The 53,553-nt window shown below is 42.0% G+C and carries 47 protein-coding genes and 1 tRNA gene (1 of these 48 cut by a window edge); 20 read left to right on the forward strand and 28 right to left on the reverse strand.

The window, feature by feature from the left end; all coding sequences use genetic code 11:
• Together LLW17_RS07330 and radC are read right to left on the reverse strand one after the other, a co-directional pair.
• Positions 1-221, reverse strand: the 5' end (the start) of a protein-coding gene (locus LLW17_RS07330; RefSeq protein ID WP_228229601.1) for a polysaccharide deacetylase family protein. It extends 1,084 nt beyond the left edge of the window; only the first 221 of its 1,305 coding nucleotides appear in the window; the start codon lies at positions 219-221; its stop codon lies off the left edge, out of view.
• 51 nt (positions 222-272) lie between these two features.
• Positions 273-971, reverse strand: a complete 699-nt coding sequence (radC, locus tag LLW17_RS07335; protein WP_228229602.1) for a RadC family protein — start codon at positions 969-971, stop codon at positions 273-275.
• Between the two features lie 106 nt (positions 972-1,077).
• Between radC and LLW17_RS07340 the strand changes: the two genes are divergently transcribed.
• Positions 1,078-1,521: a DUF1569 domain-containing protein gene (locus tag LLW17_RS07340; RefSeq protein ID WP_228229603.1), complete on the forward strand. Its 444-nt coding sequence runs from the start codon at positions 1,078-1,080 to the stop codon at positions 1,519-1,521.
• A gap of 2 nt (positions 1,522-1,523) precedes the next feature.
• On the opposite strand, the gene LLW17_RS07345 is transcribed toward LLW17_RS07340, so the two are convergent.
• A complete protein-coding gene (locus LLW17_RS07345) occupies positions 1,524-2,876 on the reverse strand; it encodes a UDP-N-acetylmuramate--L-alanine ligase (protein WP_228229604.1) in 1,353 nt (450 codons plus the stop codon).
• Between the two features lie 167 nt (positions 2,877-3,043).
• Positions 3,044-3,997: a tetratricopeptide repeat protein gene (locus LLW17_RS07350; protein ID WP_228229605.1), complete on the reverse strand. Its 954-nt coding sequence runs from the start codon at positions 3,995-3,997 to the stop codon at positions 3,044-3,046.
• An 89-nt stretch (positions 3,998-4,086) separates the two neighbouring features.
• Here LLW17_RS07350 and LLW17_RS07355 point away from each other — a divergent pair, with 89 nt between their 5' ends.
• Positions 4,087-10,695, forward strand: a complete 6,609-nt coding sequence (locus LLW17_RS07355; protein ID WP_228229606.1) for an alpha-2-macroglobulin family protein — start codon at positions 4,087-4,089, stop codon at positions 10,693-10,695.
• Positions 10,696-10,763: 68 nt separating this feature from the next.
• Here the strand turns inward: LLW17_RS07355 and LLW17_RS07360 are convergent, their stop codons facing one another.
• The 4 genes from LLW17_RS07360 to LLW17_RS07375 form a co-directional block, all read right to left on the reverse strand.
• Positions 10,764-11,285 carry a DUF4136 domain-containing protein gene (locus LLW17_RS07360; RefSeq protein WP_228229607.1) on the reverse strand — a complete coding sequence of 174 codons (522 nt, stop codon included), beginning with the start codon at positions 11,283-11,285 and terminating at the stop codon, positions 10,764-10,766.
• A 68-nt stretch (positions 11,286-11,353) separates the two neighbouring features.
• Positions 11,354-12,367 carry a GTPase ObgE gene (gene obgE, locus LLW17_RS07365; protein ID WP_228229608.1) on the reverse strand — a complete coding sequence of 338 codons (1,014 nt, stop codon included), beginning with the start codon at positions 12,365-12,367 and terminating at the stop codon, positions 11,354-11,356.
• A 30-nt stretch (positions 12,368-12,397) separates the two neighbouring features.
• A complete protein-coding gene (locus LLW17_RS07370; protein ID WP_228229609.1) occupies positions 12,398-12,790 on the reverse strand; it encodes a four helix bundle protein in 393 nt (130 codons plus the stop codon).
• Positions 12,791-12,876: 86 nt separating this feature from the next.
• Positions 12,877-13,983 (reverse strand): adenylate kinase, encoded by a 1,107-nt coding sequence (locus LLW17_RS07375; protein ID WP_228229610.1) that lies wholly within the window; start codon positions 13,981-13,983, stop codon positions 12,877-12,879.
• Between the two features lie 204 nt (positions 13,984-14,187).
• Between LLW17_RS07375 and LLW17_RS07380 the strand changes: the two genes are divergently transcribed.
• The 3 genes from LLW17_RS07380 to LLW17_RS07390 all read left to right on the forward strand — a co-directional run bounded on the left by LLW17_RS07380 (position 14,188) and on the right by LLW17_RS07390 (position 18,078).
• Entirely contained in the window at positions 14,188-15,345 is a 1,158-nt protein-coding gene (locus LLW17_RS07380; protein ID WP_228229611.1) for a 5-(carboxyamino)imidazole ribonucleotide synthase, read from the forward strand.
• A gap of 5 nt (positions 15,346-15,350) precedes the next feature.
• Entirely contained in the window at positions 15,351-15,830 is a 480-nt protein-coding gene (gene purE / locus LLW17_RS07385; protein WP_228229612.1) for a 5-(carboxyamino)imidazole ribonucleotide mutase, read from the forward strand.
• Between the two features lie 217 nt (positions 15,831-16,047).
• Entirely contained in the window at positions 16,048-18,078 is a 2,031-nt protein-coding gene (locus LLW17_RS07390) for a M3 family metallopeptidase (protein WP_228229613.1), read from the forward strand.
• A gap of 60 nt (positions 18,079-18,138) precedes the next feature.
• Here LLW17_RS07390 and LLW17_RS07395 read toward each other — a convergent pair whose 3' ends face one another.
• On the reverse strand, positions 18,139-19,365 hold the full coding sequence (locus LLW17_RS07395; RefSeq protein WP_228229614.1) for a glycosyltransferase family 4 protein: 1,227 nt from the start codon (positions 19,363-19,365) through the stop codon (positions 18,139-18,141).
• Positions 19,366-19,445: 80 nt separating this feature from the next.
• Between LLW17_RS07395 and LLW17_RS07400 the strand changes: the two genes are divergently transcribed.
• The 5 genes from LLW17_RS07400 to LLW17_RS07420 are packed head-to-tail and all read left to right on the forward strand — an operon-like array spanning position 19,446 to position 22,257.
• A complete protein-coding gene (locus LLW17_RS07400; RefSeq protein WP_228229615.1) occupies positions 19,446-19,949 on the forward strand; it encodes a GbsR/MarR family transcriptional regulator in 504 nt (167 codons plus the stop codon).
• A 48-nt stretch (positions 19,950-19,997) separates the two neighbouring features.
• On the forward strand, positions 19,998-20,393 hold the full coding sequence (locus LLW17_RS07405) for a DoxX-like family protein (protein ID WP_228229616.1): 396 nt from the start codon (positions 19,998-20,000) through the stop codon (positions 20,391-20,393).
• On the forward strand, positions 20,377-21,108 hold the full coding sequence (locus LLW17_RS07410; protein ID WP_228229617.1) for a DUF2071 domain-containing protein: 732 nt from the start codon (positions 20,377-20,379) through the stop codon (positions 21,106-21,108). Before LLW17_RS07405 ends, LLW17_RS07410 begins: the two co-directional genes overlap by 17 nt.
• The gene (locus LLW17_RS07415; RefSeq protein WP_228229618.1) at positions 21,099-21,851 is read left to right on the forward strand and encodes a methyltransferase domain-containing protein; all 753 of its coding nucleotides are present in this window, start codon (positions 21,099-21,101) and stop codon (positions 21,849-21,851) included. Before LLW17_RS07410 ends, LLW17_RS07415 begins: the two co-directional genes overlap by 10 nt.
• A 10-nt stretch (positions 21,852-21,861) precedes the next feature.
• Positions 21,862-22,257, forward strand: coding sequence for a hypothetical protein (locus LLW17_RS07420; protein ID WP_228229619.1), 396 nt, complete (start codon positions 21,862-21,864; stop codon positions 22,255-22,257).
• Positions 22,258-22,304: 47 nt separating this feature from the next.
• Here the strand turns inward: LLW17_RS07420 and gcvP are convergent, their stop codons facing one another.
• On the reverse strand, positions 22,305-25,148 hold the full coding sequence (gene gcvP / locus LLW17_RS07425; RefSeq protein ID WP_228229620.1) for an aminomethyl-transferring glycine dehydrogenase: 2,844 nt from the start codon (positions 25,146-25,148) through the stop codon (positions 22,305-22,307).
• 122 nt (positions 25,149-25,270) lie between these two features.
• Between gcvP and LLW17_RS07430 the strand changes: the two genes are divergently transcribed.
• On the forward strand, positions 25,271-26,095 hold the full coding sequence (locus LLW17_RS07430) for a UbiA prenyltransferase family protein (protein ID WP_228229621.1): 825 nt from the start codon (positions 25,271-25,273) through the stop codon (positions 26,093-26,095).
• Here the strand turns inward: LLW17_RS07430 and LLW17_RS07435 are convergent.
• Positions 26,060-26,314 (reverse strand): hypothetical protein, encoded by a 255-nt coding sequence (locus LLW17_RS07435; RefSeq protein WP_228229622.1) that lies wholly within the window; start codon positions 26,312-26,314, stop codon positions 26,060-26,062. The genes LLW17_RS07430 and LLW17_RS07435 overlap by 36 nt on opposite strands.
• A gap of 3 nt (positions 26,315-26,317) precedes the next feature.
• A complete protein-coding gene (locus tag LLW17_RS07440) occupies positions 26,318-26,869 on the reverse strand; it encodes a sigma-70 family RNA polymerase sigma factor (protein ID WP_228229645.1) in 552 nt (183 codons plus the stop codon).
• 153 nt (positions 26,870-27,022) lie between these two features.
• Between LLW17_RS07440 and LLW17_RS07445 the strand changes: the two genes are divergently transcribed.
• Entirely contained in the window at positions 27,023-27,544 is a 522-nt protein-coding gene (locus LLW17_RS07445) for a class I SAM-dependent methyltransferase (protein ID WP_228229646.1), read from the forward strand.
• Positions 27,541-28,389: a glycosyltransferase family 2 protein gene (locus tag LLW17_RS07450; RefSeq protein ID WP_228229623.1), complete on the forward strand. Its 849-nt coding sequence runs from the start codon at positions 27,541-27,543 to the stop codon at positions 28,387-28,389. Before LLW17_RS07445 ends, LLW17_RS07450 begins: the two co-directional genes overlap by 4 nt.
• On the opposite strand, the gene pafA is transcribed toward LLW17_RS07450, so the two are convergent.
• Complete coding sequence (gene pafA, locus LLW17_RS07455) at positions 28,381-30,000, reverse strand: alkaline phosphatase PafA (protein WP_228229647.1); 1,620 nt, start codon at positions 29,998-30,000, stop codon at positions 28,381-28,383. The two genes, LLW17_RS07450 and pafA, sit on opposite strands and share 9 nt — an antisense overlap.
• Before the next feature lie 133 nt (positions 30,001-30,133).
• On the opposite strand from pafA, the gene LLW17_RS07460 reads away from it, so the two are divergent.
• Together LLW17_RS07460 and LLW17_RS07465 are read left to right on the forward strand one after the other, a co-directional pair.
• Positions 30,134-30,871, forward strand: a complete 738-nt coding sequence (locus LLW17_RS07460) for an MlaE family ABC transporter permease (protein WP_228229624.1) — start codon at positions 30,134-30,136, stop codon at positions 30,869-30,871.
• Positions 30,871-31,641 (forward strand): ABC transporter ATP-binding protein, encoded by a 771-nt coding sequence (locus LLW17_RS07465; RefSeq protein ID WP_228229625.1) that lies wholly within the window; start codon positions 30,871-30,873, stop codon positions 31,639-31,641. The genes LLW17_RS07460 and LLW17_RS07465 overlap by 1 nt, the downstream gene beginning before the upstream one ends.
• Here the strand turns inward: LLW17_RS07465 and LLW17_RS07470 are convergent.
• The 10 genes from LLW17_RS07470 to porU form a co-directional block, all read right to left on the reverse strand.
• Positions 31,635-33,080, reverse strand: a complete 1,446-nt coding sequence (locus tag LLW17_RS07470; protein ID WP_228229626.1) for a DUF389 domain-containing protein — start codon at positions 33,078-33,080, stop codon at positions 31,635-31,637. The two genes, LLW17_RS07465 and LLW17_RS07470, sit on opposite strands and share 7 nt — an antisense overlap.
• A gap of 8 nt (positions 33,081-33,088) precedes the next feature.
• The gene (locus LLW17_RS07475; protein ID WP_228229627.1) at positions 33,089-34,183 is read right to left on the reverse strand and encodes a mannose-1-phosphate guanylyltransferase; all 1,095 of its coding nucleotides are present in this window, start codon (positions 34,181-34,183) and stop codon (positions 33,089-33,091) included.
• Between the two features lie 4 nt (positions 34,184-34,187).
• Positions 34,188-34,784 carry a SprT-like domain-containing protein gene (locus tag LLW17_RS07480; protein WP_228229628.1) on the reverse strand — a complete coding sequence of 199 codons (597 nt, stop codon included), beginning with the start codon at positions 34,782-34,784 and terminating at the stop codon, positions 34,188-34,190.
• On the reverse strand, positions 34,784-35,467 hold the full coding sequence (locus tag LLW17_RS07485) for an SDR family NAD(P)-dependent oxidoreductase (protein ID WP_228229629.1): 684 nt from the start codon (positions 35,465-35,467) through the stop codon (positions 34,784-34,786). Before LLW17_RS07485 ends, LLW17_RS07480 begins: the two co-directional genes overlap by 1 nt.
• The gene (locus LLW17_RS07490; RefSeq protein ID WP_228229630.1) at positions 35,460-36,518 is read right to left on the reverse strand and encodes a M28 family metallopeptidase; all 1,059 of its coding nucleotides are present in this window, start codon (positions 36,516-36,518) and stop codon (positions 35,460-35,462) included. Before LLW17_RS07490 ends, LLW17_RS07485 begins: the two co-directional genes overlap by 8 nt.
• A gap of 66 nt (positions 36,519-36,584) precedes the next feature.
• Positions 36,585-38,285, reverse strand: a complete 1,701-nt coding sequence (locus LLW17_RS07495; protein WP_228229631.1) for a pyruvate dehydrogenase complex dihydrolipoamide acetyltransferase — start codon at positions 38,283-38,285, stop codon at positions 36,585-36,587.
• Positions 38,286-38,288: 3 nt separating this feature from the next.
• Complete coding sequence (gene pdhA, locus LLW17_RS07500) at positions 38,289-39,290, reverse strand: pyruvate dehydrogenase (acetyl-transferring) E1 component subunit alpha (RefSeq protein ID WP_228229632.1); 1,002 nt, start codon at positions 39,288-39,290, stop codon at positions 38,289-38,291.
• Between the two features lie 161 nt (positions 39,291-39,451).
• Positions 39,452-39,937: a cytidine deaminase gene (locus LLW17_RS07505; RefSeq protein WP_228229633.1), complete on the reverse strand. Its 486-nt coding sequence runs from the start codon at positions 39,935-39,937 to the stop codon at positions 39,452-39,454.
• A 2-nt stretch (positions 39,938-39,939) separates the two neighbouring features.
• Positions 39,940-41,112, reverse strand: a complete 1,173-nt coding sequence (gene porV, locus LLW17_RS07510) for a type IX secretion system outer membrane channel protein PorV (RefSeq protein WP_228229634.1) — start codon at positions 41,110-41,112, stop codon at positions 39,940-39,942.
• A gap of 38 nt (positions 41,113-41,150) precedes the next feature.
• Positions 41,151-45,008 (reverse strand): type IX secretion system sortase PorU, encoded by a 3,858-nt coding sequence (gene porU / locus LLW17_RS07515; RefSeq protein ID WP_228229635.1) that lies wholly within the window; start codon positions 45,006-45,008, stop codon positions 41,151-41,153.
• Between the two features lie 202 nt (positions 45,009-45,210).
• Between porU and gldJ the strand changes: the two genes are divergently transcribed.
• Together gldJ and LLW17_RS07525 are read left to right on the forward strand one after the other, a co-directional pair.
• A complete protein-coding gene (gene gldJ / locus LLW17_RS07520) occupies positions 45,211-46,905 on the forward strand; it encodes a gliding motility lipoprotein GldJ (RefSeq protein WP_228229636.1) in 1,695 nt (564 codons plus the stop codon).
• A gap of 65 nt (positions 46,906-46,970) precedes the next feature.
• Entirely contained in the window at positions 46,971-48,263 is a 1,293-nt protein-coding gene (locus tag LLW17_RS07525; RefSeq protein ID WP_228229637.1) for a UDP-N-acetylmuramoyl-tripeptide--D-alanyl-D-alanine ligase, read from the forward strand.
• Between the two features lie 229 nt (positions 48,264-48,492).
• Here the strand turns inward: LLW17_RS07525 and LLW17_RS07530 are convergent.
• Positions 48,493-48,567 (reverse strand) — tRNA-Val (locus LLW17_RS07530).
• Positions 48,568-48,715: 148 nt separating this feature from the next.
• Here LLW17_RS07530 and LLW17_RS07535 point away from each other — a divergent pair.
• On the forward strand, positions 48,716-49,651 hold the full coding sequence (locus LLW17_RS07535) for a sugar phosphate isomerase/epimerase family protein (RefSeq protein WP_228229638.1): 936 nt from the start codon (positions 48,716-48,718) through the stop codon (positions 49,649-49,651).
• Positions 49,652-49,710: 59 nt separating this feature from the next.
• Positions 49,711-50,493, forward strand: a complete 783-nt coding sequence (locus tag LLW17_RS07540) for an Fpg/Nei family DNA glycosylase (protein ID WP_228229639.1) — start codon at positions 49,711-49,713, stop codon at positions 50,491-50,493.
• 257 nt (positions 50,494-50,750) lie between these two features.
• On the opposite strand, the gene LLW17_RS18865 is transcribed toward LLW17_RS07540, so the two are convergent.
• The 4 genes from LLW17_RS18865 to LLW17_RS07555 all read right to left on the reverse strand — a co-directional run bounded on the left by LLW17_RS18865 (position 50,751) and on the right by LLW17_RS07555 (position 53,198).
• Positions 50,751-51,227, reverse strand: a complete 477-nt coding sequence (locus LLW17_RS18865; RefSeq protein ID WP_350355201.1) for a DNA adenine methylase — start codon at positions 51,225-51,227, stop codon at positions 50,751-50,753.
• Positions 51,228-51,247: 20 nt separating this feature from the next.
• Positions 51,248-51,649, reverse strand: coding sequence for a DNA adenine methylase (locus LLW17_RS18870; protein ID WP_262908947.1), 402 nt, complete (start codon positions 51,647-51,649; stop codon positions 51,248-51,250).
• A 1-nt stretch (position 51,650) separates the two neighbouring features.
• The gene (locus LLW17_RS07550; RefSeq protein WP_228229640.1) at positions 51,651-52,079 is read right to left on the reverse strand and encodes a hypothetical protein; all 429 of its coding nucleotides are present in this window, start codon (positions 52,077-52,079) and stop codon (positions 51,651-51,653) included.
• A 645-nt stretch (positions 52,080-52,724) separates the two neighbouring features.
• Positions 52,725-53,198, reverse strand: a complete 474-nt coding sequence (locus tag LLW17_RS07555; RefSeq protein ID WP_228229641.1) for a hypothetical protein — start codon at positions 53,196-53,198, stop codon at positions 52,725-52,727.
• A gap of 81 nt (positions 53,199-53,279) precedes the next feature.
• Between LLW17_RS07555 and LLW17_RS07560 the strand changes: the two genes are divergently transcribed.
• Positions 53,280-53,553 (forward strand): ISAon1 family transposase N-terminal region protein (locus LLW17_RS07560; RefSeq protein ID WP_228229642.1); only part of this gene is annotated, 274 nt, incomplete at its 3' end.

Here is a 53,553-nt window from a genome sequence, read left to right on the forward strand (position 1 = left end):
TCTATATCGGCAATACCCTGTTCAAATAAAACTTCCTGACTCTTTATAAAAAGCTCTTTGCCTAAGGGCTTGTTGGTATACGACAGCTTGAGACTGTCGTGTACAATAAACTCATCAACGGCACTGGTAAATTTTACAGGTATACCCAGAATATAGGTACAGATATGCTTAAACGTATAGCGTAATCTGGGTGTAATCTTATGGGTATAAACTAGGAGCATCTATAAATTCTTAATGGCAAGTTCTGCATTTTTCTATTAAGGGCGAAAGAATTACAGCAAACCTTCATCGGCAAAGCTAAAGTAGGCTTTTTCAGTAATGATTAAATGATCGAGAACTTTAATATCGAGGGCAGACGCCGCAGATTTTAGTTTTGAAGTGATGTCCTTGTCTGCCTGACTGGGCTTTAAGGTTCCGCTGGGGTGATTGTGTGCCAAAATGATGGATACTGCGCCGGTCTCCAGCGCTTTCTTTAAAACCAGCCGCACATCTACCAGCGTACCGGTCATTCCTCCTTTGCTGAGTTGATGCTTATTTAAAATGACATTAGAATTATTAAGGTATAAGATCCAGAACTCTTCGTGACCCAGTTCTCCTAAAATAGGTTGAAGTACTTCATAAACCGTATGGCTGCCGGTGATTTTTGAAGGTTCTTCAGCACCTGCGGCTCTTCTTCTGCGTCCCAGCTCCATTGCCGCGGCAATAGTTACCGCCTTGGCCTCGCCTACTCCCTTAAATTCCATCAACTGAGCGATGCTTAGCTTTCCCAGTTTATTAAGATCATGGTCGGCTGCTGCCAAAATACGCTGACTCAAGCTTACGGCAGTTTCATTGCGGCTTCCCGAGCCTATCAGGATCGCAATGAGTTCTGCATCGGTAAGCACATCTTTACCCTTTTGTAATAATTTTTCACGCGGACGGTCGTCAAGAGACCAGTTCTTAATTGTAAAATTTGATTTAGCCTCGCTCATACCACAACGCCCTAAGAGTTATAAACTGAATCGCTTCCGCTTTGCGGAATAACTAAGCTAAATTTAATTCATGTAACTTTAGTTCAATGATTTAAAACCGAATTTTATGCAATCGCTACTTGATCAAAAAGCTTATGACGAAATTCAGCAACGTATCGCTGATCTCAAACCGGAAACCACACCGCTGTGGGGCAAAATGAATGCGGGACAAATGCTGAAACATTGCCAGAGGCCTCTGGATATTGCTGTTTACGAAAAAGATTTTGGTTTAAAATCAAATGTTCTCATACGCCTGCTCTTCAAAAAAAGCATGTATAATGACCGGCCCTTTATGAAGAATATGCCTACCCCAAAGGCTTTCAAAATAACCGAAACGGCAGACTTTAATCTCGAACGTGAAAACCTGCTCAAACGGGTTGACGCATTCTATAATTTACGTGACAAAAAAGACTGGAAACCACATCCTGTTTTTGGGAAATTAACTCCGGAACAATGGGGTAAAATGCAATACAAACACCTCAATCACCATCTCAACCAATTCAAGGTTTAGGCTCAAAGCATATTTTGAACCTCATCAAAATTAAGTCCGCCATAATTACCGCTACTCATCAGTAGCAACACGCTATTTTCAAATTTTTGATCCACCAGATACGATTTGAAGGCTTCAGCGTTGGTGTAAATAGTCAAATCATCGCGCTCAAAAGCTTCGGCAATTTGCTCCTTACTTATCGCTTCGAGCTTTTTGATGGCCACCGCATCAGGTGAAAAGAAAACCACCGCCTCATCGGCAGCATCTAAAGCTCCCTTATAGCCTTTTATAAATTCGGCATTGAGACTGCTGTAGGTATGCAGTTCTAAACAGGCAATGAGTTTACGCCCGGGAAACTGCTTTTTAACGGCTTCAGTGGTTGCTTTTACTTTAGAAGGCGAATGTGCAAAGTCTTTAAAGCCGATATTTGATGCGGTCTCTCCTATTTTCTCAAGCCGTTTTGCCGCACCCTTAAAACTTGCGATGGCTTCGTAAAAATCATCTTCATCTACACCCATATGCTGGCAAATCCATTTGGCTCCTGCCAAATTACTTAAATTATGTTTTCCAAAAACAGCAATAGGCATAGGTCCTTCCGGAGTTTCAAGTAATGTCTCCCCATCCTCAATGGAATATTCGGGAGTGGTATAGGCGTGCTTGCGTGTAGGTGCAGTAGCTGCCTCTGCAATACGTTTTACCTCAGCATCTTCTTCATTATAGACTAAAATGCCACCGTGGGCAATGCTATCTGCAAAAATGGAAAACTGCTCCACGTAATTTTCGTAGGTAGGAAAGACATTCACGTGATCCCATGCGATCCCACTTATCAAAGCGATATTAGGCTGGTAAAGGTGAAATTTTGGTCTGCGGTCTATGGGCGAAGACAGGTATTCATCTCCTTCCAGCAAGATAAAATCGTTCTCCTGGGTAAGGTGAACCATCGTTTTAAAACCGGGCAATTGCGCACCTACCATAAAATCAACCTCGCGATCGTGATATTGCAGCACGTGCAAAATCATGGAGGTTATAGTGGTTTTACCATGTGAACCTCCAATGACCACGCGGGTCTTTTCTTTAGACTGCTCGTATAAAAACTCAGGGTAACTGTAAATTTTCAGGCCGAGTTCCTGAGCTTTGAGCAACTCGGGATTGTCGGGTTTGGCGTGCATTCCCAAAATAACGGCATCCAGATTCTCATCTAGTTTTTCAGGAAACCAGCCCAATTCTTCAGGTAATAAGCCAAACTCCTGCAAACGGGAACGTGAAGGTTCAAAAATAGCATCATCGCTACCGCTGATTTGATATCCTTTATGATGAAGAGCCAGAGCTAAGTTGTGCATGGCACTACCGCCAATCGCTATAAAATGTACGCGCATTCTTTGAGGAATTTCCAAATGATTAAGTGTAGCGCAAGTTACTAAAAGCGACTCCTAAGTAAAACCGAAGAAACAGAAATAATTAAACCTAAAAAGACCCCGCAGGACAAGTATCTCCTATCGCCAATAGATCTAAACCCCTTGCTCAATAAAACAAAAACTGAAAGCTACATCGCGTCTATGCGCTCTTTTTCTTCCAGAGCCTGATCAAAATCGGGCAAATCTGCCAAAGACAAATTGATGTGGTAATTCGCGCTGCTTTTATTTCCCAGATTGCGGTAAATCTGCGCTATACGGAAATGCGCCCAACTTACCGGCACCCCATCTTTGATAGAATGATTTGCGATATATTGTTTAAGGCTGGCTAATCCCAACTCGGGCTTGATGTTGAACTCAGCACAAATTTTACCAATCTGATAATTGATTTGATTGCGGTTATGGATTTTAAAGCTTTTTTGAGCTGCACTTAGCGCCTTTCCGGGGGCATTGTCTTTCTCGTAAAGATCTATCAGCTTCTGGTATGTGGTAGGTGAACCGCCCACCTCAATAGCTTTGAGGTATAATTTTTCAGCCGCTTTCATATCATTCTGCTTTTCGGCGACGTAGCCTCGCGAAAGATAACCGTCTACAGGAGAAATTTTTTGCAATTCCATCGCATAACTTTCCGCTTTGCTATAGCTGCCTCCCAAAATTCCGGGAAGTTGAATGTACAATTCTACCAGAGCCCAACGGGTTTCTATGTGCTTCGGATCTAATTCTGCAGCTTTTGTAAAATGCTCCTTGATATCGTCAATATAGGTTACCGCTCTTAATTTACTTATGCTTAAAGCTTTCATCCCCAAAGCACCGCCGTATTTAAAGTGATAGTTTGCGTTTTTGGGCTTTTCTTCAACGAGCGGAGTATAATAACTTAAAGCTTCATCCCACTTTTTATTGTGGGATGCAATATCTCCCAGATACTCCCGGGTACGGGCATCGCTGGGATTGGTTTTTAAATAAGACTCAAAAAAAGGCTTTGATTTTGCATATTGCCTGGCTTCAAAAAGTTTTAGGGCTTTATCAAAATCTGAGTTTTGAGCGAATGCCGAAAAGCTTAAGAGAAAAAGGAGTATAAAGCGCATAATTAAGTATTTGAGCCAAAACTAAACAAAAAACAGACCACGTTTTTTTATTTTCTGTATATTATCAATACTAATCAAAAAACGTTTCGATGTATAAAATAATTACACTCCTTGTCCTTTTCTATTCGTTAAATTTTTGCTGGGGGCAGGATTCGGGTTATGACAACTCCTGGAAAACCATACATCTTAATGAAATTGATGGTAAAATTGCGTCAGCCCTTGAGGAAACGCAAACTGTTCTCAAAAAGTCAAAGCGCAACAAAGATTATGACACCTACCTCAAGGCGAAAATTTACCGCTGGAAATTTTTACAAATCAATACAGAAAACTCAAACAACCTTATTCTTGCAGAGGTCAATAAGACCATAAGCGAAATTCCTTTCCCGTACAGTGCCATTTTGGAAACCTATAAAGCTAAATGGCTTAACGATTATTACAAAGAAAACAGGTGGACGATTAGCCGACGTGGACAAATTAACAATCCCGACCTCAACGATATAGAAACCTGGGATCTCATGACGCTTTTAAAACAGATTCGTAAAACCTATAAATTTGCACTTAATAATAGCCAAAAACTCATTGAACAACCTTCCGGAAACTATGAGATTTTACTTACTACTGCAAAACTTAACCGCAAATACCGCCCCAGCCTTTATGATATTCTGGCTCATGAAAGCCTTGATTTTTATAGAACCGATTTTTACAACCTTACCAGACCCGAACAAACCTATGAGCTTAAAAGCGACAAACTTTTCGATTTAGGCAATGCGTTTACCGAAATACAATTTAAAACTCCGGATAGCCTATTCTCCAGAGTAGATATACTTAAACAGTATCAAAAACTCGAACGCCTGCACGAAGAGAATAAAAATGAGGAGGCCTTAGTCTTTACAATTTTAGAAAGACTGGAATATGTCTTTCAGTATCATTTGTCTGAAGAAAAATGGCTCTTATACGAAAACACCTTACTCCAATTAGAAAAAGCGCATGAAGGAAGAGAAATTCAAGGTCTGGTTCGCCTAAAACTTGCTGAAAAATACAAAGACCTCGCTAGTACCAAACTGGAAGAATACTCAGAAAATTCAGGCTATAGCCAGGAAGAATTTGAGCATCTTAAGAAACTAAACAACGGTAATTGGCTGCTAAAATATCCCGATTACAATTCTAAGGCGATTGATCTTTCACAAAAAATAATTGAGAATTTTCCCGAGTCTGCTTACTCTATAAAAGCGGCTCAGCTATTAGAAGATTTACAAAGACCCGAGCTCAATTTGAGAACTCAGGAAACCTGGACTCCAGAACAAAAAGGCCGGCTCCTCATTAATTACAAAAACATTGATACGCTAAAGATTCGCATCTATAAGGCTACAGCTGCCTTATTGGATGCCCGTGGAAAAACTTTTTTTGAAGATTCAATTCTAAAAAAATTTCTGGAAACCAGCCCATTAGTTGAAGATCGAATTTTATTACCAGGGTCTGAAGACGCTAACCAGCACAGTACCGAAACGATCTTGCCTGCTTTTAAAAAAGGACCCTATTTAATATACGCTTCCGCATCAAATATTAAAGATAAATTGGGTACCTATAGCTTCTTTAATGTGAGTAGTCTTACAGCAACTCAAACCGAATTTGACAGGTATGAAAGGCTCCAGGTATTCAATAAAACAACTGGCTTGCCTGTCAAAAATGCAGAGGTAACTACCTACACAATTCTAAATAACGGCAATTACTCCACTCGAGTAATAGACCAGCTTAACTACACAGATGTACAGGGCGTAACAGATCTTAGAAAACACCCCGGTGAAAGAAGAATAAACAACATAAGCATTAAGACCCCAACCGACTCTACAACGGTTTCTTATTATCCCGGCTATTATCAAAGTCTAGAGGATGTTGAAGAAAACACAGACTCCATTGCCCGCACCGTTGTTTATACAGACCGTGCCATTTACAGACCTGGACAAAAAGTGTATTTTAAAGGAGTTTTACTTTTAAGGCTTAATGGTAAAACCCAGACAATACCTAATGAATATGTAAGCGTTTATGTGGATAATGCAAATGATGAAGAAATTGAAGATATTATTCTAAAAACCAACGAATTTGGGTCGTTCTCAGGAGAATTTATACTTCCTAAAAGTGGACTTACCGGAAATTTTTCGATCTATGCGGAGGAAAATTTTGATGAAGACACCTTCTTCTACGATAGTATTGACGAGTTTGACTGGCAAACCACAACTTTTAAAGTTGAAGAATACAAGCGCCCCACATTTGAGGTAACATTTAATCCTCTGGAAGAAGCATTTAAACCAGGGGATAGCATTCAGGTAACAGGAATAGCCGAGTCTTTTATGGGGGCTAAACTTTCTGAAATTCCGGTTAAATATACCATTACAATAACCAAACAGTTCAGTTACTGGCGTTATGGAGGAAATGCGGAATCCACACAAATTGCTAATGACACCATTTTCACAGATCAGGACGGTAACTTTAAAATCAATTTTCTCTCAGAGAATTTTGATGATGACGAAGCTATCTACAACTACAAATTTTTCGCAGAAGTAACCGATCTCAGTGGAGAAACCCGAACCGCTACAACCACAGTTAGAATTGGTAATAAAAATTTAATCGCAAACCTACGCTTACCCCGACAGGTATTAATAAATGACAGTCTTGCGCTTCATATCGAATCAAAAAACCTAAATGATCAGGAAGTTGCTGCTTCGGGTACAGTACAAATCTTTAAGCTACAGGCACCTGACCGTATTTTAGGAGATCGGCTTTGGGAAGCCCCTGAAATTCAGACAATCGCTGCCGAAGATTTTAAGAAGGCCTTCCCTACCGAACCTTATTTTGAGGAGCAAAAAATAGAAAACTGGCCAAAAGGCAAGCTCCTGTTTGAGACTTCGTTTAAAACCAACGGCGTCCTTGAACAAAAATTGCTAACCGATGAAAAATGGCCTGCCGGAAAATATGTAACTATTTTAAACCTCAAAAGTGAAAACGGAGCCACAGCAGAAACCCGGGAAACCTTTGACCTTACAGACCCCGCTGCCACAAAGCTCGCAGACTACAAGGCTTTTGAAGTAAACATTCTGGATAAGGATTTGAACGATTCTAAAAGTATTAAACTTCGTTTAGCAACCGGTTTTGATAGTCTTCCGGTTTTTGTAAAAGCATTTGACGGGCAGGAAAATTTTTACAGTAAAAAAGTTGAAATTTCCGAGCCTGTACAGCTTACAGTCCCTTGTAAAAATACGCAGCAAAAGGGAACCTATATTCAAATTTTTGGTATTAAGAACGGCTTACCGGTTTCCTGGCAAACCACAATCACCAGCCCTGTTCAGGAAAAATCACAGTTGCTTTTTAGTACCAAAACCTTCAGAACTAAAATACAACCGGGTATTGAAGAAACCTGGAGTTTTACGTTAAAAGAAAGCACCGGCAAAACTCCTAATGCCGAGATTCTGGCTTCCATGTACGATGCTTCCCTTGATGAATTCACGACTTCATCCTGGTCCACCGATGTTGATTTTGATGATTACTATTATGGTGGTTATACGCGCTTCCCTTCTTTCAATCAGCCTAACATTAATGATCTGAGCTATTTTAGAAATCCATACCGGGGCTACACCAATTACCAGAATTCGGTATTATCAACTTTTGATGAGTTAAAAACATTTGGTTTCACCTTTGGAAGCCCTAATTCGTATCAATACAGGCGCTATGTAGAGTCAATAGTTGCATCAACGGTCTCAGAACAGTCCACGCTGCAGGGAAATACTCAAGGTATCGTAACCGATAGCGACGGGCAACCGCTTCCGGGCGTAACTGTTCTTGTAAAAGGAACCCAAAACGGCACAACGACCAATTTTGACGGGCAATTTGCATTGGATGCAAAACCCGGCGCAACCCTGGAGTTTAGCTACGTTGGCTTCATAAGTAAGCAGGCAGTCGTAGCCAAAGACAAAAACCTTTTTATTATGCTTGATGAGGACTCGGCTAGCCTGGAGGAAGTGGTGGTAGTAGGTTATGGTACTCAAACAAAAGCTAGTGCGGTAGGTTCTGTGATGAATGCAGAAGAAGATATAAGTTTTGTGCTCGCAGGAAAAGTCGCTGGAGTCGAAGTGACTAATGCTTCCGGTACATCTCAGGAAATACGCATACGTGGTGTGGCTACTGTTTCAGGTGGGAAAAAACCCTTATACATTGTAGACGGTGTGCCGGTAGAAGACTTTGATATGTCTGCCAGTGAGATTACGAGTATAGACGTACTTAAAGATGCTGCAGCCACGGCAGTTTACGGTTCTAGAGGAGCAAACGGAGTGATTTTAATCACTACCAAACAAGCTCTAAAAGACCTTACACAGGTTGAAGCCCGAAAAAATCTGGATGAAACCGCATTTTTCTTTCCACATATTCAAACCGATAAAAATGGAGATTTCTCCTTTTCATTCACAACACCCGAAGCACTCACCCGTTGGAAATTACGATTACTGGCACACGATAAAAGCTGGACAACCGGTCAAATGGAACGAACCACTGTTACTCAGAAAGAACTAAGCATCGTACCTAATGCTCCACGTTTTCTAAGACAGGGAGACACCATTAACCTTACAGCAAAGATTACCAATCTCAGCTCAGGCATTCAGAATGGTATGGCGACCTTATTCCTCTTTGATGCACTAACCGGGGAGCCTGTCGATGTAAAACTGGCAAATATTAATGCTACGCGCAGCTTTAACCTTATGTCTAAAAAAAGTGCTGCAGTGGGTTGGACTTTGACCATTCCTCAAGACATTGAGGCTGTGACCTACCGGGTAGTTGCAAAATCAGAATCCTTCTCAGATGGCGAGGAAAACATACTTCCGGTGTTAAGCAATCGCACTTTAGTAACCGAGAGCATTCCGCTATTTGTGAGGTCTGGGGAGACTAGGACTTTTGAGTTTGATAATTTAAAGCAGACCAACTCATCAACATTAACCAATCATAAATTCACTATAGAATACACCTCAAACCCGGCCTGGTATGCCATACATGCCCTCCCCTATCTGATGGAATTTGAACACGAATGCTCAGAACAAATTTTCTCTAGAATCTATGCCAATAGCCTGGGCTCCCATATTGTTACAAGCGAGCCTAAAATCGCCGATGTGTTCAATTCCTGGAAGAAAGACAGCGTACTCATAAGTAACCTCGAGAAAAATGAAGAACTTAAAAATTTGATTTTGTCTGAAACACCCTGGGTGCGTGATGCTGCTTCCGAAACCGAGCGCAAAAACAGAATTGCAAAGCTTTTTGAGGTTGAAAAGTTAAAAACAGCACAAGCTACAGGTTTGGCAAGGCTGAAAAACAACCAGCTGGGTTCGGGCGCCTTCCCCTGGTTCTCAGGCGGCTCTGCAAGTGAGTTTATAACGCGTCACGTGGTTGCAGGTTTCGGTCACTTGAAAAAACTAGGCGTTAGTATAGATGACTCAGGCATTGTAAACAGTGGCCTGGAATACCTGGACACTAAGCTCATAAGAGATAAAAATAACTTTAGCTTCAATTCGTTAAAACCCGAAGACTTTTACAAACAACGCAGTCATCTGCACTATTTATACACGCGCAGTTATTTTCTGGAAGATGCACCTCTTAAAAATGACGTTAGCCTAATTGCTGCAAAAATTCTTGAATATCGCGAAAAAAACTGGCTGGAGCTATCTGTCTACGAAAAAGGCTTGCTGGCACTTGTGGCCAATCGCATGAACAAAAAAGATTTAGCCGAAAAAATTCTTACCAGCCTTAAGGAAAGCGCAGTATATTCTGAAACTAATGGTATGTACTGGAAATCCAATAAGCCGGGATGGTACTGGTATCAGGCGTCAATAGAAACACACGCGCTCATTATTGAAGCTTTTACCGAAATTACTCAGGACACTAAAAGCATTGAAGAACTCAAAGTTTGGTTATTACAAAATAAACGTACTAACAGCTGGCCCACAACCAAGTCTACTACTGAAGCTGCCTATGCACTTCTTTTAAGTGGAAACGACTGGCTAGCTGTATCAGATAACACTAAAATTGAATTGGGCGGAAACAGTATTAAAACTAAAAAGCTGCACGAAACGGCTAAAGAAGCCGGTACAGGATATTTGAAACTAAATTGGAATGCTGAAGAAATTAGTCCGGATTTCGCCACGATTGAAATTAAAAACAAAAACACATCACCCGGATTTGGAGGGGCCTATTGGCAATACTTTGAAGATTTGGATAACATTAAATCTAACTCTGAAAGTCCGTTAAATGTAGAACAGCAATTATACCTTAAGGAAAATGGACCTACCGGATCAACTCTTAAAAAAATCGACAAGAATACTCCCATTAAAGTAGGGGATCTTGTAACCGTACGCCTGGTGGTACGTACTACTTCAGATATGGAGTTTATACACTTAAAAGATACGCGCGCCAGTGGTTTTGAACCTGTAAATGTATTATCCCGGTATAAATATCAGGATAATGCTTCCTATTATGAAAGTACCCGTGACGCTGCTACGCATTTCTTTTTTGACAACTTGCGCAAGGGAACTTATGTATTGGAATACAACGTTCGTGCAAATAATGCTGGAAATTTCAGTAATGGGATTACCACTATCGAAAGTATGTATGCTCCGGAATTTTCAGGTCATACAACAGGGAAACGGGTAGACATTCAAGAATAAAAAAACCGGTAAAGCTCTATCGCTTTACCGGTTTTTTTAAGTTTATAAGCCCGGGAAAATATAGCTATTTATTGCTCCGGCGGAAAACCTTCAAATACCTTATTTGCCAGTTTGGTGTAGTAACTCACACGATCCTGCGGATTAGTGTTAAGTGCGATATTACTATCGCTTACTGCCTGCCAGACCAATACATCGCGGGCTGCTTCTACGAGATCAAAAGTAATGGTCTGATGCTCTTTAGATCCGCCCAGAGGAATTCCGGCTCCTACGCTTACCCCGGTGCCATAAGTGCCATTTCCAACACCTATACCTACCGAATTTTGAGGCTCCTCGCGGTATTGTGAAGCGGTGATGTTGACCAGCAGATCAGGCTTTTCTGCCTTTTGAAATCCCTTTTCCTGCATAATCAGGTCAACGGCATCCATAAGCCTGTTTAAATCAAGCTGACTTAAACCCGACTGCATATCGGGCATATAATTATACGTTTTATAGGTGTTGAAATTAACTTCCTCATCGTAGTCGTAATCTACGCGCGTGCTTCCGCATGAAATCAAACTAATCGCCATCAGCAGAATAAAAAAATGCTTCATAATATCTTTTCTTTTAAAAGTAGACATTATGAAGCATCTCTTAAGTCAATAAAATCCTAAATCTAAGACTATTCGCTTACTGCCGGGCGGTTGAGCATTGCCCACAGGCGATCTTTCAATTGGGTAAGGCCCTGCTGCGCTACCGAAGAAATAAACAGATATTCTACCGGGAGACTTTTATCGAGTTCTTTTTTAAGCTCGGCTTTTAATTCGGCATCCAACATATCGCATTTGGTAATGGCAATCAACTTGTCTTTGTCTAGCAACTCCGGATTGTACTTCTCCAGCTCGTGTAACAAAATGCGGTATTGCTCGGCTACATTAGGAGCGTCTGCCGGGATCATAAAGAGCAGGGTTGAGTTGCGCTCAATATGTCTTAAAAAACGGTATCCAAGCCCTTTCCCTTCTGCTGCTCCTTCAATGATTCCGGGGATGTCTGCAATTACAAAGGTTTGAAAGTCCCGGTACTGCACAATACCCAGATTGGGCTTCAGGGTGGTAAACTCGTAATTGGCAATTTTCGGCTTTGCTGCTGTAATAACGGAAAGCAGAGTTGATTTTCCGGCATTTGGGAAGCCCACAAGACCTACATCTGCCAAAATTTTCAGCTCCAGGGTTATATCGGTTTCCTGACCGTCAATACCCGGCTGCGCGTATCTCGGAGTCTGATTGGTCGCGGTTTTAAAGTGGTTGTTTCCCAGACCACCCATTCCGCCTTCGGCAACAATGTATTCCTGCCCTTCCTCGGTAATCTCTTTTAAAATATCCTGAGTTTCGGTATCGCGAATTACGGTACCCAGCGGTACTTCAATATACACATCTTCGCCGTCTGCTCCCGTACTGGTTTGCTTACTGCCGTTTTCACCGTGACCGGCTTTGATGTGTCTTTTAAATTTTAAATGTAATAACGTCCAGAGGTTTGGATTAGCGCGCACAATAACATGGCCGCCACGACCGCCATCACCTCCATCAGGGCCGCCTTTAGCAACATACTTCTCACGGCGGAGATGCGCAGAGCCGGCACCACCCTTACCTGAGGATACGTGCATTTTTACATAATCAACAAAATTTCCTTCAGTCATATTAAAATTTTACTGTTTTCGGTTTTGAGTTTACTGTTTAAACTTAACCCCTTTATAATCTGTTCTACTTAAGTAACTGATAAATGATCCAAGCTTGGCGCTTATTGCATCACAGCTTTCTACTAATTCTTTGTAATCAGTTTCCTGGATTAAACCCTTATCGTAAGATCGGTGTAGTTGAGATTTCAATTCTAAACAGGAACCTTTCGCAAAACCCAAAAAATTACGGAATTCTAAATTTCCTGATCTTCCGAAGCCTTCTGCTATATTATCCATTACAGAACCCGAACTACGATCCATTTGATTAAAAAGTGAATACCTTTTCCCGAGACCTGTGGTGAGAAATAAATGTTCGAGCTTTTGACAAAGCTTTCTTGCTAATTGCCAAACCTCTAAATCTTCAAACCTTTCAATCGTCGCCATAGCTAAAAATAAGTTTCTTATCTAGACATGCCCTCTTTTAACTCAGAGACAAACAGAAAGCGGTAAACGGTAAACTTAAAACCAATTTACAATCCATCTATGACTGCACTCAGTCTTTCCGTGATTTCGTCTATGGCTCCTACGCCGTCAACGCCGTAGTACTTGTCCTGCTTTTGGTAGTAATTTTTTAAAATAGCGGTCTCGTCGTAGTACACCTTGATGCGATTACGAATTACAGACTCATCAGCATCATCCTTTCGCCCACTGGTCTTGCCGCGTTCTAATAAGCGCTTTACCAAAATTTCATCATCCACCTCGAGGGCGATCATTGCAGCAACTTTAGTTCCTTTGTTGTCAAGCAACGCGTCTAAAGCTTCGGCCTGTGCTGTAGTTCTGGGAAATCCGTCAAAAATAAATCCGTTAGCATCAGGGGTTTTATCAACCTCAGCACTTAACATATCGATGGTTACGCTGTCCGGAACAAGCTGTCCTTTATCTATATACGACTTGGCCAGTGTGCCCAGATCGGTCGCATTTTTAATGTTATAGCGAAACACATCTCCGGTAGAAATGTGTACCAGATTGTACTTTTCCTTTAAAAAAGAGGCTTGTGTTCCCTTCCCGGCACCAGGAGGGCCAAACAATACCAGATTTGTCATTTTGGTGGTTTTAAGTTTATAAATCGCATTGAGGTTACGCCCCAAACCGTTATAATCCAGGCCGTAGCCTACTATAAAATCGTTGGGAATCTCAAGCCCCACGTAATGTATTTTATATTCTTTTGTGTACGACCCCGGCTTAAAAAACAGACTGGCAATTCTAAATTTGCTCACGCCGCCGCTTACCAGCATATCGGTAATTTTTTCGAGCGTATTGCCACTATCTACAATATCTTCTACCACGATCACTTCGCGATCTTCCAAATCAACATCAAGTGGAATATGCGTGATGACCTCGCCTGTACTGGCAGTACCGTCGTACGAACTCAACTTGAGAAATTCAATCTCACAGGTGCCCTCAAACCGGCTCAAAAGCTCGGTTGCAAATTTGAAGGCTCCATTGAGCACCACAATAAAAAGCGGTTCTTTGCCCGCAAAATCAGTATTGATTTGAGCTGCCACACGGTCTATGGCCTGCAACAGTTTTTGCTCAGAAATACATTCTTCAAATTGAAGACCTCTTAAGTTAATCATTGGGATATGCAGTGTTTTGGGCTAAAGCGCAAAGATACATATTGTAAGCGAATATACTTTACCGGCTTTTGCATTTAGAATTGTACAATACCTAGAGCTAAAGACCGTCAAAAAACCAAAGTATTTAGCCGTCTGTTTAGCCAATCTCTGCCTAAAAAGTTACTTTTGTAACCTTTAATTTTCAGCCTTAAACATACGTATTTCATGACTTCTTATTTTTCTTCAGATTTTAAACTCGCCGTGGTAGGCGGTGGTCAACTGGGCAAAATGCTGCTTTATGAAACCCGTAAATTTGATATTCAAACCCGGGTTTTGGATCCAAGTCCGGAAGCTCCCGCACGATTAGCCGCAAACTATTTTGAACAGGGTGATCTGATGGATTTTGATACCGTTTATAACTTCGGGAAAGAAGCCGATGTGATCACTTTTGAGATCGAAGCCGTAAATGTAGAGGCTTTGGAGCGTTTGCAGGCGGAAGGAAAAAGTGTATATCCCGCTCCCGAAACCCTTCGGAAAATTCAAAACAAAGGCGATCAAAAAGATTTTTATACTGAAAAAAACATTCCTACGGCGCCCTATACCCGTTTTGAAAACCTGGAAGCCTTAAAGCTTTCGCTCACCGCAAACCAAATCAGTTTTCCGTTTGTGTGGAAGAGTACCACCGGAGGTTACGACGGCAAAGGTGTACAGGTCGTTAGAGAACAAAAGGATCTTGACAAACTCGCTGATGTGCCTTGCATCGCCGAAACGATGATTCCGTTTAAAAATGAATTGGCCGTTATTGTGGTGCGCAACCCAAAAGGCGAGGTAAAAACCTATCCGGTTGTGGAAATGGAATTTCATCCGGAAGCCAATCAGGTTGAATACGTGGTTTGTCCCGCTCGCATTGACGATGCTGTGGCTCAAAAAGCCCGTGAAGTCGCCACCAAAGTCTCCGAAGCTTTTATGCACGTGGGACTGCTGGCCGTGGAGCTTTTTCAGACCAAAGACGATGAAATTCTGGTTAACGAGGTCGCACCGCGCCCGCACAACAGTGGTCATTACAGTATAGAAGGCAGTTATACCAATCAATTTGAACAGCACCTTCGTGCGGTTTTAAATCTGCCTCTTGGCGAAACGGCCAGTAAAACAGGAGCAGTAATGGTAAATCTGGTTGGCGAGGAAGGTTATCAGGGTGATGTGTATTACGAAAAGATTCAGGATATTCTGGCCCTTGAAGGGGTTACCCCGCACATTTACGGGAAACGGGAAACCCGTCCTTTTCGCAAAATGGGACATGTGACGATTGCAAACAGCGATCTCAATAAAGCCCGGGCAATCGCCGAAAAAGTAAAACAAACAATACGCGTAATTACAAAATAAACAGCATGGTAGGAATTATAATGGGAAGCACCAGCGATATGCCGGTGATGCAAAGTGCAATAGACGTATTAAAGCAATTAGGCATTGAGACCGAAGTAGATATCGTGTCTGCCCACCGCACGCCAGATAAGCTTTTTGACTATGGAAAAAACGCCCACGAGCGCGGTATTCAGGTCATCATTGCAGGTGCTGGCGGCGCAGCTCACTTACCCGGAATGATCGCCTCGCTGTCTCCCCTGCCGGTAATTGGTGTTCCTGTAAAATCCCGAAATTCAATTGATGGCTGGGATTCGGTACTTTCAATCCTGCAAATGCCCGGTGGAGTACCGGTTGCTACTGTAGCTCTTGATGGAGCTCAGAACGCCGGGATTCTTGCCGCACAGATTTTAGGTGCTTCAGATAAAGGGATACGCGATCGTATTTTAACCTATAAAGAAGGGCTTAAAGAAAAGGTGATCGCAGGAGCGGCATCGCTTAAAAAATAAAAAGAGCCGTGTAAAACACGGCTCTTAATAGACTGTCTGGGTGAAATTATATGTATTTATTAACCATTCTAAATATTATTAATCAAACCTTCTACAACAGATCTATGCTAATATTTTTGTTAGGTAATGCAAAGTTAAAGTAAAATTTTGGTTGCATTCGTTAAAACAATCATATTTATAGCTTAAATACATAATATTCATAAACACTACTGAAAAATTGAAAAATTCAGAAAATATATTACTTAAAGATTTCGATCTCGTACCATTTGGCTCGTTTTCAGACACCGACTATAAAGAGGCGATTCTTGACGGCATTGATAAAGCACGAAAAGAGATCGATGAAATCACTCAAAATAACCAAGCACCTGACTTTGAAAACACCATCGCTGCGCTCGACTTTGCCGGTCAACATTTGGATCGTGTTACCAGCGCCTTTTTCAACATCAACAGTGCCGAGACTAATGAGACCATTCAGAACATTGCACAGGAAGTTTCTCCACTTTTATCTGAGTTCTCAAACGACATCACCCTCAACGAAGCCTTGTTTAAACGGGTAAAAGCCGTTTATGATTCGCGCGAGACTTTAGACCTCAACCGCGAACAACAGGTTCTTTTGGAGAAAAAATACAAGGGATTTGCCCGTAATGGCGCCAATTTACCTGAAGAAAAAAAAGCACGCTTACGCGAAATAGATACCCAACTCTCAAAGCTTGCTCTCACTTTTGGTGAAAATATCCTTGCGGAAACCAACAAGTTTGAACTGCATATTACTGAGGAAAAAGACCTTGCCGGTTTACCGGAAAGCACCATAGAATCTGCTGCACAAACGGCCGAAGAAAAAAATAAGGAAGGCTGGATTTTCACGCTTGAATATCCCAGCTATATTCCGTTTATGAAGTATGCTGAAAATCGCGAACTGCGCAGGCAGATGGCTATTGCCTTTGGAGCTAAGGGTTTTCATAGCGATAAGCTTGACAATCAGGACAACGTACTCAAAATCGTAAACCTGCGTCACGAACGCGCTAATCTGTTAGGCTATAAAACGCACGCGCATTTTGTTCTGGAAGAGCGTATGGCCAAAAGTCCTGAAAACGTAAACCGCTTTCTGGAGGATTTGCTTGCAAAAGCGAAACCGGCCGCCGAGCGTGAGTTTAAACAACTGGAACATTTCGCCAAAGAACGTGACGGCATTGAGCAGTTGGAAAAGTGGGACAGCGCATACTATTCTGAAAAGCTAAAGCAACAACTTTTTGAACTGGATGACGAACTCCTGAAACCCTATTTCAAACTCGAAAACGTAATTGAAGGCGTCTTTACTGTTGCCAAAAAACTCTATGGTTTGCGTTTTGTAGAGGTTTTTGATGTACCCAAATACCATAAAGATGTCAAGACCTATCAGGTTTTTGATGAGATGGACAATTTTATGGCGATTTTCTATGCAGACTTCCATCCACGTCCCGGGAAACGCGGCGGTGCATGGATGACCCAGTACAAAGGTCAGTTTAAGAAAGATGGCCAAAATGAGCGTCCTCACGTTTCTAACGTGTGCAACTTCACCAAACCTACCCCATCAAAACCTTCATTGTTGACGTTTAACGAGGTCACAACTTTGTTTCACGAATTTGGTCACGGTTTACACGGAATGCTCGCCAATACCACCTATCCCAGTTTATCAGGACCATCGGTGTTTTGGGATTTCGTAGAATTGCCCAGTCAGATTTTAGAAAACTGGTGCTATGAGCCGGAAGCTTTGGAGCTCTTTGCTAAACATTACGAGACCGGTGAAACCATCCCGATGGTGCTCATCGACAAAATTAAGAAAGCTGCCAACTTTCAGGAAGGGATGCAAACCCTGCGTCAGTTGAGTTTTGGTATTTTAGATATGTCCTGGCACGGGGCAGACCCCAGCGGCATAACCGATGTAAAAGCACACGAACTTGCAGCTTTTGAAAACACCAAACTCTATCCTGATGTAGCCGAAAACTGCATGAGCGTCTCCTTCTCCCATATTTTTCAAGGCGGATATTCAAGTGGATATTACTCCTATAAATGGGCCGAAGTACTGGATGCAGACGCTTTTGCCTACTTTAAGGAAAATGGTATTTTTAATGGGGAAGTCGCCCGTAAATTCAGGGATCACATTTTGTCGCAAGGCGGCACCGAAGATCCAATGGTACTATACAAACGTTTCCGCGGAAAAGAACCGAATCCCGAGGCCTTGCTGAAAAGGGCAGGACTGGTGAAGTAGTACGTTAATGGTTAATGGTTAGTGGTTTTACAAAACTTTTAACCATTAACTTTTTACCTCTTATCTATTTTTCAACTCAATCCACTTACTCATAAACTTCGAAGCTTGTAGTGATTGGTGCCAAAGCATAGCACCGGTAAAATTGTGAAGGCGGTGATCAGCTAGATTTTCTTTGAGGTGGTTGAGCCTTTCGGCGAAAACAGGTTGCCAGAACTCGGCTTGAAATCGTGAATTGATGATTTTGACTCCCTTAGTTTGAGCTTCCTGCCAGCTTACGGGATTGGTATAAAAATTTACCGCGGCTTTTGCAAAAGTTTCAGGCGTATCGCTAATGCTTCCACTAAATGCGAGATTGCCGTGCATCCCTTCCGCTCCAACCTGACTTGTTACTGCCGGAGTACCGCATTGCATCGCATCAAGCAATTTTCCTTTTAATCCTGCGCCGGTAAGCAAAGGTGCCAGTAAAACACGTGCATCTTCAATCACTTTGTGAGCACTTTCGGCTCTGCCAAAGACATAAAAATGCTCTTTAGGATTATGCAGTTGGGTATGCTTTTCTGCGGGATACGAACCATATACTCGCATTTCGGCTTCCGGGAGTTGTCTGCGAATTAAGGGCCAGATTTCAGTCTTGAGATAGCGCACCGAAAACCAGTTGGGCTCGTGCCTAAAATTCCCGATGGTGACAAAATGCTTTCGGTCTTTAAAGGATTTCCAATTCCGGATCTCTTCGTCCTGAATCGCATCAACCATAAACGGAAGATAGAGCAACTGACCGGCAGGCACTCTGAAAAAATCCTGAAGCAATTGCATCTCATATTCTGAAATAACCAACGTGAGATCACAACGGTAGATGCTGGCTATTTCACGTTTGGCAAAGTCGTTATGCAAATACGCTTGTGAAAAAGCCTTACCGTCTTTTAGAGCGGCCTCACGTCCTTTCCGCAGACCGTGCAGGTCAATGGTTTCTAAAATACGTAAAGCCTGCGGACATTGCTCCTGAACGCGCCAGCCGTATTGCTCTTCAATCACAAACTTGTCAAACAAAACCAGATCAGGATTGAGTTCGCTTAGATACGCATCAAATGATGCATCGTTAAGTTTAATCTCTTTTGTGGAAACATTTTGGCTTTCCAGATCTTCAGAAAGTGGCGTTTTACCGGCTGCACAGGCAAAATGCACCTCAAAACCTACATTTTGCAACATTTTGAGCAGCTGCATTATACGCGTTCCCGCAGCAGATGATACGGGTTCAGGCCACACGTTACCTAGGATTAATGCTCTCATAACGCAAATATAGTTTTCTTCTGATTAAAAAAACTTTCATATATTATTGAAACTTTAAAATAGTTTACTATATTTGAACTATGGAATTTAAAGAAGCAAAAGAACAATTTCTACAAACCTGGGGAGCATTGGGCTCGCAATGGGGTATCAATAAGACGATGGCGCAAATTCACGCCTTGCTTATGATTTCACCAGACTCCCTTTCCATGGAAGAAATTATGGAAGAGCTTCAGATTTCCCGGGGGAATGCCAGTATGAACCTGCGCGGACTCATTGATTGGGGTATTGTTTACAAGGAGTACAAACCCGGAGAACGCCGTGAATATTTTAAGGCCGATCAGGATGTCGATTCGCTGGCACGAAAAATTGCTATTGAACGCAGTAAGCGCGAGATTCAGCCTACACTGCGAGTCCTCGAAGATGTGCGCAACTTTGATGAGAATACAAGCAAGGAGGCGCAAAAATTCAAGCAGAAAACGCAAGAGCTCTACGATTTTGTAAGCAGAGCCGATACGATGCTCGAAAAAATCACCAATCAAAAAGAAAACTGGGTAACCAAAACGATTATGAAATTAATGACCTAATATTTTTTTTTAATTAATTTCAATATTTTCTGAAAGTTTAAAAGTTTTATGATTTCAAAACAGATACATATCGCCATCAATTTTCTGATTGCTCTCGTTTGGTTGGTAAACGGTATTTACTGCAAAATCCTGAATGCAGTGCCACGTCATCGCCAAATCGTTGATAATATACTCGGGGCCGAATATGGAGAGGTTATGACTAGTGCTATTGGCTTTTCTGAAATACTTATGGCATTATGGATTCTAAGCGGATTCAAAAGACCTTTAAACGCTTTTTTTCAAATTACAGTAATCGTGCTCATGAATATTTTGGAATATATTCTTACTCCCGAATTATTGTTTTGGGGACGATGGAATATTCTTTTTGCCGCTGCATTCTGCATTCTAATCTATTTCAATTATTGGATGAATACTAAAATTAATAACTATGAACTGGACACTTAAAAATCATCCATTTGCAGTTGAGGCATTTTTCAAGCACTCTATAGTATTGACTTTCGCTTTACCAAAAGAGAAGCTTATTTCCAGAATACCTTCGACCATCAAACTAGACACCTATAATGATCAGTATGGGTTTGTTGCTGTTGCACTGGTAGATACCAAAAATCTAAGACCGAAAGGATTTCCCAAATTTTTAGGAAATGACTTTTTTCTTATTGGCTATCGCGTTTTTGTACGTTACACCAATAAAGCCGGCAAAAATTTACGAGGTCTGTACATTCTAAAATCAGAAACCAATAAAAAAAGAATGGAAAAAGCTGGAAATACGTTTACGCACTATAATTACACCACTACAGATATTGAGCAAAACATATCAAATGACATTATAAAAATAGCATCGAAAAAGTCCGATTTTGATTTTTCAATAGCTTTTAATCCAGAGGCTCAACTTCCGCAAAATTCACCTTTTCTAAACTGGAAAGAAGCACGACGATTTGCTGGCCCATTGCCTTTCACTTTTACTCAAGAAAAAGAAAAAGAAGTACTTATAATCGAGGGAGTCCGCCCTAACTGGAAACCTCAACCTGTAGATGTCCTAGACTATAACTTTTCATTTTTTGAAAATCAAAACCTAGACTATCCGGTTTTGGCTAATGCGTTCATAATACAAGACATCCCCTATTACTGGAAAAAAGGAAAATTAGAATCATGGAACTAAAACGAAGACCTTTTCAAGGAGTGTTAAACATCCTAAGCTTCAACCGGCATTTTTACATATTCGGTTGTATCGCACTAGCATTGCTTCTGAGTCTGTACAGCTTTATGGGTTTGCACTCCGCCATTTTCTGGATTACCATCGGTGCATTTGCTTACGGCCTTCTTATGCCTCTGATCGTATCTGCTTACGTGTATGATCTTTCCGGATATTATGATCTGAAATGGCTAAAAAATCTAAATATAAACGAGGAAGAATTTAAGCATATTGTAAATATGAACGCAGGCTTTGACGAAACCAGTTTTTTACTTGAAGATAAAATTCCAAATGCAGAGTTGCGTGTATTTGACTTCTACAATGCCAAACAACATACCGAGGCTGCGATTACAAGAGCCCGAAAAATAAGCCTGACCTACCCTAATACGCTTTCTATAAATACATCCAAAATTCCGCTACAAAACCAATCTGCTGATGGTATTTTTCTACTCTCAGCGGCACACGAAATAAGAGATAACACTGAAAAGATTGAATTTCTGAAAGAGTGTCATCGCATAAATAAATCAAATGGAAACTTAATAATAGTTGAACATCTGCGTGATCTACCGAATTTTCTGGCGTTTACGATAGGTTTCACTCATTTCTACAGCAAAAAAACCTGGCTTAGTGTACTCCAGAAAGCTGGTTATTCAACTATAAAAGAGTATAAATTCACTCCCTTCTTATCAATTTTTACAGCTCAACCTTAAATCTCAGGTTATGGAAATACACATTCAAATAATAGGTTCGATTTTAATCTTACTAGCCCTGGTTCACATTATATTCCCGAAATACTTCAACTGGAGGCTTGAATTGATAAACCTGAGTTTGATCAATCGTCAGATGATGACTACTCATACCTTCTTTATTGCATTAACGGTATTTCTGATGGGCTTGCTGTGTATCAGTCAAAGTCATTCTCTAACCAGCACCGATTTAGGAAAAACAATCTGCCTGGGTTTAGGTATCTTCTGGCTGGTACGCTTGTTTTTTCAGCTCTTTATATATTCTGCTAAGCTTTGGAGAGGTAAGACTTTTGAAACAATCGCACACATTTTCTTTACACTGTTTTGGACCTATATGAGTGTCGTTTTTATGTTTGTTTCTTACCCATAAAAAACCCCGCAAATAGCGGGGTTTTTACTTTAACTGACCAGTCGGTCTTACATATACTCCTCAATTGGTGCACAGGTACAAATCAGGTTACGATCCCCAAAGGCATCATCTACGCGACGCACGCTTGGCCAAAACTTGTTATCTGCCACATACTCCAGCGGATACGCTGCCTGCACGCGGGTATAGGGTAAATCCCAGGTATCTGCAGTAAGCATACTCAGGGTATGCGGAGCATTTTTCAAAACATTATTTGGTTCGTCTGCAGAAGCTGCGTCAATTTCCTTACGGATGTTGATCATCGCATCGCAGAAACGATCCAGTTCTGCTTTGCTTTCACTTTCGGTAGGCTCAATCATCATAGTTCCGGCAACCGGGAATGAAACGGTTGGCGCGTGGAAACCGTAATCGATCAAACGCTTAGCGATATCTACAACCTCAATTCCGTTTTCTTTAAAAGGTCGGCAATCAATGATCATCTCGTGTGCAGCACGTCCCATCTCTCCCGAATACAAGACGTCAAACTTTCCTTTTAAACGCTCTTTGATGTAATTGGCATTTAAAATAGCGGCTTCAGTAGATTCTTTAAGTCCCGTTGCACCTAACATTTTGATATAGGCATAGCTGATCAAACAAACCAAGGATGAACCCCAGGGTGCGGCGGAAATAGCTGTAATCGCTTCCTCACCTCCGGTTTTTATTACCGGGTTTCCGGGTAGAAAAGGCACCAACTGCTCTGCCACACAAATAGGACCAACACCAGGACCACCACCTCCGTGAGGGATCGCAAAGGTCTTGTGCAAATTAAGGTGACATACGTCTGCCCCAATTTTGCCGGGATTGGTTAAGCCCACCTGTGCATTCATATTGGCACCGTCCATATAAACCTGACCACCGTGCTCGTGAATGATTCCGGTGATTTCCTGAATGGCGCTTTCGTACACCCCGTGCGTGGAAGGATAGGTCACCATTAGCGCAGCCAGATTGTCTTTATGCTGCTCCGCTTTTTCGCGTAAATCATCTACGTCAATGTTTCCGGCGTCGTTAGCTTTAGTAACCACGACCTGCATTCCGGCCATTACTGCACTTGCAGGATTGGTTCCGTGGGCTGATGATGGAATTAAACAAATATTACGATGAGATTCGCCGCGGCTTTCGTGATAGGCTCTGATTACCATTAAACCGGCATACTCACCCTGAGCACCTGAATTCGGCTGCAAACTGGTCGCGGCAAAACCGGTGATTTCGGTAAGTTGATCCTCGAGCTTTTTCAAAACGTACTGATAGCCTTCAGCCTGATTTACGGGTACAAATGGATGTATACCCCCCCAACGTGCATCACTAAGCGGAAGCATTTCGGCAGCCGCATTCAGTTTCATCGTACACGACCCTAGAGAAATCATACTGTGATTTAAAGAAAGGTCCTTACGCTCCAGCTTTTTGATGTACCGCATCAACTCGGTTTCTGAGTGGTAGCTGTTAAACACCTCATTCGTCATAAACTCGCTCTCGCGTTGTAATAAATCAGGAACTGCGTTGAGTTCTTTTAAAGCCTCAAGATGGGTGAATTCTTTCCCTAAAGCTTCAGCAAAAACTGAAATGATTTTATTGAGATCAGCAAGACTGGTAGCCTCGTTTACCGCAATAGAAACGGTATCCTCGTCGGGATAATAGAAATTAATTTCGTTAGCCTCAGCATAAGTACGTACGGTTTTGGCATCTGCCTTAACCCGAATGGCATCAAAATACCCGCTGTTCAACTGGTACAAACCTAAGTTTTCCAAAGCATCTGTAAGGGTTGCTGCGGTACGGTGAATTTTGGTAGCGATATACTGCAAACCTTTTGGCCCGTGATACACTCCGTACATTCCGGCCATAACAGCAAGAAGTACCTGTGCGGTACAAATGTTTGAAGTAGCCTTATCACGCTTGATGTGCTGCTCACGGGTCTGTAGCGCCATGCGCAGTGCGCGGTCGCCGTTCATGTCTTTACTCACCCCGATGATACGCCCGGGAATGTTGCGCTTGTATTCGTCACGTGTGGCGAAGTAAGCTGCGTGCGGACCACCATATCCCAGTGGAATACCAAAACGCTGCGTGGTACCCACCACTACATCTGCTCCCAGTTTACCGGGAGCTTCAAGTAATACAAGACTCATCAAATCTGCTGCAACAGCAACTTTGATGTCCAGATCGTGTGCTTTTTTGATAAAGCCAGTATAATCGTGAATCTCTCCGGTTGCTGATGGATACTGAATCAAAGCGCCAAAGAATTCATCACTAAAATCAAATTCCTGGGCGCGACCCACCACAAGCTCTACTCCTACCGGAATCGCGCGCGTTTGCAATACCGAAAGCGTCTGTGGAAAAATATCTTTGTCAACAAAAAATTTGGAGGTTCCGTTTTTCTTTTGATCGCGGGTACGAACGCCTGCAAGCAAGGTCATCGCTTCAGCCGCTGCAGTAGCTTCATCAAGAAGTGAAGCATTTGCCAGTTCCATCCCGGTAAGATCGGCCACCATAGTCTGAAAATTGAGCAAGGCTTCTAAACGTCCCTGAGCAATCTCAGCCTGATACGGAGTATAAGCCGTGTACCAGCCCGGATTTTCTAAAATATTTCGCTGAATAACCGCAGGAGTCTTTGACTCGTGATACCCCAGACCAATATAGGTTTTAAACAATTTGTTTTTGTTTGCAAGGGCGTTGATATGCGTAGCATATTCGTACTCACTCAAAGCGGGTTCCAGATTAAGGGGCTTCTGAAGCCTAATACCATCGGGCAGAGTCTCGTAAATTAACTGATCAATACTAGCTGCACCAATTGCTTCAAGCATTTGCTCCTTTTCCTCTGGTCTTGGCCCTATATGCCGCAAAGCAAAAACATCTGTTCTCATATACAATTTTGTGTTTTTTTTAATGCCGCAAAATTACAATTTCACAACCGATTATTTGAATATGCAGATATTAGTTTTTAACCACCGGAATCAGTTATCAACACATGCTTTAACTTTAGGCCGTGAAGCACCTTAAAGCTCTTTTTGATTTCTACATCAACAGCAGTTTGCACGTATCTCTCGCCGTGCTTTCTCTGGTATGGATTACCGAAATTCAACTGGCATTAAACCCGCAACCCCTGCTCTACGGATTTGTGTTTTTCGGTAGTATTACGGGCTATAATTTTGTAAAGTACGCGGCACTGGCCGGTTTACACCACAGGCATCTTACCCAAAGCCTTAAAAGCATCCAGACGTTTTCATTGCTTTGCTTTCTGGCATTTTGCTATTTTGCCTTTCAGTTTGATTGGGTTTTCTGGTTGTATTGCATTCCGCTGGGAATATTGACGCTTCTATATGCTATCCCGTTTTTGCCCCACAAAAAGAATTTACGCAGAATCCCTACCTTAAAAGTCTTCATTATCGCCGCGGTCTGGGCAGGAGTAACGGTTTATCTTCCGGCAATCAGCGCAGATCGTTTAGACTTTTCGGTTATGATCCTTTTTGCGCAGCGTGTATTGCTGGTTTTGGCATTAATGATTCCTTTTGAGATACGCGATCTTACCTATGATGCTTTAGCGCTGAATACCCTGCCTCAGGTTTTAGGCATAAAAAAAACCAAACTTCTGGGTTTGGTCTTGCTCGTGGGGTTTGTGTTTTTAGAATTTTTTTATCCGAAAAACCAAACCGGAATTACTGTAATCACCTGCATTATGGGATTTATAACCGCTTTTTCCATTTTAAAAGCAACAACACATCAGTCTAGCTATTACGCATCTTTTTTCGTTGAGGGAATCCCTGTTTTATGGTGGTTAATGTTGCTCGCCTTTTGCCAGCTCACGCTCTAATTCTTCGCGGATACGCTTTTTACATTCCTCAGGCATTTGCTTGCACTTGGGATCTTTCATCAGCCTGGTAAGTTTTGCATTACGCTCTGAATAATCTGCGCAATGTTTACATATCAAGTTGTGAAAGCGTACTTTCAGTTTATCAAAAAAGGAGGCATCATCATACTGCCCTTTATCACAAAGGTGCCCGGCTTTTTTACAATCTACAAATAGTTTCATCGTTTATAACCAGTTTTCTTCTAAGCAACTTGCCAGTGCTGTACGGGCTCGGTGAATGATTACCCACAGATTAGACGGCGTGATATTAAATTCTTTACAAATAGTTTCGGTATCCTGACCCTCAATGGTCTTTTTCTTGAAAATCGCGGCCTGCTTTTCAGGCAATTTATCGATACAGGCATAGATCGCCACGCCTAGCTCGGTATTTTCCAAATCATCTTCGGCAGTACGATCAAAAGGATCTGCTACGCGCTCTTCAAGCCAGTCACCTCCTTCTTCGTCATCGGTATAATTAACCCGAACCTCTGCCTTTCCTTTTTTAGAATTGATTTTGCGGTAGTAATCTATAATTTTTCGCTTTAAGATCGAAATCAGCCATGTGCGCTCACTGGCTTCCCCCTTAAAGTTCTTCATCGACTTTAAGCCCGCCAGGAAGGTTTCTGAAATGATATCTTCAGCCACCTCCTTATCGTTTACCTTCACAATTGTGTAATTGTACAGGTAATCTGAATATTTATCCACCCATTTTGTGGGATCGAGTTGGTGGTCTGCCATAATAGAATTATAGATCATGCTGTCGCGACGCAAATTTAAACAAATAAGATCGAGTTAAACCCCATAAGCCGCATTTTCAAAAACCAAAAATAAAGCCTTGCCATTGCAACACAACTCTTACTTTTGCGATTACAAATTTGTAACCTGCTTCCTGTGTACGAAAAAACCTTTCCCAATAAACGTTTTGCCATCACGGCAGCCTTTTTAAAAGAAGTGCTTCCGCCCGGCAGCAGCATTCTGGATCTTGGAGTTGAAAATCCGTTTTCTGAGATCATGAAAAAAGAGGGTTATCAGGTAACCAACACAAGCGGAGAAGATTTAGACCTGTACACAAACGCGGTGCAAAACACCGATGCAGATGCGGTTACCGCTTTTGAAATTTTCGAACATTTACTCGCTCCCTTTAATGTGCTGAAGGATATTAAAGCCGATAAACTCGTGGCCAGCATTCCGCTTAAACTGTGGTTTGCCCCTGCTTATCGCAGCAAAACCGATCAATGGGACAGGCATTATCACGAGTTTGAAGACTGGCAGTTTGACTGGCTTTTAGAAAAGTCGGGCTGGGAAATCAAAAAACGCAAACAGTTTACGCATCCTGTAAAAAAACTGGGTTTACGCCCGCTTTTGCGCCTGTTTACACCGCGCTATTATTTAATTTACGCAGAGCGGAAATGAGAATAGCTGTCATTATACCGGCGTATAACGAGGCCGATTTAATCGCAAAAACGCTCGACTCGCTTTTGGCTCAAAGTTATAAAGCCGAAATCATCATCGTGGTTGATGACGGAAGCACAGACGATACTCCTAAAATCATCGCTTCCTATTCTGAAAAGCATCCGGAAATACAGTTGGTTGAAAAAAATTCGGAAGCTGCCCACCTCCCCGGAAGTAAAGTCGTGCAGGCTTTTAACTACGGCCTGAAGCATTTGAAAAGCGATTATGACCTGCTGTGCAAGTTTGACGCAGACTTGATTTTTCCCGCTGATTATCTAAAAACCGTAAATCAGGCATTTGAACAAAACTCAGAGCTCGGGATGTACGGCGGTTTTTGTTATGTAGAACGCAACGGCAGCTGGGAACTCGAAAACCTCACCAACAAAGATCATATACGCGGTGCCCTTAAATGCTATCGCAAAGCCTGCTTTGAAGCCATTGGCGGACTCAAAACCGCGATGGGATGGGATACGCTAGACGAACTTTTGGCACAATACCACGGCTGGGAAGTGGCCACCAATACTTCTTTGCAGGTAAAGCATCTCAAACCAACCGGGCATACCTATTCGGCTAAAGCCAAATACAAACAAGGCGAGGCATTTTATGGAATGCGCTATGGTTTTATCCTTACCGCGATTGCTTCGGCAAAACTGGCGATGCGTAAAAAGAGCCCCAAGCTCTTTAAAGAGTATCTGGCCGGATACTTTAAAGCACAAAAAAAACACCTTCCCTTTTTGGTCACAAAAGAAGAAGGTGCTTTTATTCGTAAGCTCCGCTGGAAAAAGATCCAGGAGAAATTATTCTAAAACCTCAGCGATCACTTTGCCGGTGGTCCCATTAGGAAATTCAATACCTAAAAGTGCGGCGATGGTAGGCGCGATATCCGGAATTTCGGTAAGCTCGTAGGTTTTCCCTTTTTTGATTCCGGCTCCGTAAAACAAGAGCGGCGCGTGCGTATCATAGGAAAATGCTGAGCCGTGCGTAGACCCGGTACGTGAATAACTGATTACCCCGGGATCAAGTACCAGAAACACATCTCCGCTACGCTTTTGGTTAAAACCTTTCTGAATCAAAGCCCCAACACCGCTGGTATAATTGGCCTGATTGAGTTCGGCGCGGGTGTATACTTTATCCATAAGATCGTATTGCAGGGCAAAATGCGCGATTTTTTGCTGAAGCGCTTCGGCATTGATTTCTGCCGCGGCAAGATTTTCATAATTGAAAAACACCTGATAATTTGAAATATCTTCAATCAAATCTTCTTCTCCATATTCAGAAACGACAAACTCATTTAGTGCAGTTTCAAAAGCCCGATTATCAAAATAGCCTGACGGGATTTTATTAGCACTCAAATACGCCGGAACATTGACCGCCCCATGGTCTGCGGTTAAGAAAACGGTATAATTGCCTTTACCTACTTTTTGATCTAAAGCATCAAGCAGACGCTCCAGATCGAGATCGAGGCGCACGTACATATCTTCAACTTCCTTCGAATTGACTCCGAAATTGTGACCTACATAATCGGTCGCGCTGTAACTCACCGCCAGGAAATCGGTATCTGAATCCTGACCTAAGCCTTCGGCATCAAGAGCCTCTAGTGCAAAGTCGGTAGTCAGATTGTTTCCATAAGGAGTTGATTTTAAAAGCGAATAGCCTCCGTTCTGTTCAGCTAATTCCGCCAGGTCATATGGAAAAACAGCATCCTCCTTACCTCTGAATCCGCCTTCATACGTATTGAGATCGTCCCCGCTTTCGATATAATTTTCAATAGGTTTTAGGGTATTCCATTCTTTCAGGTAACTTTTCGCTTTCGCGGAAGCGTTAAAATCCTGAACCCATTTTGGTAATTCGTTCATATACCAGGTACTGGTAATCCACTTGCCTTCGTCACCACCTTCAAACCAGTAGGCCGCATTGGCCGTATGACCCGCCGGAAGGATTGCCCCGCGGTCTTTCAGCGAAATACCGATAGTCTTACCGCGCATTTGGGTATGCAAACGGTTTTGGTCTGTAACCGTCGTCGTAAGCATACGATGCGGCGACATCTGCCCCGCAGGGCCGTCAATCCCAACTGAAGCTACCGTGGTATCGCCTGCGCAATAGACCTGCTGCTTTTCAAATTTGTTGTACCAGTTGTTTGAAATGATACCGTGATTGGCCGGTGTAGTCCCGGTGTAAATAGAAGCATGACCCGGCCCTGTGTAGGTGGGTACATAATTAAAATGATTGTTGCGGCACTCAAAACCGTCTGACATCAGGCGTTTAAAACCCCTGTCACCAAATTGCGCTTCAAAACGGGTGAGGTAGTCAAATCGCATCTGATCAACGACAATACCTACCACTAATTTGGGCTTCTGAGAGGCAGTCTGCGCGTTAGCGGGCTGAAACCCCAGCGCAGCAAGACCAAAAAGAAGCATTTTAATGTTTTTAAATTTCATAATCTGCAGTTTTACCTTGCAAAACTAAGGCTTTAGACCAATAATAAGATTAAGTTAATCTTAAATAGCCTTCCCGTCTATTTTTGCTATTTTTAAAGCTGAAAAATACACTATGGGATACCTGAAAGAGATCGGTGCTTATTTTATGATGATTAAGGGTGTTTTTATAAAACCTACGAAAACATCTGTACTTAGAAATCTTATTTTAAAAGAAATTGACGACCTGATTATCGGCTCGCTGGGTATTGTTTGCTTTATTTCGTTTTTCGTGGGTGGTGTGGTTGCGATTCAAACCGCATTGAATATGGACAACCCTATTCTACCTAAATCCCTCATTGGTTTTGCTTCAAGACAATCTATCATTCTTGAGTTTGCGCCTACCTTCATTTCGATCATTATGGCCGGAAAGGTGGGGTCATTTATCACTTCGAGCATAGGAACGATGCGGGTTACCGAACAGATAGATGCGCTCGAGGTAATGGGGATCAACTCGCTGAATTATCTGGTTTTCCCAAAAATCATCGCGATGCTATTCTATCCCTTTGTAATCGCAATTGCGATGTTCCTGGGTATATTAGGAGGTTATGCAGCAGCGGTTTTCGGCGGGTTTGCCACTGGAGATCAGTTTATACAGGGGCTTCAGGAAGATTTTGTGCCGTTTCAACTGGTTTACGCATTTATAAAGACCTTTATTTTTGCCCTTTTACTGGCGACCATTCCTTCCTATTTTGGATATTATATGAAAGGTGGAGCTTTAGAAGTTGGTAAAGCCAGTACCACCTCTTTTGTATGGACGAGTGTGTTTATCATTCTCTCAAACTATTTAGTCACCCAATTACTTTTAAGCTAATGATTGAAGTTAAAGAATTAAAGAAAGGATTTGGTGGTGACGAACTCGTTTTAAAAGGTATTTCGACCACGTTTGAGAAAGGCAAAACCAATTTGATCATTGGCCAGTCTGGCTCGGGTAAAACCGTGTTTTTAAAATGCCTGCTCGGGCTTTTCAGACCTACGGAAGGGAAAATTGTGTACGACGGTGAGGCCTATTCTGAACTGTCTTCAGAAAAGCAACGTACCCTGCGTGAGCAAATGGGAATGGTTTTTCAAGGGAGTGCGCTTTTTGACTCGATGACGGTTGAAGAGAACATCATGTTTCCGCTTAAAATGTTTACCAAACAGCGTAAAGCCGAACGTCGCGAGCGTGCCAACGAGGTAATCAAGCGCGTAAACCTCATCAATGCAAACAATAAATTACCTTCTGAGATTTCGGGGGGTATGCAAAAACGGGTGGCTATTGCACGGGCTATTGTAAATAACCCAAAGTATTTATTTTGTGATGAACCTAACTCGGGTCTTGACCCGCGTACGGCAACCCTTATTGATAATCTGGTACAGGAAATCACACACGAATATGATATCACTACCATTATCAACACCCACGATATGAACTCGGTAATGGAAATTGGAGAGAAAATTGTCTTCCTTCAAAAAGGACGCTTAGCCTGGGAAGGGTCTAAAGAAACCATTTTCAGAACCGACAATGAGGATGTGACCAACTTCGTGTATTCTTCAGATCTTTTCAAAAAAGTACGGGAAGCGGTTATTAAAGAGCATCAATAACGGGCGATGGCTAAGGTATCCAACTGATATTTTAGCTTTAACCAGGTTTTGAGTTTTTGTTCTTCCTTGCGCTTCTGAGCTTCAGTCAATGAAGGCTTCCATTCAATCATAAAAGTTGGGATCGTATCGGCCTTTTCAAAATTGGTATTAATCGTATTTGAAAAACCAAAGCGCTCAATATCCTCGTAATTCACGTGTACTTCTTCACTCAGACTCTGAAACGGTAAAGCCGCCGACTTAAGTCGGTTTAATTCATTTTCCAAAAGCAAAATCTGCTGATTTTTATCTGCGATGGCCTGCTGGTTGTTTGCGTACAAATCCTCGAGGATTCCGGTTTTAACCTGATTACTTAACTGTTCTGCCATGGCTGTGCTTTGGTCAGCTCCCTGATTGATGCGCAATTCGGCAATTGTGAGTTTGGGATTTGCAGCAAATTCTTCCTTCCATTTAGCAATGGTGCTTTTAGGAACCAGGTTCCCGATAAGAAACAATTCTACCTTCTTTCCCTTATAGTCAATATTGGGGCTGAGAATCGAAGTGCCGTCGTGCGTGATGGTTTCTTCCACAAAATTGGTAGCCTCATTTTTAAATACCTGCTCTTTATACAGATTGTAAAACAAGAACATACTGGGCACCATAACAACAATCCCTATCGCCGAAGCCATCTGACTGATGAAGCGTCGCCTTCTGGAATTGGCGTATTTCACCATCGGGAAACCCAGCAATTTAGAAACTACAAAAGTCGACAGCGCTATAAACACGGCATTGATGGAGAATAAATATAAGGCTCCGGTTGCATAAGCCCCGTTACCTATCGCCAGACCATAGCCCACAGTACACAGGGGCGGCATCAAAGCAGTAGCGATTGCAACACCAAAGATCACGCTGGCAATCGTACCTTTTTTAGTCTTGGCCACGATAAGTGCCAAACCACCAAAAATAGCTACCAAAACATCCAAAATAGTAGGATAGGTTCTTCCTAAGAGCTCTGAGTTGTCTGCTTTAAGCGGAATAAGTAAAAAGTAAATAAAAGCTGTGAGTACACTCAGGGAAACCATCACCGCCAGATTGATCATAGATCGCCGAAGCATTTCGACATCATTAATCGCAAGAGAAAGACCTATACCCACAATAGGACCCATAAGTGGCGAGATTAACATCGCACCGATGATAACTGCTGTACTGCCTACGTTGAGACCAATACTGGCCACAAAAATGGCAAAAATGAGAATCCAGGCATTGTGCCCTTTAAACGAGATGTCCTTTTTAACCGCTTCAATGGTAGAATCACGGTCGGTATCGTGACGTATGTCTAAAAGCTCTGATAAAAATACGCGTGTATTTTGCCACAGACTTTTAGCATCACGCTTTACAGCTTCGTTAGAAACCTTTTCAGAACCCGATGAATTTGAATTATCCCGTTTTGATTGATCTTCCATGAATTGATTTAAACTAAATCTTCCCCGAATTGTTCAGCCACTGCAGCTCGCATCAATTTTACGTCCTGCTCTTTGGCTTTTGGCATAATCACCAAAACATCCTTACTGTCTACAATGATATAATCTTCAAGGCCTTCAACAACTACGATCTTTCCTTTATCTGAGCGAATCAGGTTACCGCGGACATCTTTTTTGATGCAACGGGCATTGACCACTACATTTTCAGTCTCATCTTTTTCCAGATTGTCGTAAAGTGCACCCCAGGCTCCCAGATCGCTCCAGTCAAAAGTTGCCGGGATTACGCCCACATTTTTACTCTTTTCAAGAATACCGTAGTCGATACTTATGTTTTCGGCTTTGGCATAATTCTCTGCGATAAAAGCTGCTTCAGCATCCGTATTTAAAGCGTCATAACCCGAATTAAACAGCGCATACATCTCAGGCAGGTATTTTTCAAAAGCCTGAATAATCGCTTTAGCGCTCCAAATGAAAATTCCGGCATTCCATGAGTAATTACCTTCTGCCAAAAACTGCTTTGCCGTCTCATAATCGGGCTTTTCTTTAAAAGCCTGTACTTTTTTTACTTCCGAATCGCCTGAAGTATATTGAATATAACCATATCCCGTATGCGGAAAAGTAGGCTGAATTCCTAAAGTCACAAGAAGCAATTCATCGGCAGTATCCTGCTCGCAAGCTTTAAATCCGGTCTCCAGATCATTAAGAAAGGAGTTCTCATCCTCAATCCAGTGGTCACTGGGCGCAACGATCATCACTGCATCGGGATTATTTTTGTAAATCTTAAGTGCGGCCAAAAGAATACAGGGTGCGGTGTTACGCATAGCCGGCTCCAGAACAATATTTTGATCTTTTACCTTAGGTAATTGCTCATTGACCAGAGCTTTGTATTTTTCATTGGTGAGTACCAAAACATTATCTGCAGGTACCGTTTGAGACAATCTCCCAAACGTACGCTCAATGAGGGTTTCCCCGGCACCTAAAATGTCGTGGAATTGCTTCGGATAATTGGCTTTACTCAAAGGCCAAAAACGGGAACCAACTCCCCCGGCCATAATTATTGCGTAATAATTGTCGTTTTTAGTCATGTGCTTATTTTAAAAGTTCGACCTCTGCATTAGGCTGAAACAAATAAATTTTTCCCGTTTCGGTTTCTTTGCATTCATACCGCTTTACAACACGGTTGCCTTTTTGAAAAATCTTACCGTTATAAATCTTAAAAAAACTTCCCTGAGGAATTTCAAATATATAGTTTTTATCACTAGGCGGATCAAATTCTTTAAGCGCCAAAGACAAACGAGCATCAGTATCACTGCTCGCTTTGGGGTTTTTAAAGTGATTTGCGATAAGCGGCAAAAGTTGCTTCGGAAAGATCTCAGGCCTTATAAATGGAAGCATAAGCTTTTGAAAAGTAAATTTCCATTCGTTACCATGCGGCTTGATGCGACTGCCAAATTTCTTAAAAGCCACCAGATGCGCGATCTCGTGTATGAGCGTAATGAGAAACCGATATTTATTAAGATTGGAGTTTACTGTAATCTGATGACCCCCACCCGGCATTTTGCGATAATCGCCATGGCGGGTTACCCGCTCATTTACAATTTTGAGGTGCACCCCAAAGCTTTTGATCAGCTCAAAGACCGGATCAACCGCCTGCTCAGGTATGTATCGCGCCAAAATTGTTTTCATCAGGGTGTAGAAGCCGAAACCTGTAAAACCTTACCGTTGTAGAATTTATGTGCAGTTAGGGCAAAATTTGCAATATATGCTGCCATTTCATCGGGTTGAAGAGGCGCCTGATATCCCGGAAACGCTTCTTCAAGCATTTCGGTTTGAACCGCTCCAAGTGCCAATACGTTAAAAGCGATACCCTGTTCCTTATACTCTTCGGCCAGTAATTCGCTGAGGGTAATTACCGCCCCTTTACTCGAACTATACGCAGCCAGCCCCGGAAACTTGGCACTACCCTGAACACCACCCATACTGCTTATGGTAAGCACGTGCGAACCGGCATTCATAAAAGGCAATACCGCCTGTGTCAATTGAGCTACACCAAAAACATTCACTTCGTATACCCTTTGGAAATCAGCTGCGCTGAGCTTTTCAAAAGGTTTATTCACCAAAGCACCGGCATTGTGGATCAGCGCATCAACAGTTTGCCATTCTTTTTCAATAAATGTTGCCACCTTACTTAAATCTTCCTCAGAAGATAAATCGAATGACAAAGCCGTAACATTGTTAAGTTTAAGATCAATACAGGGTTTTTCATTTCGCGAAAGCGCTAAAACCTGATGCCCCTGTTCTGCCAGTTGTTTTACCAGCTCGATACCTATGCCACGGCTGGTTCCTGTAACTATAATACGTTTACTCATTCCAGATGATTTCCTGATTTGGGGTGGTTAAAATTCCCTCAAGACCGGGAATTAATTGATTGGCTACGTTAGCCATATGCTCATAATTCATTAGGGAAGCTTCATCCCCAACTTTGTGATAATGATCAAAATTGGTGAAGTCAAACGTTGAAACCGTCTGAGCAGGAATTTTAAACACCTGGTAGAAAGCATAATTATCGCTGCGCTTAAACAGGTTGTATTGTTTGGCCTGTGGCAAGAATCCCAAGACCTTTGCTCCCGCATAGGCATTGAATTGCTCTGCCATATTGCTGTTTTCATACCCCGTAAGATACAGGGTGTAGTCTTTAGCAGCCATAGGCAAACCTACCATCTCAACATTAAACATCACGTAAGGAGTGATCGACGTGCTTTTTAAACGTTCGGCAAGATGCGCAGATCCCAGCAATCCCATTTCCTCCGCAGAAAAAAGTGCAAATAAAATACTGCGCTTGTTTGTTTTCGCCTTCGCGAAATAACGCGCTAAAGCCATTACGGTAGCAGTACCTGAAGCATTATCATTAGCCCCGTTTGCGATAACATCACCGTTTTCGGCCTGAGCAGTACCAATATGATCGTAATGCGCGCCAATAATGACGTACTCCTTTTTAAGTTCAGGGTCTGTGCCTTCTAAAACACCAACCACATTGAAGCCTGATTTTCCTTTGGCATCGAATTTATCACGGTATGAAGTAAAATAGGGTTGCACCCCGGCATCCTGAAAGGTTTTGATGATGTAGGTGGCAGCCTCGTCAATTTCCAGAGTTCCGGTTTCACGACCCTTTAAGGCATCTGAAGCTAAAAACTCCACATCTTTTTGAAGCGCTTCAGGCGAAATGTATTGCTTAAAATCTCTTGCTTTTGGCAGTTTCTCAGTCGGCTTAAACAGGACTTTTTCAGTCCCATTGTTGGCAGGTACGGTATACCCATTTGAAGCATTCTGGGCTGCGCCCTCGTCAACGGGCTTTACCGGACTCGTACTTCCGCAGGCGATCAAAAGAGCGCTGCAAGCTCTTAAAACTAATTTTCTCATAAGTTTCAATATAAAAAATCCCGCCAATATAGACGGGATTTGTATAGTATAAAAATTACATCAGCATTAAGCCAGCATCAATACCGGATTCTCGATGTAAGTTTTTAAGGTTTGTAAAAACTGTGCTCCGGTCGCACCGTCAATAGTACGGTGGTCACAGGCCATAGATAAAGTCATCGTGTTACCCACTACGATCTGACCGTTTTTAACCACAGGCTTTTCAATAATCGCACCTACAGACAGGATCGCTGAGTTAGGCTGGTTGATGATTGAAGTAAAGTTTGTGATTCCAAACATTCCCAGGTTAGAAATGGTAAAGGTACTACCCTGCATTTCTTCGGGTTTGAGTTTCTTGTTACGGGCTTTCCCGGCAAGTTCCTTAACCTCAGCGTTGATTTGCTGTAATGATTTCTCATTTGCAAATTCAACCACAGGCACAACTAATCCATCCGGTACGGCGACAGCCACCCCGATGTGTACATGGTGATTGAGACGCATCTTGTCGTCAAACCACTGTGAATTCACTTGAGGATGTTGTTTCAAAGCAATTGCAACTGCTTTGATAATCATATCGTTAAATGAAACTTTAGTATCGGGAAGTTGATTATACTGACTGCGGAAAGCAATCATATTTTCCATATCAAACTCCACGTTCAGGTAATAATGCGGAGCTGTGAATTTAGATTTACCTAAAGACTTGGCGATCGCCTTACGCATCTGAGAGTTGTTTACATCCTCATAGCTTTCTTCACCGGTCGCAACAAATTGCTGTACGCCACCACCTGAAGCTGCAGGAGTATAATTCTCAATATCTTTGCGCACCACGCGGCCATTCTCACCACTACCTGAAACTTTGGCCAGGTCAATGCCTTTTTCTTCTGCTAATTTTTTAGCCAAAGGCGAAGCAAAAATACGTCCGTCGCTTGAAGAAGTATTGGTCGAAGCCGGCTTGCTTTCCTGCTTTTTAGGCTCTTCTTTTTGTTTAGGCTCTTCCTTTTTAGGTTCGGCTTTAGCAGATTTTTCTTCTTTCTTAGGAGCTTCTTCTTTTTTAGCAGCCTGCTTTTTAGAACCGCCAGATTTAGCACCATCGATTACTCCGGAAACATCAGTTCCCTCAGGACCAATGATGGCCAAAAGCGAATCTACTTTTGCAGTCTCGCCTTCCTGAATACCAATATGAAGTAGCGTTCCCTTATAGAACGACTCAAACTCCATCGTAGCCTTATCAGTCTCGATCTCGGCAAGTATATCTCCTTCTTCTATTTTATCTCCTTCTTTTTTCAACCATGAAGCTACAGTACCTTCTTCCATGGTGTCGCTTAAACGGGGCATAGTAACCACCTCAACACCTTCCGGCACTTCTGAGCTACTGCCAGAGTCCTCTGCAGCATCGTCATCTGAATCTTCGGAAGAATCATCAGAATCTTCTTCTTTCACTTCAGCGTCAGCATCATCGTCGGTATCTTCTGATTTTTCATCATCAGAGCCCGAGTCTGCACTTCCGTCAAGAAGACCCGAAATATCTTCACCCTCGTCGCCAATAATGGCAAGCAGGGCATCAACTTTTGCGGTTTCTCCTTCCTGTATTCCTATGTGTAAAAGTGTTCCTTCGTAGAAAGACTCAAATTCCATCGTGGCTTTATCTGTCTCAATCTCTGCAAGGATATCACCTTCTTCTACTTTATCTCCTTTTTTCTTTAGCCAGGATGCAACGGTTCCTTCTTCCATTGTATCGCTAAGGCGGGGCATCTTAATTACTTCTGCCATGATTTATTCAGGTTTATGTGCTAAAAATGGATAGTCTTCCTGCTCGTAAACCACATCGTACATGATGTTAGTTTCAGGGAAATCGCTCTCTTCAGCAAATTTTTCGCATTCGGCAACACGTTTCTTAACGCGCTTGTCAATCGCTTTCAATTCTTCTTCGGTAGCATATTTTTTCTCTAACAAAATATCTTTAACCTGAGTAATCGGGTCAATTTTTTGATATTCTGCCACCTCTTCTTTAGTTCGGTATTTTTGAGCATCACTCATCGAGTGACCTCTGTATCGATACGTTTTTAATTCTAGGAATGTAGGACCGTCTCCTCTACGTGCACGGGCTATAGCTTCATCAAAAGCTTCAGCAACCGCCACCGGATTCATCGCATCAACAGGACCGCAAGGCATCTCATAACCTAAGCCCAGTTTCCAGATATCCTCGTGGTTTGCAGTACGCTTTACCGAAGTCCCCATCGCATAACCGTTGTTCTCAACGCAGAAAACCACCGGAAGCTTCCAGTTCATCGCCATATTAAACGTCTCGTGAAGCGAACCCTGACGCGCAGCACCGTCACCAAAAAAGGTAAGGGTCACGCCGTCTCGTTTAAAATATTTATCTCCAAAAGCAAGACCGGCACCCAGTGGGATCTGCCCACCTACAATACCGTGACCGCCATAAAAACGATGCTCTTTTGAGAAAATGTGCATAGAACCACCCAATCCCATAGAAGTTCCGGTTTTTTTACCGTACAATTCTGCCATAACGCGTCTGGGATCTTCTCCCATACCTATAGGCTGCACGTGGTTACGGTATGCCGTAATCATTTTATCTTTGGTAAGATCCATCGCGTGCAGTGCTCCTGCCAGTATCGCTTCCTGACCGTTGTACAGATGCAGGAATCCGCGTACCTTTTGCTGAATATAGACTTGTGCTAACTTATCTTCAAACTTGCGCCAGAAGGACATCTCCTCATACCAATTCAGGTATACTTCTTTTGTGATTTCTTTCATTAATAATGGGTTTATCGATACCTCCGCTGTTTAAAACAACGAAGCACAAAAATAGTATATTCAAAAGGAAGTGAGAAAGCCTTTCACTGAAAAAATAACCAGAAGCAATGCCCGGGCAGGCTTTGAGACAAATTGGGCAAAAAGATTGTTTTATTGCAGATTTATAAGAATTTCTGCGTAAAAAGCAACGGAAGTAAATTTTCTACAGAATCACTCTTTAAGATAGCCCCGCTACCACCTCTAAAATAGACGGCAATAGGCTTTTCCTGCTTCACTTCATACTCGGCAAGTGCCTGTCTGCAAGCTCCGCAAGGCGGAATAGGAACCGGGGTATCTTTAGATTTGGCTTTCGCCGAAATAGCCATCATCAGGATTTCCACATCGGGATAGTTTGCACCTGCGTAATATACCGCAGTACGCTCTGCACATAAGCCTGAGGGATAGGCCGCGTTTTCCTGATTATTCCCTTTGATGATTTCACCATTAGCAAGCAAAAGCGCCGCACCCACATGAAAATTAGAATAGGGTGCATAAGCCGATTCGCGCGCTTCTACAGCAGCCTTAAAAAGGTTTTGTACCTGATCGGGAAGCTCTTCGAGTTGCTCGAAACGCTCCAGACTGAGTTCTATTTTAAATGATTTTCCCAAAATTAGTATTCGGTATATTCTTCCCCGAAGCTAAACGTTAGCCCTAGACGCAGCGTGTTTTCCAGGGGATTTCGCACCTGAGAGGTAGAGAATAAATAGGAGACATCAACATCTATGGAGGTATATTTAAATCCAAGCCCCAGCGTCCCAAACTTACGGGCACCCTTTAAATCACTTTCATTAAAATACCCCATTCTAAAGGCAAACACATCGTCATATTTATACTCTGCTCCTAAAGACCAGGTAACTTCTTTTAATTCTTCACTAAAGCCATTTGGCGCATCGCCAAAAGACTGAAACATACCTTCCAGAAAACCTATAGCCTGATATTCCTCTGCATCTGTACCATCAATATCTCCGTCGTTATTAAAATCCTGCGGAGAAGGAACTAATAGTTTATTAAACTCAAGTCCTACCCCAATCACATTATAAGGATCCAGAATAAAATCAAAACCGCCTCCAAGTCTCAAATTAGTAGGCAAAAAGTTTTCCTGACCTGCCTCATCGTATTTTATTTTGGGGCCTATGTTTGAAATATTGAAACCACCCCGCCAGCGCCCGTCAAAGTCGTTGTAGGTGATTTGCTCAGACTGGTAAAATCCCGCTATATCGACACCAATAGAACCCGCTGCACTGGCATCTTCATCACTTACCTGAAGTTTTAAATCACTGCGTAAATACCTTCCGGTAACAGACATGGCAAAGCGATCACCAAGACGAAGCGCGTAGGAGACGTCAAGGGTAAATTCATTCGGACTTAAAATAAGCGGATTATTTAATTCTTCGGGTGATGGGTTTGAACTTTGAACAGACTCTATATCTCCTAGCCCAAAATACCTGAAACTACCCGCAAAGGCACTGCGGTCATTAATACGATTGTAATACGTGATTTGCCCTAAAAAAATATCATCTACAATTTGATTGAGATACGGAGTATAGCTAAATCCCACTCCCTGCTGGCGCTCAATAAAAGCATATTTAGCAGGATTCCATTGCTGGGAATAGGCATCAGCTCGGGTGGCTACACCCTGATCTCCCAAACCTGCGGCCCTGGCGTCTGCCGCAATAGCCAAAAAAGGAACACCCGTAGTGATGGGTCTACCTTCTACCTCCTGAGCAAACACCGATACCTGTAACGTGGAAAAAAAACCTAGCGCGAGTAAAAATTTATTCATTTAATAAGGCGTGTGTTGACAAATATATATTTTAAAGCTTACAGAATGACTAACTTCTCAAACTTTTCAACTTTCTTATTCGTTAACGTCGATTTAACGGTTATCTTATACACATACACCCCTTTTCCTATCTTTTGGCCAAAATCATCCAGACCATCCCAGGTAATTTCGCGTGACAAAAAGCCGGTAGTGGTCACTACCTGATTTATGGTTTTAACAACCTTTCCGGTAACTGTAAAGATTTGCACCTGCACTTCAAGAGGTTCAAAAGGGCGGTTGTGATTAAACCAAAACTCGGTGTAATTCACAAACGGATTGGGATAATTCAAGACGTTTTCAAGCTTAAGTTCCTGATCACCGGCAACCACAAACTGCAAATCTGCGGTTGACGAATTATTGTAGGTATCCCAGGCGATCACCGTTACGGTATGCAAACCCGGCTCCAAATCCCGCAGCGTTCTCAAGGCCTTGCCAATATTGAAATTATCGGTGTCGCTTTCGTAGAAATCATTAAGAATGATCGGGTTTTCCTCATCACCATCCAGTATGGCTATCAGATCATGACCTATACCGCCTGCCGTATTGATTCCGTTTTCATCTTCCAGTTTCACTAAAAGCGTAGGTGAAGAATTGGTTATCCCTCCATTTACAAAACTTTCGTCATTCATATAAAGTTCAATCAATGGACCCTGATTGTCTTCGGGCGCATTTTCATTCAAGCCTCCTACCAAAATACGCTGATCGGCTCCAGCCTGATCTTCAAAAAAACCGTTCCGCTGGCTGTAAAAATTCACCCTTCCATTACCTAACGGAATAGCAGCGTCTTTGGGCACCACAAACTCCAAATCAAAATTACCATCTGTCACCTTTGCCTGCCCGCGATATAAAATGGGTCCTAATTCTTTAAAATCGAGAATCAACAACTCGCCATTTGAACCTCGTGTACCGTCATTGCCCAAAGTTTGACGCTCTACATATTTATCATAGACCGTGGCCGAAAGATCCCCTTCATAGCCGGCAATACGCTGCCCCGAAACATCTACCACTTCCCCACTAAGCCTCACTCTACTAAGCGCTTTTAGTGTGTCTACAGGCTGACTGAGCGGCACATCATTAATTGCAGTAAGCCTTACGCTGGGTTTCGCAAAGCCCAGTTTCATAGCCGGGTCACCGATAAAGAAAATAACCCTTCGGTTGTCGTCATTGATTTGATTTTTGGTCTCGCGAAGATTTTCGGCCACACTTTTAATGGTATTTGTACCAAAAGAAAATAAATTGCCCGCAAGCTTTTCATTAAATGAGACTCCCAGTCGTACCGAAATTTCACGGGTGGTAGCCACCAGACCTACAGCACCGCCATCGGGATTCCAAAACAAACTTTCTCCAGCAGCCTCCCGGTTGGGGTTGTCAAAACGTGTAAATTCACAGGTTACCGTCACGATAACCGGCAAACGATCGCCATTAGTAAGTTGTTCTACATTCTGCCTGGTAAGAATAAATTCTGATGCCAGCGTATTTTCACCCCCATGCCCCAAATAGGCCACCACCAGAGCACCTACCTCAAGAGCATCGGCGATAGCTTTATTCACTTCAGGATACCGGTCGCCTCCGGCAGAAGCCTGCTGCCTGAAGCTGTCGCTGTGTATTTTTTCGACATTAATAAAAGGTTTCTCCTGCTGAATCTGGTCTCCCAACGCATCAATCGTAGATTGAAGTTCCGTGAATTCCCAGGCTACATCCACATCGTCTGAAATGAGTACAAAATTATTGCGCCAGCGCCCTAAAGATTCCCGTTCATCATAACCTATAATCTTGGCAACCACGTCTTCTGCCAGCTGTGGGTTGTCTGCCAAAATACGCCCCACTGCCAAATCCAGGCGATCAAAGCCCCCATTACCTGTGGGACTGTTATCTTCTATCAAACCTTCATCGGGGTCGAGGGAACCGTAAAAATCATCGCTCATATACGACTGTGCAGGCGAAAAGCTTTGATACGTATTAAAAGTAGGAACGATATTGTTATTGTTTGCTATGCGGTCTTTATAATCAAAAGAAGTATCCCCAAACAAACACAGGTATTGCAAACGCGACTGAGGTGAAGGCGCATTTTCATAAACATAACGAGCCAGATTGCGTATGGCACCTATGTCCTGTTTACCCGAGCTGAACTCGTTATAGATTTCATCAAGAGTTACGACAGCTACATTTAAGCCTCTGAAGCTTCGGTTGTGAGCTGCAAGTTTTTCAGCCTGTGGGCGTAAAGCAGCAGACGTAATCATCAAATAATCAACCCCGCCATTCGAAAGAATGCTCCCCTTGATATTTTGATTTGCAATCAATGCATTGGCGTTTTCGCGAAGCGGAACAAAAAAATTATCGTTATGAACAGCCAGATACGTAAGCGTTTGTCCCAATTGTCCTTTAAAAGAAAACTGGTTTGTGTTTTCGGTATTGGAGACCGAAGTAATTGCACCCCGATTTGTGACATCCCAAATCTGGTCATACTCTGAAGCATTACTTATAGTATATAGACCAACTCCCTGCGCATTTTGAGCTGTCCTGTTACGGAATATAAACTGTCCTCCGGTACCTTCGAGGCGACGGGTTGCCTCAATTGCCACAAAATCGAGATAGCCCTCACTCGAAGGGTTGCCGTTATTAGAATAACTTAGCTGCACGGTAAGTTCATCTCCCGCAACCGTCAAAGCAGGATCTGACGAACTCAAAAAACTATCATAATCAGCTCCGCGTGCGAGCTGCGACTCGTTAATAGGCAGCAGATTTAGAGATCGCACCGGGTTGCCGTTCAAATTAAGGGAAAATGAGGTTTGAGATTCGGATATCGCAGCGACATAAACCCGAAGCTCAACCGGCTGAGTCACCACCCTGTTGGGAAACGAAAATGTAAAAGCCTGTTCAGCTTCAATATCAAAACGCTCCCCAAACCAGCGCCGGCCCAGATTGAGCAGGTTTTCTTCATCCCGCTCGTGAAACTGATAATCCTGAAAGGTGGTTATCGTTAGATTTGGAGCTGCTTCCGGCTGTTGCATGGGAGCTATACGCTTACCGCCAACACCGTCTGCCGTTATGAAATAATAAGACTTATCATCATACAGGTTGATGTGCGTTAGACTTTCGGCATTGAATTGTCGTGTGCTTTCGCCATAAAAAAGCACATAATCAGCGTTATCAAAGCTGCCGTCTTCTTCACCTATTACCTGAATGGCATTTTCTACCGGATCAAAAATCGTATTATCGCGGTTGCGAAGAGGCAGCATCGCACCGCCATTACCATAAATTTTGAGGTTGCGCGGGTCTAGGTTGTTTACATCCATACCCAGATCTCTCAAAAATTCGCGGGTAATTTTAAAGACACCCGTTGTATCTACATAAAATTTATAAAATCTTCCGGAGGCTAAAACAGAATTTTCAATTCGCGAAGTCCTGGTCGCATTACGGTTTGCCGGAGCTCCGGAAAACTCAAGTTCAAAGGATCGCACACGCTTAAAAACTCCGTTTTGATTCACAATAGGATCAAGACTGAATTCTAAAGCCGGAACACCACGGGTCAATGAGGTCCGGTAAAAAAAACGAGGCTCAGCATTCAGGGTATTTACATCCAAATCCCCTAATTGAGCCCGACTCACGATCTCATAATCCACATTCTTTAACTGCACACTGCTTCCCGCGGTATTTCGCAGGCTCAGTTTACGCTTGTAATGCAGACCGGTAAGCGGGTTGTAACTCCAGTAATCCTTGTCAAACCCGGGTATTTCAGCGGGCTTTACTGCCGTACCCGCCTGCACCGGCTGATCCCAATTGATGGTAAAGCGGGTTTGCTGAGCCAAAAGCCACTGGGTAAGCACTAGCAGGACGAATGTCGTTTTAATTTTCAAATTGCCTATTTATTTTCAGTTTGTAAAGCTAATACAACCTATTTGAAAGCCTTTTATACTAAACCGTATTATACTGCGTTAGAGTAACCTAAATAAAAGTAACATATCATCTTGTTATGCGTTGCATAAGTGATTATTTTATTGCAATTTGGGCACGTTAATAGTATATTGCAGTCCCAAATTTTCTTAAAGGTTTTAGAATATGAACAAAAATCTTGTGTTTAGAACGATAGTTTTAAGCTTTTCAACCCTACTTCTGATTGGCTGTAGCAATAATGGCCGGGACTATAAGAACAGTTCCCGCGCCACAGGCTGGAGTATCAATGACAAAAATGGTGGCTTCCAGGCCAATACCGACTACAAAGAACAGGAGGCTGCTCCCGGTTTGATTTTTATCGAAGGTGGTACATTTACCATGGGACGCGTGCAGGATGATGTGATGCATGATTGGAATAACACGCCTACGCAGCAACACGTACAGTCTTTTTATATGGACGAAACTGAGGTTACAAACCTTATGTATCTGGAATATCTTGATTATCTTAAAAAAGTATTCCCTCCCGAAGAAGCTAATTACCGCAATATTTACTACGGTGCATTGCCAGACACTTTAGTTTGGAGAAACCGCCTTGGTTTTAATGAAACGATGACCGAAAACTACCTGCGTCACCCCGCTTATGCCCGCTATCCGGTAGTTGGTGTCAGCTGGATTCAGGCTGTAGAATTTGGAAACTGGAGAACTAACCGATACAATGAATTTGTTCTTGAACAGGAAGGTTACACCCAAAAAGGAGCCAAATACAATGTAGATGCCGAGTCTACTTTTGACACCTATACCTATCTCCAGGCACCCAGTTTAACTTACGGCGGTCAGGATGATGTTATACGTGGTGGTAAAGCTTCTGAGCGTCGCGAAAAAGCAAATACCCCAAAAGCGTCTGCTGATAATCCCGGAGGATCTGAAGCTAAAGATATTTATGTGCAAATGAAAGACGGTATCATCTCTACTACCAAATACCGTTTACCTACCGAAGCAGAATGGGAATATGCAGCTTTAGGCCTTGTAGGTCTTAGAGAGTACAACGTTTACCGCGGTAGAAAAAAATACCCATGGGATGGCGCTTATACCCGTTCGGGAGAACGCAAGACTCGCGGAGATCAATTAGCAAACTTCAAGCAGGGTGACGGGGATTATGGCGGTATTGCAGGCTGGTCTGATGACAATGCAGATATTACGGCTGAGATTAAGTCTTACGCTCCTAATGATTTTGGCCTTTATGATATGGCCGGCAACGTTTCTGAATGGGTTGCTGACGTTTACAGACCTATTATAGACGATGAGTTTAACGACTTTAACTACTATAGAGGTAACGTATACACCAAAAATGCTATCAATGAAGACGGCACCGTTAAGGTTCTAACAACCGAAGATATTGTATACGACACGCTTGAAAACGGTAAAATTGTAGCCCGCAATCTTCCGGGAGAGATTCTTCAGGTACCTGTGGATGATAATGAAACCTATTTAAGAACCCAGTTCTCCGACAGTGACAACCGTAACTTTAGAGATGGTGATAAGCAATCTACGCGTTACTATCAGAGCTTTTCAGATTCTGATAGCCCTAACGATCGTATGTATGACTCTCCAATCAACAAGATTTCAGCAGGCGAAGATGGTTTGACTAAAGAATACGACAAAGCAAATGACCGAACCACACTTATAGATGACGAAGTACGCGTTTATAAAGGAGGATCCTGGAGAGATCGCGAATACTGGCTAGATCCTGCTCAACGCAGATACCTGCCACAAACGATGGCTACCGATGACATAGGCTTTAGAAACGCAATGTCTCGCGTAGGTTCAAAATCTACCAAAAACAAAACACCACGTAACTAAATTCTATTTATAAAAAAATCTACGCCCTTTGCTCCTAAAGCTCAGGGCGTTTTTTATGCACAGCTATGAACATTCAGGAAATTCATAAACATTTTTTAGAAAGCAGCGGCGTAAGCACCGATACCCGTAAAATCAAAAAAGATTCGTTGTTTTTTGCGCTTAAAGGCGATAATTTCAACGGCAATAGCTTCGCGAAAGAAGCCTTAACTAAAGGTGCAAAACTGGCGATAGTTGATGAACGCGAATATGCAACAACAGACCAAATCATTCTGGTTGAAGACATACTTAAAACCCTTCAGGAACTGGCTTACACCCATAGAAAACATCTGGACATTCCCATTGTCGCCCTCACCGGAAGCAATGGCAAAACCACAACTAAAGAGCTCATTAACGCTGTGCTTTCTAAAAAGTTCAAAACGGTTGCCACACAGGGAAATCTTAACAATCACATAGGAGTACCGCTCACCCTTCTATCCATGTCTTCAGATACCGAATTGGGAATCGTAGAAATGGGCGCCAATCACCAGGGCGAGATCCAAAGCCTGTGTGAAATCGCCCAACCCGATTATGGTTACATCACCAATTTTGGCAAAGCGCATCTGGAAGGTTTCGGGGGTGTCGAAGGAGTCATTAAGGGCAAAAGCGAGCTCTATCTACATCTTATAGGACACAAAGGTTCGCTGATTTTAAACCTGGACGACCCTATTCAGCAAAAACGGCTAGGCAGCACACACACGTATACATTCGGTAAAACCGAAGAAGCAGAACTAAAAATTTCCTATGCACTGGCGGAGCCTTTCGCCCACATTAAATTTTCTGAAACCATTGTAGAAAGCAATCTCATTGGCCAGTACAACGAGGTTAACCTCGCGGCTGCAGCAGCTTTTGGAAGTTTGTTTAAAATTGAGCATTCTGCCATTAAAGAGGCTTTAGAAAGCTATATCCCTTCAAACAACCGTTCTCAACTTATTAAAAATGACAAGCAGACCTTAATTATGGATGCTTATAATGCCAACCCAAGCAGTATGGAGGCGGCCCTGCGAAATCTCGCGACCACACATGCCACCTACAAGCTGGCTATCCTGGGGGATATGTTTGAACTGGGAGAAGCAGCAGCTGCAGAACACCAGTACATAGCAGATTTAGCAGAACAATTCCATATTAATCAAATCGTTCTGGTTGGAAGCAACTTTATGAAGACCCAAAATAGCGCAATATGCTATGCCTCTACCGAGCAGTTTTTGGAAACAGGCTTACCTGATGAAGTACAAGCCCAATTAGCACAGGCCACTGTTCTAATCAAAGGTTCGCGCGGAATGGCTCTGGAACGCATATTAAACCTCCTAAACGTAAAATGAGCCTATAAGGCCCCTATTCCCTATAGACTCATTGTAAGATCAAATAAATACATTTGACCACATCGTCATTATTTCACCCATGACTTTGTTCACTTGTGTAAATGTACAAGCAAAAAACTGTGGTGTAAATACCCGATATCGGGTATTTTGAAAGGTAGAAGCGTTAATTTGATGTTAACAGCCCTAAAATGAAAAAGCGATACTGAAAAATCAGTACCGCTTTTTTTTGTGGGACATACTGGATTCGAACCAGTGACTTCCACGTTGTCGACGTGACACTCTGAACCAACTGAGTTAATGTCCCCGAGCCGGCAAAGCTAATCAAGTCACAGGTTATAACAAACTTTTTAAAGCCGAAATATTGCGAATTTGAAGTACGCTAAATTTTGATTCCTGTAAAGTGCGTTACCTGAAATTGACTATTTTTAATGACTTATTAAAAATTACCTGATATGAACAACCCTAAAAATCGAATGACCCGTCAGTTTATGCTGACTTTTATTTTAACAGCTTTCCTCTTTGTCTCCTGTGGTGAAAAGAAAAAAGATCAACAGGATGATACGGCAATTGCTGCTGACAGCCTTGAAACAGCAGATGCACAATTTGGCGGACTGGCGCTTTACACGGTGCGTGACGCCATGGGGGAAGACCCTAAAAAAACGCTAAAAACGGTTGCTGAAGACGGATACCTCAATATCGAGGCCGCCGGATATAATGAAGGCCTGTTTTACGGCATGAGCCCTGCCGATTTTGCAGCATACCTCACCGATGTAAATTTAAAACCCATTAGTACCCATCAGGGAAGTGTTACGCTTGAGAATGCAGACCAAATGATTGCAGACGTTAAAGCCGCGGGCTTTACCTATTTTGTCGTTCCCGTTCCGCCTATGGGGATGTTTACCTTTGATCCCGAAACCCAAACTATGGGGATGAGTGGTACTGTGAAGGAATTAACTTCAATTCTGAATACGCTTGGCGAAAAATGTGAAGCGGCAGGACTTCAGCTTCTTTACCACAACCACGACTTTGAATACAAGCCCAATGCTGATGGGATTGTACCCATTGAATATATGCTCGAAAATACCGACCCGAAATATGTAAACTTTCAGATGGATCTGTTTTGGGTAACCAAAGCAGGTGCAGACCCGGTTGCCTATTTTGAGAAGTATCCCGGAAGATTTAAGCTTTGGCATGTAAAGGATATGGATGCAGAAGGCCGCTTTGCCCCTGTGGGAGAAGGCAGCATTGATTTTGCACGAATCCTGGCCGAAAAAGAAGAGTCCGGAATGCAATACTATTTTGTGGAACAGGATATGACGTTTAACCACTCCCCTCTTGAGGCCATTAAAATAAGTCACAAAGCGCTCGAGGAAATCGGCTTTAACTAATAAATCACTCAGCCCCCGCTTTACATCACGGGGGTTTTTTATTTAAACATTTTTAAAATATGCCCGAATTACCCGAGGTACACGGCTACAAAGTATATATAGACAGCACCAGCCTGCACAAAAAAATCACCGCTCTGGATTGCCGCGACAAACGCCTATTAAAAAAGCCTGTAAGCGATTTTGAAAAAGCGCTTTTGGGCGAAAGCCTGACTGAAACCGTACGTATAGGTAAGTATTTATTTCTAAAAACAACCGGCCCTAAAATCCTGCTGATGCATTTTGGGATGACCGGCAGACCTAATTATTATAAAGACCCAGATGACCGTCCAAAATTTGGACATATCGTACTTACGTTTGAAAACGGATTTCATTTCGCCTTTGAAAACAAACGGAAATTTGGCTGGTGGGAGCTGGTTGACGACATCGAAGACTACCGAACATCACACAACCTGAGCAAAGATGCCCGGGAACTGAGTCTTAAGGAGTTTAAAGAGACGCTTGCTACCCGCAAGACCGATATAAAAAAAGTATTGTTAGATCAAAGCGTCAGCGCCGGGGTTGGCAACTGGATGGCCGACGAAATCCTGTATCAGGCGCAGATGCATCCCAAACAAAAGGTCGAAGGTCTTACCGAAACCCAAATCAAAACGATCTATGATGCTATGCAGCACGTTATAGAAACCGCTATTGAGCACGACGCGCACTATGCAGACTTTCCGGAAGATTTTTTAATTCATAATCGCAAAGAAGGCGCAACCTGCCATCACACCGGTGCAGAAATCGAAAAAATCAAAGTGGGAGGTCGATCGACTTACTTTTCGCCTAAATGGCAGAAATTATAACCGGAAGGATCTTCTAAAAGGATAGAAGAATTACAAAATAATCTAAATTAAAAAAGGCTTCACAAATTTGTGAAGCCTTTTTGGCAGTAGCAGGAACTGGACTCATAGGCTCTAAACCTTGGCTATTGCTGTGTTTACAGTTATCTAATGATTAGTATTTTAAAATTTATCATTTGTAATTCTCACACAACTTTTGTCCCAAATTTGGTCCGGATCAAAATCATTAATCTTACTTGCCTCTTATTTCTATAGGCCTACTACTTATATATAATATTGGAGGTAGATTTATCCTTGTTGAGTTTAAATCTCAAGGGATCCCAATCATCAATTTTGGGCTGTTCAATATTTTTGCTGAAAAACATTATTTCTTTTCCCTCTCTAATTTTATATGCGGTATGCTTAAAAGAAAATTCTTTCTTTTGGCAATCAAAATAAAGTTGTTGTATTTCAGGAACATTATCGTAAGAAACTATCCATTTTATATTTTGAATTGACTTTATCTTATCACTAACGGTTTTGTGATTTTTATACTCATAATGATTCATATATAGAGTACTAGCCTTTAAATAATAGGGAGGGTCGAAATAAAACACAATATTGTCATTTTCTGCCTCTAGCTGAATCTTGTCTATTAGCTTTACAGCATCTTTTTTGTAAAGACGAATATGCTTCTTGTAGTTCGCAATTTTTGATATGCGATCAATGAGCTCTTGTTTGTTAAACCTGCAATCAATTAAATAGTTACCATTCTGATTTACCCCCCCATTACACCCGCATTGATAATACCAGAACGGTTAGTTCTATTTAAATAAAAAGTGGAAAAACCTAAGTCAAGAAGATCCGCCTTTTTCTTGTTTGCCTGCACTGCTCTTTGTTTTTTCCATTCTTCAATTGTGAGGTCTGCTTGATCAATTCTTTCACACAACTGGTTTGTTTTATTCAAAACTGAATGCCAAAAAGCATATATCGATCTGTCTTTGTCGTTGATTGTGATTTTCTCAACAAACCCTTCCATTAAGAGAAATAATGCGACTGATGCTCCACCAGAATAGGGTTCAACATAATGCCCATTAATATTATTATCAATACAAATTTTTGCTATGAATGCAGAAAGTTTATTTTTTCCACCGGGATATCTCAATGGTGAGTAGAGCATATTATAATTGAGTTAAATCAAGAGAATTCAATAAGTCTGTCTCGTCTTGAAGCATAAATTCTATTAAATCAATCAGATTATCACATAATGCTTTGGCGTTAGCTGGTACTGCTGCAACATGATAATTATGTATAATTTGATGAGGGTTTTGAATGTCAAAATTTTCAAAAGCCTTCTTAATACCTACGTCAGTTATTAATTCTGTAAATTTTGTTTTTAACACTTCAAAATTCGTAAACGTTAGGGGATTGCCTTTTCTGTCCTTAAAAGCCAAATTAAAATGATTTGAGGTTTTTATTGGCTTTCCGTTTGGCTTATTTGTATTTTCTACTACATATTTCAGAGTACATTCAAGAGAAACTCTAGTCAATGCAGTTTTCGAATTGGCAAAATTATTTTCGTCGAGATTATAGCATTCATCAATTAACATTTTTAACGGACTAGGTATTTTTTTTCTTTTTAATTTCGGTTTCGATTTTATACTGTGTCTTGTCGAACCACTTCCTCCTGTATTAGTTCCAGTAGCATTTGTGGAATTTGTATTGTTAGCTGTGTCACCACTTGATGTACTATTACCTGTAGCAATAGATGCTGACGTTGGAGTATTTGTAGTACTAGAATTATTAGTCGAGTTTGAACTATTAGCTCCAGTATTTTGACTAGAAGTATTTTGATTAGATGTATTTGTACTATTACCAGAACTTGCACTATCCGAAGAAGTATTTTTTGGAGGAAACCCGTATGGCCTTAATAAATCTAAAAATGCTTTTGTTCCCTCATTATCAATCTGTCTGGAGGAAGCTTTTGGATGATCTGTTAAATAGTCTACAATTGCTCTGATGTATGATTCAAATAAAGACTTATCCTTAATTAGGATTTCGCTCGTTTTATGCTTAAAATTAAACCCACAATTTGCGCGCTCTTTAAAAAGTCTTTCAAAAATAACCGTCTTACCTCCCGTTTTTCCTTTACCGTCTCTAACTAATTTTTTAAAATCTTCACCTTTAATTTTAACCGCTTCGTAATAAAAAGTAGCGGTTTTAATGAATTCTTTTGGGTTAGAGTCTATATCTGATTACGATTCTATTGAATTGCCGCTAGAAAATAGTCTGTAAATTTCCATTGCTTTCGCAATTCTGCCCCATTTTTTGAAGAGATTACTATTATGCTCTAAACGTATTCGCTTATCTAATTCGGCAATACTTTTATACTCCAATACTGGCAATTTTTCAATTTCAAACCTAGATAAGCTCAATTCATATTTGTTTGGTGTTTGTAACGCTTTTACTGCGGCACATCTTCGATTTCCGTCTTTCACCAAATATTCTCCGTCATTCACTTTAAACACCCAAAGAGGTCTATCTTCGTAGAACTCTTGAGCTTCTGAAATAGCTTCTGCCACTTCCTGAGCTGATTCCGTATACAATAGATATTCAATAATATCAGATTCCTTTTCGCTGCCGTTATATAGTTCTGCAAACCGAGGATTTTCCTTATCTAATACTAACTGATCAAGCTTAATTTCTTTTTGAGTGTACTTCTTTACCATATCTATTTCGGAATGAGTTCTTTAGATTAGTTACGGATCATTCTCAAAAGTTGTGTGTGAATTGAATGAATAGTTTGATTTTTGTTTTCTAAACAGGAGGCATTTGACGCATATATAGATTTACTTAAGATTTTATTACCAGAATTATTGATTACCCATTTTAACCTTACCGGTCATCAAACAGAGGGAGATATACTGCACCTGCATTTTGAAGAAAAAGCAGAGGTCCCTAAAGAGTTTTCTTCAAGCCTGGTCACAGCGCACGGGTTCCATAAAGAAATAACCGTTCAGGATTTTCCTGTGCGTGGCAAAAAAGTATTCCTGCATATAAAGCGACGTCGATGGCTCAACAAAC

This window comes from Leeuwenhoekiella parthenopeia (assembly GCF_020782115.1).
Taxonomy (GTDB): domain Bacteria; phylum Bacteroidota; class Bacteroidia; order Flavobacteriales; family Flavobacteriaceae; genus Leeuwenhoekiella; species Leeuwenhoekiella parthenopeia.

Coding starts and splice junctions, on each gene's coding strand:
- radC (WP_228229602.1), bottom strand. CDS start 971: ATGAGCGAGGCTAAATCAAATTTTACAATTAAGAACTGGTCTCTTGAC.
- LLW17_RS07340 (WP_228229603.1), top strand. CDS start 1,078: ATGCAATCGCTACTTGATCAAAAAGCTTATGACGAAATTCAGCAACGT.
- LLW17_RS07345 (WP_228229604.1), bottom strand. CDS start 2,876: ATGCGCGTACATTTTATAGCGATTGGCGGTAGTGCCATGCACAACTTA.
- LLW17_RS07350 (WP_228229605.1), bottom strand. CDS start 3,997: ATGCGCTTTATACTCCTTTTTCTCTTAAGCTTTTCGGCATTCGCTCAA.
- LLW17_RS07355 (WP_228229606.1), top strand. CDS start 4,087: ATGTATAAAATAATTACACTCCTTGTCCTTTTCTATTCGTTAAATTTT.
- LLW17_RS07360 (WP_228229607.1), bottom strand. CDS start 11,285: ATGAAGCATTTTTTTATTCTGCTGATGGCGATTAGTTTGATTTCATGC.
- obgE (WP_228229608.1), bottom strand. CDS start 12,367: ATGACTGAAGGAAATTTTGTTGATTATGTAAAAATGCACGTATCCTCA.
- LLW17_RS07370 (WP_228229609.1), bottom strand. CDS start 12,790: ATGGCGACGATTGAAAGGTTTGAAGATTTAGAGGTTTGGCAATTAGCA.
- LLW17_RS07375 (WP_228229610.1), bottom strand. CDS start 13,983: ATGATTAACTTAAGAGGTCTTCAATTTGAAGAATGTATTTCTGAGCAA.
- LLW17_RS07380 (WP_228229611.1), top strand. CDS start 14,188: ATGACTTCTTATTTTTCTTCAGATTTTAAACTCGCCGTGGTAGGCGGT.
- purE (WP_228229612.1), top strand. CDS start 15,351: ATGGTAGGAATTATAATGGGAAGCACCAGCGATATGCCGGTGATGCAA.
- LLW17_RS07395 (WP_228229614.1), bottom strand. CDS start 19,365: ATGAGAGCATTAATCCTAGGTAACGTGTGGCCTGAACCCGTATCATCT.
- LLW17_RS07400 (WP_228229615.1), top strand. CDS start 19,446: ATGGAATTTAAAGAAGCAAAAGAACAATTTCTACAAACCTGGGGAGCA.
- LLW17_RS07405 (WP_228229616.1), top strand. CDS start 19,998: ATGATTTCAAAACAGATACATATCGCCATCAATTTTCTGATTGCTCTC.
- LLW17_RS07410 (WP_228229617.1), top strand. CDS start 20,377: ATGAACTGGACACTTAAAAATCATCCATTTGCAGTTGAGGCATTTTTC.
- LLW17_RS07415 (WP_228229618.1), top strand. CDS start 21,099: ATGGAACTAAAACGAAGACCTTTTCAAGGAGTGTTAAACATCCTAAGC.
- LLW17_RS07420 (WP_228229619.1), top strand. CDS start 21,862: ATGGAAATACACATTCAAATAATAGGTTCGATTTTAATCTTACTAGCC.
- gcvP (WP_228229620.1), bottom strand. CDS start 25,148: ATGAGAACAGATGTTTTTGCTTTGCGGCATATAGGGCCAAGACCAGAG.
- LLW17_RS07435 (WP_228229622.1), bottom strand. CDS start 26,314: ATGAAACTATTTGTAGATTGTAAAAAAGCCGGGCACCTTTGTGATAAA.
- LLW17_RS07440 (WP_228229645.1), bottom strand. CDS start 26,869: ATGGCAGACCACCAACTCGATCCCACAAAATGGGTGGATAAATATTCA.
- LLW17_RS07450 (WP_228229623.1), top strand. CDS start 27,541: ATGAGAATAGCTGTCATTATACCGGCGTATAACGAGGCCGATTTAATC.
- pafA (WP_228229647.1), bottom strand. CDS start 30,000: ATGCTTCTTTTTGGTCTTGCTGCGCTGGGGTTTCAGCCCGCTAACGCG.
- LLW17_RS07460 (WP_228229624.1), top strand. CDS start 30,134: ATGGGATACCTGAAAGAGATCGGTGCTTATTTTATGATGATTAAGGGT.
- LLW17_RS07465 (WP_228229625.1), top strand. CDS start 30,871: ATGATTGAAGTTAAAGAATTAAAGAAAGGATTTGGTGGTGACGAACTC.
- LLW17_RS07470 (WP_228229626.1), bottom strand. CDS start 33,080: ATGGAAGATCAATCAAAACGGGATAATTCAAATTCATCGGGTTCTGAA.
- LLW17_RS07475 (WP_228229627.1), bottom strand. CDS start 34,183: ATGACTAAAAACGACAATTATTACGCAATAATTATGGCCGGGGGAGTT.
- LLW17_RS07480 (WP_228229628.1), bottom strand. CDS start 34,784: ATGAAAACAATTTTGGCGCGATACATACCTGAGCAGGCGGTTGATCCG.
- LLW17_RS07485 (WP_228229629.1), bottom strand. CDS start 35,467: ATGAGTAAACGTATTATAGTTACAGGAACCAGCCGTGGCATAGGTATC.
- LLW17_RS07490 (WP_228229630.1), bottom strand. CDS start 36,518: ATGAGAAAATTAGTTTTAAGAGCTTGCAGCGCTCTTTTGATCGCCTGC.
- LLW17_RS07495 (WP_228229631.1), bottom strand. CDS start 38,285: ATGGCAGAAGTAATTAAGATGCCCCGCCTTAGCGATACAATGGAAGAA.
- pdhA (WP_228229632.1), bottom strand. CDS start 39,290: ATGAAAGAAATCACAAAAGAAGTATACCTGAATTGGTATGAGGAGATG.
- porV (WP_228229634.1), bottom strand. CDS start 41,112: ATGAATAAATTTTTACTCGCGCTAGGTTTTTTTTCCACGTTACAGGTA.
- gldJ (WP_228229636.1), top strand. CDS start 45,211: ATGAACAAAAATCTTGTGTTTAGAACGATAGTTTTAAGCTTTTCAACC.
- LLW17_RS07525 (WP_228229637.1), top strand. CDS start 46,971: ATGAACATTCAGGAAATTCATAAACATTTTTTAGAAAGCAGCGGCGTA.
- LLW17_RS07535 (WP_228229638.1), top strand. CDS start 48,716: ATGAACAACCCTAAAAATCGAATGACCCGTCAGTTTATGCTGACTTTT.
- LLW17_RS07540 (WP_228229639.1), top strand. CDS start 49,711: ATGCCCGAATTACCCGAGGTACACGGCTACAAAGTATATATAGACAGC.
- LLW17_RS18870 (WP_262908947.1), bottom strand. CDS start 51,649: ATGCTCTACTCACCATTGAGATATCCCGGTGGAAAAAATAAACTTTCT.
- LLW17_RS07550 (WP_228229640.1), bottom strand. CDS start 52,079: ATGTTAATTGATGAATGCTATAATCTCGACGAAAATAATTTTGCCAAT.
- LLW17_RS07555 (WP_228229641.1), bottom strand. CDS start 53,198: ATGGTAAAGAAGTACACTCAAAAAGAAATTAAGCTTGATCAGTTAGTA.